General features: G+C 37.9%; 49 protein-coding genes and 1 riboswitch. Of the genes, 9 read left to right on the plus strand and 40 right to left on the minus strand.

From position 1 onward, the window contains the following. The 5 genes from RRY75_RS06845 to RRY75_RS06865 all read right to left on the minus strand — a co-directional run. Window positions 1–1,425: M28 family peptidase (locus RRY75_RS06845; protein WP_332716086.1), on the minus strand; the 1,425-nt coding region annotated here is incomplete at its 3' end. 195 nt (window positions 1,426–1,620) lie between these two features. Then, window positions 1,621–2,448 (minus strand): alpha/beta hydrolase, encoded by an 828-nt coding sequence (locus RRY75_RS06850; RefSeq protein WP_332494269.1) that lies wholly within the window; start codon window positions 2,446–2,448, stop codon window positions 1,621–1,623. A gap of 139 nt (window positions 2,449–2,587) precedes the next feature. Continuing rightward, a complete protein-coding gene (locus RRY75_RS06855) occupies window positions 2,588–3,184 on the minus strand; it encodes a zinc dependent phospholipase C family protein (protein ID WP_332494267.1) in 597 nt (198 codons plus the stop codon). A gap of 28 nt (window positions 3,185–3,212) precedes the next feature. After that, window positions 3,213–4,013 (minus strand): MBL fold metallo-hydrolase, encoded by an 801-nt coding sequence (locus RRY75_RS06860; RefSeq protein WP_332494266.1) that lies wholly within the window; start codon window positions 4,011–4,013, stop codon window positions 3,213–3,215. 167 nt (window positions 4,014–4,180) lie between these two features. Continuing rightward, window positions 4,181–5,536, minus strand: coding sequence for an MATE family efflux transporter (locus RRY75_RS06865; RefSeq protein WP_332494265.1), 1,356 nt, complete (start codon window positions 5,534–5,536; stop codon window positions 4,181–4,183). Window positions 5,537–5,679: 143 nt separating this feature from the next. Between RRY75_RS06865 and RRY75_RS06870 the strand changes: the two genes are divergently transcribed. Continuing rightward, window positions 5,680–6,840 (plus strand): alanyl-tRNA editing protein, encoded by a 1,161-nt coding sequence (locus RRY75_RS06870; RefSeq protein ID WP_332494263.1) that lies wholly within the window; start codon window positions 5,680–5,682, stop codon window positions 6,838–6,840. Between the two features lie 169 nt (window positions 6,841–7,009). On the opposite strand, the gene RRY75_RS06875 is transcribed toward RRY75_RS06870, so the two are convergent. Continuing rightward, window positions 7,010–7,267, minus strand: a complete 258-nt coding sequence (locus RRY75_RS06875; protein WP_332527332.1) for a nucleotidyltransferase domain-containing protein — start codon at window positions 7,265–7,267, stop codon at window positions 7,010–7,012. A 22-nt stretch (window positions 7,268–7,289) separates the two neighbouring features. On the opposite strand from RRY75_RS06875, the gene RRY75_RS06880 reads away from it, so the two are divergent. Then, window positions 7,290–7,949: a DUF4932 domain-containing protein gene (locus tag RRY75_RS06880; protein WP_332527331.1), complete on the plus strand. Its 660-nt coding sequence runs from the start codon at window positions 7,290–7,292 to the stop codon at window positions 7,947–7,949. A gap of 214 nt (window positions 7,950–8,163) precedes the next feature. On the opposite strand, the gene RRY75_RS06885 is transcribed toward RRY75_RS06880, so the two are convergent. Beyond that, a complete protein-coding gene (locus tag RRY75_RS06885) occupies window positions 8,164–9,159 on the minus strand; it encodes a hypothetical protein (protein ID WP_332527330.1) in 996 nt (331 codons plus the stop codon). Between the two features lie 76 nt (window positions 9,160–9,235). Further along, complete coding sequence (locus RRY75_RS06890) at window positions 9,236–9,397, minus strand: hypothetical protein (protein WP_332494260.1); 162 nt, start codon at window positions 9,395–9,397, stop codon at window positions 9,236–9,238. Between the two features lie 381 nt (window positions 9,398–9,778). Here RRY75_RS06890 and RRY75_RS06895 point away from each other — a divergent pair, with 381 nt between their 5' ends. Further along, window positions 9,779–10,489 (plus strand): TraX family protein, encoded by a 711-nt coding sequence (locus tag RRY75_RS06895; RefSeq protein ID WP_332527329.1) that lies wholly within the window; start codon window positions 9,779–9,781, stop codon window positions 10,487–10,489. A gap of 739 nt (window positions 10,490–11,228) precedes the next feature. Here the strand turns inward: RRY75_RS06895 and RRY75_RS06900 are convergent. From RRY75_RS06900 to RRY75_RS06910, 3 genes are read right to left on the minus strand one after another with little or no spacing between them, the layout of a single operon-like run. Beyond that, window positions 11,229–12,509: a SpoVR family protein gene (locus tag RRY75_RS06900; RefSeq protein ID WP_332494067.1), complete on the minus strand. Its 1,281-nt coding sequence runs from the start codon at window positions 12,507–12,509 to the stop codon at window positions 11,229–11,231. Beyond that, entirely contained in the window at window positions 12,506–13,681 is a 1,176-nt protein-coding gene (yhbH, locus tag RRY75_RS06905; protein WP_332494068.1) for a sporulation protein YhbH, read from the minus strand. The genes RRY75_RS06900 and yhbH overlap by 4 nt, the downstream gene beginning before the upstream one ends. Before the next feature lie 9 nt (window positions 13,682–13,690). Then, the gene (locus RRY75_RS06910; protein ID WP_332494069.1) at window positions 13,691–15,613 is read right to left on the minus strand and encodes a PrkA family serine protein kinase; all 1,923 of its coding nucleotides are present in this window, start codon (window positions 15,611–15,613) and stop codon (window positions 13,691–13,693) included. 195 nt (window positions 15,614–15,808) lie between these two features. Between RRY75_RS06910 and RRY75_RS06915 the strand changes: the two genes are divergently transcribed. Next, window positions 15,809–17,353, plus strand: coding sequence for a YceG family protein (locus RRY75_RS06915; RefSeq protein ID WP_332494070.1), 1,545 nt, complete (start codon window positions 15,809–15,811; stop codon window positions 17,351–17,353). A gap of 24 nt (window positions 17,354–17,377) precedes the next feature. After that, complete coding sequence (locus RRY75_RS06920) at window positions 17,378–18,568, plus strand: toxic anion resistance protein (RefSeq protein WP_332494071.1); 1,191 nt, start codon at window positions 17,378–17,380, stop codon at window positions 18,566–18,568. 18 nt (window positions 18,569–18,586) lie between these two features. Here the strand turns inward: RRY75_RS06920 and RRY75_RS06925 are convergent, their stop codons facing one another. Both RRY75_RS06925 and RRY75_RS06930 read right to left on the minus strand, forming a co-directional pair. Next, window positions 18,587–19,807, minus strand: coding sequence for a glycosyl hydrolase (locus RRY75_RS06925; RefSeq protein ID WP_332527327.1), 1,221 nt, complete (start codon window positions 19,805–19,807; stop codon window positions 18,587–18,589). Window positions 19,808–19,848: 41 nt separating this feature from the next. Beyond that, entirely contained in the window at window positions 19,849–20,385 is a 537-nt protein-coding gene (locus RRY75_RS06930; protein WP_332494073.1) for a Holliday junction resolvase RecU, read from the minus strand. Window positions 20,386–20,455: 70 nt separating this feature from the next. Here RRY75_RS06930 and RRY75_RS06935 point away from each other — a divergent pair, with 70 nt between their 5' ends. Next, window positions 20,456–21,304 carry a hypothetical protein gene (locus RRY75_RS06935; RefSeq protein WP_332527326.1) on the plus strand — a complete coding sequence of 283 codons (849 nt, stop codon included), beginning with the start codon at window positions 20,456–20,458 and terminating at the stop codon, window positions 21,302–21,304. Window positions 21,305–21,316: 12 nt separating this feature from the next. On the opposite strand, the gene RRY75_RS06940 is transcribed toward RRY75_RS06935, so the two are convergent. From RRY75_RS06940 to RRY75_RS06975, 8 genes are all read right to left on the minus strand, one after another. Beyond that, complete coding sequence (locus RRY75_RS06940; RefSeq protein WP_332491850.1) at window positions 21,317–22,291, minus strand: RluA family pseudouridine synthase; 975 nt, start codon at window positions 22,289–22,291, stop codon at window positions 21,317–21,319. A 13-nt stretch (window positions 22,292–22,304) separates the two neighbouring features. Then, a complete protein-coding gene (locus RRY75_RS06945) occupies window positions 22,305–22,865 on the minus strand; it encodes a hypothetical protein (RefSeq protein ID WP_332491851.1) in 561 nt (186 codons plus the stop codon). Between the two features lie 10 nt (window positions 22,866–22,875). Then, window positions 22,876–23,640: an SDR family oxidoreductase gene (locus RRY75_RS06950; RefSeq protein ID WP_332491853.1), complete on the minus strand. Its 765-nt coding sequence runs from the start codon at window positions 23,638–23,640 to the stop codon at window positions 22,876–22,878. 130 nt (window positions 23,641–23,770) lie between these two features. Further along, window positions 23,771–26,674, minus strand: coding sequence for an insulinase family protein (locus tag RRY75_RS06955; protein ID WP_332527325.1), 2,904 nt, complete (start codon window positions 26,672–26,674; stop codon window positions 23,771–23,773). 50 nt (window positions 26,675–26,724) lie between these two features. Further along, window positions 26,725–27,528: a divergent polysaccharide deacetylase family protein gene (locus RRY75_RS06960; RefSeq protein WP_332491856.1), complete on the minus strand. Its 804-nt coding sequence runs from the start codon at window positions 27,526–27,528 to the stop codon at window positions 26,725–26,727. Window positions 27,529–27,614: 86 nt separating this feature from the next. After that, window positions 27,615–27,953, minus strand: a complete 339-nt coding sequence (locus tag RRY75_RS06965; RefSeq protein WP_332491858.1) for a YHS domain-containing protein — start codon at window positions 27,951–27,953, stop codon at window positions 27,615–27,617. Window positions 27,954–28,009: 56 nt separating this feature from the next. Continuing rightward, window positions 28,010–29,290, minus strand: coding sequence for an O-acetylhomoserine aminocarboxypropyltransferase/cysteine synthase family protein (locus RRY75_RS06970; RefSeq protein ID WP_332491860.1), 1,281 nt, complete (start codon window positions 29,288–29,290; stop codon window positions 28,010–28,012). Between the two features lie 70 nt (window positions 29,291–29,360). Beyond that, window positions 29,361–30,113, minus strand: coding sequence for a YesL family protein (locus tag RRY75_RS06975; RefSeq protein WP_332491862.1), 753 nt, complete (start codon window positions 30,111–30,113; stop codon window positions 29,361–29,363). A gap of 248 nt (window positions 30,114–30,361) precedes the next feature. On the opposite strand from RRY75_RS06975, the gene RRY75_RS06980 reads away from it, so the two are divergent. Next, entirely contained in the window at window positions 30,362–31,576 is a 1,215-nt protein-coding gene (locus RRY75_RS06980) for an argininosuccinate synthase (protein ID WP_334309707.1), read from the plus strand. Between the two features lie 41 nt (window positions 31,577–31,617). Further along, the gene (gene argH, locus RRY75_RS06985) at window positions 31,618–32,991 is read left to right on the plus strand and encodes an argininosuccinate lyase (protein WP_332491863.1); all 1,374 of its coding nucleotides are present in this window, start codon (window positions 31,618–31,620) and stop codon (window positions 32,989–32,991) included. Between the two features lie 133 nt (window positions 32,992–33,124). Here the strand turns inward: argH and RRY75_RS06990 are convergent, their stop codons facing one another. Together RRY75_RS06990 and glgB are read right to left on the minus strand one after the other, a co-directional pair. Continuing rightward, window positions 33,125–33,673, minus strand: coding sequence for a hypothetical protein (locus tag RRY75_RS06990; RefSeq protein ID WP_332491865.1), 549 nt, complete (start codon window positions 33,671–33,673; stop codon window positions 33,125–33,127). A 73-nt stretch (window positions 33,674–33,746) separates the two neighbouring features. Then, complete coding sequence (gene glgB, locus RRY75_RS06995) at window positions 33,747–35,957, minus strand: 1,4-alpha-glucan branching protein GlgB (protein WP_332491867.1); 2,211 nt, start codon at window positions 35,955–35,957, stop codon at window positions 33,747–33,749. Between the two features lie 152 nt (window positions 35,958–36,109). Here glgB and RRY75_RS07000 point away from each other — a divergent pair, with 152 nt between their 5' ends. Further along, entirely contained in the window at window positions 36,110–37,630 is a 1,521-nt protein-coding gene (locus RRY75_RS07000) for a hypothetical protein (RefSeq protein WP_332527321.1), read from the plus strand. Window positions 37,631–37,841: 211 nt separating this feature from the next. Here RRY75_RS07000 and RRY75_RS07005 read toward each other — a convergent pair whose 3' ends face one another. The 17 genes from RRY75_RS07005 to RRY75_RS07085 form a co-directional block, all read right to left on the minus strand. Continuing rightward, window positions 37,842–38,549, minus strand: coding sequence for a hypothetical protein (locus RRY75_RS07005; RefSeq protein WP_332491871.1), 708 nt, complete (start codon window positions 38,547–38,549; stop codon window positions 37,842–37,844). Between the two features lie 152 nt (window positions 38,550–38,701). After that, window positions 38,702–39,274 carry a xanthine phosphoribosyltransferase gene (locus RRY75_RS07010; RefSeq protein ID WP_332527320.1) on the minus strand — a complete coding sequence of 191 codons (573 nt, stop codon included), beginning with the start codon at window positions 39,272–39,274 and terminating at the stop codon, window positions 38,702–38,704. Between the two features lie 3 nt (window positions 39,275–39,277). After that, window positions 39,278–40,006, minus strand: coding sequence for a nucleotidyltransferase family protein (locus RRY75_RS07015; RefSeq protein WP_332491875.1), 729 nt, complete (start codon window positions 40,004–40,006; stop codon window positions 39,278–39,280). Then, window positions 39,996–42,311: a xanthine dehydrogenase family protein molybdopterin-binding subunit gene (locus RRY75_RS07020; RefSeq protein ID WP_332527319.1), complete on the minus strand. Its 2,316-nt coding sequence runs from the start codon at window positions 42,309–42,311 to the stop codon at window positions 39,996–39,998. The genes RRY75_RS07015 and RRY75_RS07020 overlap by 11 nt, the downstream gene beginning before the upstream one ends. 2 nt (window positions 42,312–42,313) lie before the next feature. Beyond that, window positions 42,314–42,772, minus strand: coding sequence for a (2Fe-2S)-binding protein (locus tag RRY75_RS07025; RefSeq protein ID WP_332491878.1), 459 nt, complete (start codon window positions 42,770–42,772; stop codon window positions 42,314–42,316). Between the two features lie 12 nt (window positions 42,773–42,784). After that, the gene (locus RRY75_RS07030; protein ID WP_332716108.1) at window positions 42,785–43,600 is read right to left on the minus strand and encodes an FAD binding domain-containing protein; all 816 of its coding nucleotides are present in this window, start codon (window positions 43,598–43,600) and stop codon (window positions 42,785–42,787) included. Between the two features lie 16 nt (window positions 43,601–43,616). Next, window positions 43,617–44,639 carry a FecCD family ABC transporter permease gene (locus RRY75_RS07035; RefSeq protein ID WP_332716111.1) on the minus strand — a complete coding sequence of 341 codons (1,023 nt, stop codon included), beginning with the start codon at window positions 44,637–44,639 and terminating at the stop codon, window positions 43,617–43,619. Next, window positions 44,636–45,697 carry an ABC transporter substrate-binding protein gene (locus RRY75_RS07040; RefSeq protein WP_332491884.1) on the minus strand — a complete coding sequence of 354 codons (1,062 nt, stop codon included), beginning with the start codon at window positions 45,695–45,697 and terminating at the stop codon, window positions 44,636–44,638. The genes RRY75_RS07035 and RRY75_RS07040 overlap by 4 nt, the downstream gene beginning before the upstream one ends. Before the next feature lie 21 nt (window positions 45,698–45,718). Next, window positions 45,719–46,249, minus strand: coding sequence for a nucleoside-triphosphatase (locus RRY75_RS07045; protein ID WP_332491886.1), 531 nt, complete (start codon window positions 46,247–46,249; stop codon window positions 45,719–45,721). A 71-nt stretch (window positions 46,250–46,320) separates the two neighbouring features. After that, a riboswitch (purine riboswitch) is annotated at window positions 46,321–46,422 on the minus strand. Window positions 46,423–46,483: 61 nt separating this feature from the next. After that, complete coding sequence (locus RRY75_RS07050) at window positions 46,484–47,371, minus strand: YitT family protein (protein ID WP_332491888.1); 888 nt, start codon at window positions 47,369–47,371, stop codon at window positions 46,484–46,486. A gap of 134 nt (window positions 47,372–47,505) precedes the next feature. Further along, a complete protein-coding gene (locus RRY75_RS07055; RefSeq protein ID WP_332491890.1) occupies window positions 47,506–47,775 on the minus strand; it encodes a hypothetical protein in 270 nt (89 codons plus the stop codon). Window position 47,776: 1 nt separating this feature from the next. Beyond that, entirely contained in the window at window positions 47,777–48,754 is a 978-nt protein-coding gene (locus RRY75_RS07060) for an ABC transporter ATP-binding protein (RefSeq protein ID WP_332491892.1), read from the minus strand. After that, window positions 48,755–49,912, minus strand: coding sequence for an ABC transporter ATP-binding protein (locus RRY75_RS07065; protein ID WP_334309708.1), 1,158 nt, complete (start codon window positions 49,910–49,912; stop codon window positions 48,755–48,757). 17 nt (window positions 49,913–49,929) lie between these two features. Continuing rightward, on the minus strand, window positions 49,930–50,925 hold the full coding sequence (locus tag RRY75_RS07070; protein WP_332491896.1) for an ABC transporter permease: 996 nt from the start codon (window positions 50,923–50,925) through the stop codon (window positions 49,930–49,932). A 12-nt stretch (window positions 50,926–50,937) separates the two neighbouring features. Next, window positions 50,938–51,906 carry an ABC transporter permease gene (locus RRY75_RS07075; RefSeq protein ID WP_332491898.1) on the minus strand — a complete coding sequence of 323 codons (969 nt, stop codon included), beginning with the start codon at window positions 51,904–51,906 and terminating at the stop codon, window positions 50,938–50,940. 162 nt (window positions 51,907–52,068) lie between these two features. After that, complete coding sequence (locus tag RRY75_RS07080) at window positions 52,069–53,829, minus strand: ABC transporter substrate-binding protein (protein WP_332491899.1); 1,761 nt, start codon at window positions 53,827–53,829, stop codon at window positions 52,069–52,071. A 351-nt stretch (window positions 53,830–54,180) separates the two neighbouring features. Beyond that, entirely contained in the window at window positions 54,181–54,615 is a 435-nt protein-coding gene (locus RRY75_RS07085) for a hypothetical protein (protein WP_332491901.1), read from the minus strand. Between the last annotated feature and the right edge of the window lie 138 nt (window positions 54,616–54,753).

Genomic DNA, 54,753 nt, shown 5'->3' on the forward strand with positions numbered 1-54,753 from the left:
GTCTAATCTAAGAAGCATTTTTGCTTGAAGGATAACATTATCTGTAAACAAGTCAAAATCCGCATGGGCTTCATTGTCTAATGCAGTATGGTATACTTCATCTGCCTTTACTTCATTTCTTGTACGTGTAGTTGGTATCCCAAAATAGGAGAATGACCACTCATCTGAAGAGGTGGTAATAAAGTTATCTACCCCTAAGTAATCCTTAGGTACCCCTACTGGTTGATAGCCATCAATAACACTCATTGCAAAAGGATACATAATGTCTGGTGCTCTAAATCCTAGTTCCTCGGCACCTTTCATCCCTATCATCTCAAGTATATGTGCATTGACAATTTTCCCATTCCACTCTTGGATTTTATCATTAATCATACGCCATGACCCCATCATCCAGTCATAGAAGGTATCAATATCTCCTGTTTCTTCTGCATCTGTTGTCACAAATAGCAGGCTACGTTCAGGTTGATAACCTACTTCATCCATAGCTTTTGCAAGGGTCATCATCATGCCTACTGGTAAGGAGTCATCTTGCATAGAAGTGTAGAAGGCATCATGATGGGCCACTACTACCACATATTCATCAGGGAATTTACTCCCTTCAATCTTTGTTACCACATTTCGCCCTGTACCGTCTTCATTCATTGTTACGTTTGAACTTAGTGTGGCTGTAATCGTCTTTTCCTCTGCAAGTTTAGCAAGTTGCTTACCATACTTTTGCGGAATAGAAAGGACCGGAATATCAATTCTTCTTCCTGACCAATCCCCTACAAAGCCTGCTTCGCCACTCTCATCTGTACCATAGTAGGTTGTATAATATAAAATAACAGCTTCCGCCCCATGTAATCTGGCTTGAAGGGCTGCATTGTTGTGCCATAACATTTGGTCTACATCCATATCAAGTAAGGCAATCTTTCCTGTAAGGTCCACACCTTCTAACTCTGCTTTTGTCCCATGCCCTATGTACACCACTTCAGCTTCTAGCCCACCTTCTGGTGTTGCTGGGGTATTGACAAAAGGTACAACTGGCAAACTTAGTGCCTCATGTCCTTCAACTTCTAAGGATGCACCATAATAGTTCCATTCCACTACTGGAAACTCATAGTATTCTGGGTCATATCCAAAAGATTCAAACGTGTTATAAATATAGGCTGCTGCATCTTTGGAGGCTTGTGTCCCTGCCATTCTAAAGCCTTCTTCTGCTGTTCCAAACTTTCCAAGCTCTAGGGCAAAATCCCATCCAAATTGCATATCTAATGCATCAATAACCGCCTGCTCTTTTTTTACCTCCTGGTTATAGGTCTGTACAGCTTGTGCTACTCTCTTGTCTTGTTGTAACTCTACTTCTGTAGCGTCCACCTGTGTATAAAAGCTTCCCATCGCCAATATACTTGCTGTTGCAAATGCTAGTAACCTTTTGTTGTTCAATTATCGTTCCTCCATATTGTCATTTTCAGTTTTTTAGATTAGTATTACTAATCTTTTATATCAGTATTAGTAATCTAACACGGATTACATTACCATATTTTAACTTCGAGTTCAATATTGGAACAAATATTTTATGTAAATTAAATCAATTTATTGCTATATAATTATCATTTTTTATGCAATTATACCCTTTTCTTAACGCATCCACTCTGTTACAAGCTTAACCCAAGTTGCTGCCTGAGGATTAATGAGCCCTGGATGCTCTGGTCCAGCTGTTGTTTCGTCACATAAGCTTAATCCGTGACCACCTTTAGTATAAATATGTAATTCAAACGGTATCTCATAAGCTTTTAGGGCCTCTGCAAAGATAAGACTATTGTTAACAGGCACAGCAGTATCTTCAAACGTATGCCAAATGAAAGTAGGAGGCGTTGATGGGCTTACAAGCTTTTCTAAAGATAATTGGTCACGTGCCTCCTGGGAAGCCTCCTGCCCTAGTAAATTATCAAAAGATCCTCTGTGTGCAAACTCTCCTCCTGTTATGACTGGATAACCTAAAATTACACGGTCTGGTCTGTTTTCTCCTGCATTTATCCCTAGTGTTTGTGCAATGAAAGGTTCTTGCCAAAGTACACCTAAACTCCCTGCTAAATGTCCACCTGCTGAGAATCCACATACCGCTATCTTTTCCTCATCTACATGGAATGCTTCTGCATTGCGTCTTACATAAGCTACTGTTGCTGAGAGTTCCAAAAGTTGTTGTGGATATCTATGTGGTGCTACACTGTAGCGTAAAACGAAGGCATTATAGCCTTTTGCAACAAATCGGAGTGCAACAGGCTCTGCTTCTCGGTCTGAAGCAAATGAATAGGCGCCTCCAGGACAAATAATAATCGTAGGTCTTCTTCTTCCAATTTCAATTTCAGAACTGTTATCCGGAATGTACGTTTGTAGTAGCGCGCCTTGACCTTTTTCTTTTAAGCCATTAAAAATTTCATCGAGCTTTATAATAGTATGTAGCATATTTATGCCTCCCATTTAAATAGTAATACTTTATATTAAATAATATTTTCTAATTTTTTTCAACAAAAAACTCATAAGTTTTTCAATAACTTACGAGTTTTTTGTTATTTCCATTCATTTTTCTATAGAACTTTTACATTTACGCCTGTGGCATCCTAATACCTTTCATATGACTTGGATAAGAGGCATCTACAATTTCTAGCATCCAAACTGCAGTATGTGCAATGGCTTCATAGAGATCTAAGAGCACCCGGTCTTGCCTATTCCTGCATCTTGCTGCTTCTTTTTTATAAAGAGTGTTCTCCATCTCAAAGTATTTTTCTACTCCATATTCTCGGAGTATTTGCCACTTCTTCAAAATCTTTTGAATCTCTAATTCATTACTTAACCTTTTAGCTTGCTTGTTCATGTACACTTCATAAGTTCTGTGTTCTCTTAAAGAAAGGTCTTTGAAATTGTGGGCATAGCAAAAAGTGTCACTAATATAGTGGCTCATCATACCCGCCGCATACGAAATCATAAACTTTGTGCCTTGTTTTCGCTGCACAAAGTCTGTAAACGCTTTCCATTCTTTAGCTGTGATTTTTATATTATGCCCTTTAAACCTTCTGTGAGGTGCTAAGTCTGGCATACTTGCGCCAATCTTTAAGGCACGTTCATCAAAGGCCACTGGTAAATACTGCTTAATCAATTCATAAGCTTCTAAAGCAATCACATAATGGGTTTTAATCTTCAACGTTTTACCCTCTTTCTTTAAAGTTTTCTTATACTCTATGAATAGGTGTCATATCATGCCTTTTGGCTACGGTTACCTGAATGTCCTTGCCAATTTCAATATTTTTCTCTGCTAAAGCATTTTTAGCACATAAATAAGCTAAGTCAGGTACATTGTTTTCATTGCTTAAATGCCCAAGGATGGCCCATTGTAAGTTAGGGTGATAAATATGTGCCAACACTTTTGCTGCAAGTTCATTGCATAAGTGTCCATGGTCGCCTAATATACGTCTTTTGAGATGGAAAGGATAAGCCCCTACTTCTACCATATTAATATCATGGTTAAACTCAAGTAAGATGCCATCTGCATTGCAAAAGTGTTCTACAATATGACGGTCTACCTTACCCATATCCGTAGCCAATACAATTTTCTTACCCTTATAAGTAAACATATAGCCTACTGGGTCCACTGCATCGTGATAAATACTATACGGTGTTGCCACTAAGTCTCCAAAAATCAAAGGTTGGTCTTTCTCCATAATGATTTGATTATGCTCTGCCACTTTGCCTAGCATATTCTCACCCATCATGCGCTCCCAAGTAGGCGCCGTTGCATAAATCGGCAAGTCATACTTACGACTAATAATCCCTACCCCCTTTATATGGTCACTATGTTCATGAGTAATAAGAATTCCCTTAATCGTTGTTGGGTTGACATCTATCACTTCTAACCCTTGAGTTACCTTTTTTCCACTAATGCCTATATCTATCAAAAGCCTCTCATCATCGGCTTGTAAGTATGTACAGTTTCCACTGCTCCCACTTGCTATGGGACATAAATAAAAATCCATGTTAGTCCTCCACTCATGTCATCTTAATTTTCATATCATTAGTTTATCATATCTGCCTCTATTCGTATACATGACACCTCTGCTTCACCTGATAAAAACACTTATCCTATGTATGACATTTTTTCTATTATGTGCTCTAAGCCTACTTTTTATCCTAATAGGTAGATTTATCCCATCAAAGTGACATCTTTAATCCATTTACCACTTCGGATGCGCCACAAACTAGCAAATACCTTAAGCATCTCATCACTTCTTAAGATGAAGAAAACGACAATAATAGGTAGCTTCCATACAAAGGCTGCCAAGAACCCAAAAGGAATGGCAATAAGCCACATAAAGATTAAATCGTTAATAAACACGAAAGTAGCATCTCCACCTCCTCTTAAAATCCCCACCATTGTATTCATAGCTAAGGATTTGAAAAAGACTGTAACGGCTGTCACAATGACAATATCCATGGCAATGGCTTTGGTTGCTTCTGTGACGTTGTACATTCCAATAATGAAAGGACTGATAAAATAGGTAATAACGCCTGCACCTATTCCGAGTACAATACTAAAGGCAATAATGGTATGAGCATACTCTTTGACCTTTTGCCTATCTCCTTGCCCTACTGTATTGCCAATAATCGCGGCACCTGCATTACTTACTCCTTGGATAAAAACAATCACCAGTTGATTAATAATATTGGTGATACTATTAGCCGCCACTACATTAGTACCAAGTCTGCCTACAACAACCCCACTCATACTTACACCTATTGACCATAAAAGTTCGTTAAAGACAACAGGCATACAATTTTTCAAGTAATGTCCAACTAAGCTACGATCTACTTTTCTTAGATCTTTCCACCTGACTTGGAGCTTCTTCTCGAAGTACAACATGAAAATAACAATGACAGTGAACTCTGTAATTCTGGCAATGACTGTTCCGAGTGCTGCACCTGAAACACCTAGTGCTGGTGCCCCAAACTTTCCAAAAATAAATACCCAGTTAAAGAAGGTATTGACCACCAATGAAATCACATATACCACCATGGCAATCTTAACTGTCTGCACGGAACGCAAAATCATAATCGTACAGTTGGTAACGGCATAGAAGCCATAGCCTATGGCTACAATACGTAAATAGTTTGCACCACCTTCAATAACAGCTGCATCTGTTGTAAAGATACCCATCACTTGTCTTGGGAATACGACTGAAATGAAGATAAAAATAAAGGTGAAAACCAGACAAGTACGATACATAATCGCCAAAATCTTGTGAATGGACTCTACATCCTTTTTGCCCCAATATTGAGCAATCATCACATTCGAGCCACCAGCTAGACCAAACATGAGCAACGTAAATACAAAGAATACATTGTTGGCAAGTGCTGCTGCAGAGAGTGCCACTTCACCCAAAGCCCCAAGCATCAATGTATCCATCATACTAATTCCAAAGATAATCAAGTTTTGCACCCCTATTGGAAGTGCGGTCATTAATAAAAGTTTATAAAATTGCTTTTCTCTTGTAATCTGCATACTTTTTCCTCAACTCATTTACACTTAAATTTTACAGGGTAAGTTTACCATATTTAAAGCTATTCGTACACCTTAGATTAGGTCGTTTACAACACGTCACCTTTCTGCTAAGCTTAAGCTAATCAACTAAAGGAGCATACACTATGTCTAAACTATATGATGCCAATCCGTATCAAAAGAATTTTATAGCCGAAGTCGTGGACGTGGTGGAAAAAGACAGCACCTATCATATTGTCCTAGACCAAACTGCCTTTTATCCAGAATCTGGTGGACAGCCTGCAGATACAGGCTTTATTGAAGATTGTGAAATTACTTATGTGTACGAGGAAAATGACCGTATTTATCATGTATCTCACAAAAAACCTATCAAAATTCATAAAGCTAAATGCCACATCAATTGGCACCGCCGCTTTGACCATATGCAACACCACATGGCACAGCACCTCTTATCTGCTTGCCTCTTCGAGGACTATCAAGCTAAAACTTTAAGTTTCCACCTAGGCCAAGAAACCTGCACCCTAGATATTGACTTAGTTTTATTACGTGGCCAACTCACTCAAGCTGAGGCGCGTGTCAATGCCCTCATCCAAGACAACCTAGAAATCACTATCTTATATCCAACGAAGCAAGAGTTGAAGAAGCTTCCACTTAAAAGTCCACTCCCTAAAGTAAACGGGCCATTAAGACTGGTGCAAGTAGAAGACATAGATCTTAGCGCTTGTTGTGGCACTCATCCCCGTTCAACTTTAGAGGTAGGCCTTATTAAAATCTTAAAGTTTGAAAAACATAAAGGAGGCCTTCGTCTCACCTTTGTAGCCGGTAGCCGTGCTATCCGTACTTTACAAGCAAACGATGCCACCTATGTGGAGCAAATTGATTTACTTCGCAAAGAATGTAGCCGCCTCCAAAATGAAAGCAGACAACTTAAAGATATAGTGCTTGACTATGAGGTTCAAGACATGATTGCTGCTGCACCACAGATGCACGACATCCACATTGTTCAAAAAATCTATGAAGATGTAGATCCTAAAGTGCTTCAAGCTACAGGCAGCAAGCTAGTGAAAACACCTAATGTCATTGCCCTTTTAGGCCTTAAATGTGACAAGACGTCTCACCTTTGTTTCATGTGTTCTTCTAATGTGAAGCAAGTTAGCATGAACACCCTCCTTAAGGACAGCATCACCCTCCTAGACGGTCGTGGTGGTGGTACAGACTCCTCTGCTCAAGGCGGTGGGAAATCTGCTAGTAACCTAGAGTCTGCACTAGAGTATACCCTTATGAAGGTAAAGGCTGCACTGTCCTAGTCCCAATACTTTCTACTTCATTAGTATGGATTAGCCCCTATTAATAAAAGTCCTACATATCTAGAGATTTTACTCTAGTTATGTAGGACTTTCTCATTTAAAAGGATTTACTTATTCTTATTTAATTTTTATCATATATTTCGCAATTTCCATTTCAAATATAGATTGTTTACTGGATGCATAGAAATCTTCTACATAATACATCTTTAAATCTATATCCAAATATTTTAGACAATCCCGTCTGGTGGGTTAATATGAGTAAATCTATGTCGCTATCTACTCGCACCTTACCTTTTGCATAACTTCCAAATAAAAATACTTCTAGTTCATTATTTTTGTCAAAATCATTTATTATATCTAAAATGCTTTTAACAACTGATTTAGATTTATCACTTAAATCTTCAAAGGAATTTAATGTATTTAACATATTACCTCCCTAGTCTATATAGATGAGTTATTCTTTTACACAACTTGAGAACTACTATGGGATGCATAATACAAGTTACAACATTATATTAGCACCACTACATAGAGGTGGAGGCTTTGGCCCAAGGTTAACAAATAAAGACGAAAGTCATGTCTACAGTATTTTAGGTCCTATTGGTGTAGTTGACCAACTTCCTGTATTTGGCGACAAACGAAATTTTGAATATCTTGTGTGGCATGAGTTTAGCCACTCCTTTATCAATCCTCTTACTACACACTATCAAAAAGAAGTTCTCCAGTCCCAAGAACTGTTTGCACCTATTGCCAAGCAAATGGAAATTCTAGCCTATAGTAACTGGGAAACTTCCCTCAATGAACATCTTATCCGTACAATTACAGCAAGACGTAACTTAAGCGAAGACACCATGCCTTTCTACGAAGAGACTCTTAAAGCTGAGAAAAGACAAGGTTTCTTTTATATTGACATGCTCTCTGACAAAATAGCAAGCTATGAAGCAAATAGAGAAAAATACCAAGTTCAATTGCCGTTTACAGTTGCAACAAATAAAATTGTAAGTGACCACGTTTATGAGGGCACTCACTTACGCCTTATCACTGCCTTGCCTCATCCTAGCAATACGACCCAAAGGCCTTCTTATTTATACCGCTCAACAATCCGCTGATTTGGTGAATATCAATTCTGTTAATCACGGTATGACCGACTATGTCATAGCTCATGGAGAGACCATTCTAGGCCAAGGCCATTATCTAAAAGATGAAACTGGCTGGCAGTATCCTTCAACTCCAAGTACAACAAACAAATAGAAAACAAACCACTTTGCTTATACAAAAAGAGTTATAAAAGGCATCTCCCTTTTATAACTCTTTTTCCTGTCTCTATTCTTTGAATAAAGGCATAATAGTTGTACCACCGCTACTTCTACTGCTACTCCTCTTGCTCTGACTAAATGATGCAACAGGGTTATCTCTTGTTACATATTGCATGCCATCCTTTGTTGTAAGTGTAAAATAGATTTTATAGAGGATACCATCTTCTCTTTTGGCATACTCTGAAAAATCCCCACTATAGCATATTTCACTTCGCCCCTCTTGAGACATTTTCATGGCTGGAACACTTTCTCCTTGTGGCTCACCTTCAAAATAAACTTCTTTCACTTCTTCGGAAATAGCATGCTCTGCTCTTTCAACCTCTGTATATCTTTGCCCCTGTGCTGAATTTCCATCTTCCACAATTCCACTATTTACAATGATAAATTCAGCCTTCTCTACGTCTTCTGTAGGAAAAGGAAGTGTACTTGCATCTTCTTCAGTCCATAGGTTGAGCACCATGGATATCCCTGAGCCACTGTCTCTATCTTCCCATTCACTTCCCATATTCACATCAAAAATACCACCTGTATAGCATTCTTCTAACGTTTCTTGCCTTACACCTTCTTCTGATTGAATGATAAACATAGGCTGTATCGTCTCAACCATACCTATAAGCATGACTGCCTCATTGTTAGAAGCTACTTCTTGCTCATAAACTTTCTCACCTGCTGTAATCCTTGCAATAAGGGTTTCAGTGTTTGCCATTTTTTTTGGAATAGCTCTCATTGTCACAACGATTTTGTTGCCTTGTCCCTTAAGGTCAATGGAGGTCTCTGAGAAGATACTTTGCTCTTTTGTGAGTAATGTTTCTACTTTGCCATATTCCTCATGTAATTTATTACTCACATTGTCCATACCTCTTTGTAAACTGTTGTTTAGATTTTGGCACTCACTTCTTAAGTATTCTAATTCTCTTTGCATCCTATATGTATTCAAGCAATTTACTGTAATCATAAGAAATGCCAAAACAACGGCTGCTTTTTTAAGGTTATTTTTATTCATTATTCCCCACCCCTTAATCGATGCTTCCCCACACATCTATTCTTTAATTAAACTATAACTTATTGCATTAAAATATTCAATTCTGAATCAATGGCTCAATATGTTTTCTAATCAATTCAATTGCATCTTTCGCCCGTGGTTTAAACCCAGAAGCAATGGCAACTACCATTTGCTTTTTGGGTGCCACATAAATTACATTTCCCCCATCGCCTAAAGCTGCATAGCAATCCTGATTCACTCCAGGAATAATCCACCACAGGTAGCCATAGGGTAGCTCTCCCCAGCGGCTGTGTTCTCTAGTACTCTCCTCAATCCATTTGGAAGATAAAATTTGCTTGTCGTTCCACCAGCCTTTATTTAAATACTTCCTGAATAAAACTTAATTCATTTTCAATAAATTTGTAAGGTTTATATTCCCTACACCTCCTTACAAAATTTTCTTCCGTATATATGTTGCCCCTATCAAATTCTTCTCTAAGTAATTTACAAATCTCACTATCAGCCTTCTTATATAAATATTTATGTTTCTCAACTTCTTAATAAATTTTAATCATTATAAATATTAATCTTAACAAAAATATTATATCATAGTTATATTATTTACCTCAAAGGAGCTCTTATGGAAACAACTATTTCTAAAGAAACACCCAAAATTCAAGGGAATTTGGATAGCAATTTTTTGAAACTTATAGCTATTTTGGCTATGACCCTAGATCATGTAGGCAAATCCCTTTTTCCTGAAATGATTATTTTACAAATAATAGGCAGACTTGCTTTTCCTATCTTTGCTTACTGTATTGTAGTGGGATGCTTATACACTCATGATTTTAAGAAGTATATCTTGCGACTAGGTCTTTTTGCAATTATTTCACAGCCTATTTATGCTTTAAGAGTTTCTATGACTTTTCAAGAATACTTACAAAATCTAGGACTATGGAATATCTTCTTTACACTTATTTTAGGTGCATTAGCCGTAAAAACTTTAGAACAAAAAAAGTGGATGATGTTTGTAGGTGTACTTGCCATTGTAAGTATTTTTAATTTTGATTATGGTATTAGTGGTGTATTACTCATGGTTTTCTTTTATCTATTTAGGCAAAAACCATTACTCTCAATCCTTGTTACTGGATGTATGCTCGCAACACCTTTTCTATCTGGTGGGGAGTTTTCTTTGTTTGGGTGGATGATAGATATCCAAGGATTTGCTACATTGGCACTCATCCCTATTTTTTGTCAAACACACTTTAATGTTAAAGTAAGCAAGTACTTTTTCTATGTTTATTATCCTGCACACTTATTAGCTATTTATTTAATCGGCTTATTTCTGTAACTATACATATAGCTTTATGCAAAATTATAGGTTGGTCCGTCAACTTAAGTGAAATGACATGAATATGAAATATATATAACATTATTCTATAAAATGAATATTTCATTTTAAAAACCATTATATATGTTAGGAGGGGTTATCTTAGTTCTTGTTGTAGTAAGACAAAAAGTGTTTAAAATGACAGAGGAAGATTGGAATACTTACTTTAATACTCTCGAAAAAGGGAAGCTCTTACTTAGTGGGTTCATTTTGTATATAATTTCTTTGATGATTGTTTCTTGGATGGGCTATTATATTTTTAAAGCTTTTGCTTTTGAAAATATACTTTTTCTATCAATTATTACCTTCATTTTGGGAATGGCAAAAATACTATTCGAATACAAGAAAAGGGGACCTGAATTACTAAACAAACTAAAGCACTTAGGCACAAAGTGATATTCTTAAATAAATAGAAAGGTGTTAAGCATTATACCGCCCTCAAAGGCTTAACATTCAAGACAACAATGAATCAGCGTGTATATGATCTCACTGCAATAAACCATGATGTTGCTCAGATTGGTACTGTTCGCTTATTAGGAGAAAAAGATATGCCTCATCATGCGTTGCACAAATAAGTCAAATAGCATTAAATAACTACAAAAATCTCCTAACTCACTTTTTAGACTCCGTAAAATTAGATTGAGGGTGGGAGATTTATAAGGGACTGCCCACACTGTGGACAGTCCCTTATCTTGTACCCTTATGCATTTTCAATAAGTACTTTCTTCTCTTCATTACAAATAATCTTGCGTTCACTTCCTGTTAAATAAGTTTTGAGCACCACACGCCCACCCCATAAGGTTTGGATGTATTTGAGTGTCTCTGTGGCATATGAGAGTTGAAGTTCTCTACCATCGTAAATATGCCTTAAGACCAAGGTGTGGTCTTTACGCTGAACTTCTTCCACTTCAATATTCGGAATACCACCCATCCCAACGCTGTTGGCCAAGCTGTTACGTACGTTACGCCAGCCGTCTTCATTAGATACTTCAGATACCACGTAGTACCTTTCTTCTTCATCAAAGACGCATAAGTTACACGCATTGGCAATATCATAAGTCAAATAGTTACGGATGAAAGAGGCGTCCCGCTCTACTTCCCTCACTCTTGCTAGCTCTTTAAAATCATAGTCAAAGCGTTTATACAAATCTTCCCATATTCTAAACCCAATAAAGTATGGATTTAATTGCCCTGGTACGGTACAAATAACATTGTTGTGATGTTTTAAGAACTCTAATTGCATCCCTGGGGAAAGGCCTAACTTATTGACAATGTTGTAATGCCAGAAGCTAGCCCATCCCTCATTCATAATCTTAGTCTCAATTTGAGGCATAAAGTAACGACTTTCCTCCATCACAATCAGGATAATATCCTTTTGCCACTCCTCTAAGTCTCCTTCTCGCCATAAAAAGTCTAGGAGATTGTCATAAGGCAATTCTATCTTTTCCTCATACTGGGTTCCATTTTTGGTGAAACTCCCACAGTGATGCTTAATGGCATGGGCAGCATCGAGTATTTCTTCTACTTCCTTGTAACCAATGCTAGGGTCTTGAATGTATTCACGAATGCGTCCTGCATGGTTTTTAAACATATCCACCGTCAAATCTGCCTTAGTATAAGATTTGAACAGTCGATTGTTCTTAAAAAAGTCATTGTGCCCATATACGTGTGCCATGGTTAAAATCTGAAGGACAAGACTATTGTCCTTCATCAAATAGGCCATACACGGGTCAGAGTTGATGACCATCTCATACGGTAAGCCCGTTAAGTTGTAATTATATAAGGTCTTAATGCGTTCATAGTTTTTCCCAAAGCTCCAGTGAGGATAATGGGAAGGCATACCCACATAGGCCTCATAGCAAATCATATCTTCAAAACTAATGATTTCAAACTCTTGATCATAGTAATCTAGGCCAATGGATTTGGCAATTCCCTCTATTTGACCATCGTATTCGGTGAGTTCTTGAAAGGAATAATTCATGAAGCATCCCCTCCTTCATTTGCTTTTTGCTCAATCTTTAGCATATCTACAAAGGCTTTCCATACATCTTCCTTCTTAAAGATTTTAACAGCTGAGAAGTTGGGATGCTTCACTTCTTCCACATATTTATTCATAATGGTACTGGTATACGTACTGATTTTAATTTCTCCGTATCCAAACAAGTTGCATGTGTCACATAATTTGTTGGCAAGCTCTACAGCCCTTTCGTTGTCTTCTCCCCAGTTGTCACCATCGCTACAGTGGAAAGCATATACATTCCATAGGTCAGGAGGATAGCGATCTTGTATGACCTCTAATGCCTTTTCATACCCACTACTAATATACGTTCCACCACTTTCACCTCGGTGGAAGAAGTCATCTTCTGTCACCTCTTTGGCAACGGTGGTGTGGGCAATGAACACAATCTCTACATTGATATATTTTACCCTTAGAAATTGGTACAACAAGAAGTAAAAGCTCCTTGCCAAATACTTTTTGGTATGCCCCATAGAGCCTGAGGTGTCCATGATACAAACCACCACCGCATTGGAGTCTCGCTGCATCTTGACTTTTCTTTTAAAATACTTCAGGTCGTCCTCATGGAAAGGTACTCTTGTATCCTCTAAGTCCAAATTCAGCTCATCTGCTGCTCGCTTAAGGCACTTCTCCCTTTTAATCTTAGCCATCATCGTATGCTTTTTAGAAAGACGAGGTGGAATACCCTTTTGTTGAATCCCCCACTTTTTCTGACTATCTTCTGACTCTACCTCCTTAAATTTCTTTTGCTCTAAGTAAGGCAGGTCTAAGTCTTCAAATAAATAATGAATGGCCTCATCTACTGTAATCTCTGTTTCGTAAATGTCTTCGCCTTCTGCATTACCTGCATCTGGATTGCCCTCTTCATCCCCTTTAGGAATACGCTTACCCTTTTGTTCATTACCTGTTCCAGAGCCTACACCTTGTTGGTTCTTACCATATCGGAAGTAATATTCTTTCAAACCTTTAATCGGGATTTTAATCTTCTTATTCTTGGTCTGCCCCACTATACTTTCTTCTGCAATAATGCTGCCAATATTTTCTTTAATACTCTTTTCCACTAACTCTTTATGCCTGCGACGGTCTTCTACACTACGATCTCTGCTATTGGCTTGGAACTCTTTAAAAATAGCCATAGACCTCACCTAGTCTTTCCACAAGTTATTGGCCGCATACTTCAAAATAACGTTACAACAGTGGTCGCAGTAACCGTTTTGCTTCATTTCTTCTACCATCGCATCATATTTTTCATTCTGGTCTTTGTCTCGTACTTTGCTCTTTGTAATAATACGAGAAAGCTCACGTACAGAAGAAGTCAACTTCTTCTCAATCGCTTCTTTAAGTGGTTCATAAGAAGTATAATCTACACTTGTACCGTTACGAATGACAGAGAACATATATGCCGTAACATCTTGTCTAAAGCCTTTTGCCCCACTTTGTGTGACCCCAATTTGCTCTTCAATTGAGCGCATAAAGACTTCATCTGGAGCAAGTTCTTCCCCTGTACTATCATCTTTAAGCTTAGTTCTATTCACACAAGCTTCGGCATGATCAAGATAGTTGTTGAACAAATCTTGTGCTTGGTCTTTGTAGCCATGGATGAAGGCCTTTGTCACTTCTTTTTCCAAAATCTTATGATATTCTTTCTTAATGGTATCTTGTAAGAAGCCTAAATAACGTTTTTTGGATTCGTCTGAAATAGACATTTCCTTAATCTCACGCAGTAAGACTTCCATTAAACTAATAGGATTGATACAGTCATATTCAGACTCGGAGAGCGCTACGTCCAATGCTTTTGAGATAAAACGTGTAGAAATACCGGTCATGCCCTCCCTATCTGCTTCTTCTTTCAGTTCAATAATGTCAATACGTTTAGTCGTACCCTTTTCAATGATTTCTTCCCCATTGTAAATCTTCAGTTTAGTCATAGGATCCACCTTATTAGAAGGGGTTAGCCTGGTTAAAATGGCAAACATAGAAGCAATTTCTAAAGTATGAGGTGCAATATGGGCTTCAAAATAAGAACTCTTTAACATCTTTTGATAAATTTTAATTTCTTCACTCAGCTCTAGGCAATAAGGCACTTCAACTTTAACAATACGATCTAAGATTGCTTCATTTGTGTGGTCAGACCTAAACTTATTCCATTCTGCTTCATTAGAGTGGGCCAAAATCACACCATCAAAATAAATCATAGAACCTTTCCCAGGGGATGGAATATTCTTCTCCTGAGTCGCTGTAATCATAGTGTGTAAATACTCTACATCATTTTTAAAAACTTCAATAAATTCTACAATGCCTCGATTACCTACGTTAAAAGCACCATTTAGAGACAGCACACGTGGGTCATCTTCTGGATAAAGGTCCATTTTAGAAATATCCACCGAGCCTACGAGTACGGACGTATCTTGATTATTAGGATCTACAGGTGGTACTACCCCGATTCCCTTTCTTGAACGAATGGAAAAATCCGTTTTTTCAATGGGGAAGTCTTCATATTTTCCTTTAAACTCATGAATCAAACGGTATCGACATACTGGGCAAAGGTCTCCTTCAATTTTAACACCTAACGCTTCTTCAAAAGCAGCACGACTATGTTTAGGAATTAAATGAAGTGGTTCTTCATGCATAGGGCATCCCTGTAATCCGTATATAGGTTCACTTGTTTCCAGTAAATGTTTAATTGAATCAATTAATGAAGATTTTCCCGCCCCAACAGGTCCTACTAGGTAAAGCACTTGTTTGGCTTCTTCACCTTGCATGGCTGCTGAATGTAAGTATCTTACAATTTTCATTAATGTCTTATCGATACCAAAGAATTTTTCTTTAAAAAAGTGGTATTCCTTAAGGGTATCCTTACCATAGATACGTCTAAGTCTTGGATTTTCTTCGGTGTGTACTGATGTCATCCCTTGCTTAACAATAAGATCATAAATCCTTTTATGAGCAAGTTTATAAACTTCAGGGTGCTCTTGCAAAATATGTAAGTACTCAAGAAAAGTCCCCTCAAATTTATCTTCTTTTCTTGTGCTCCTATCAGTTTTAATCATTTTAGAAAAATCTACCATAATCTTTATCACTCCTTTAAGAGTATGTTCTTGCTTATTATCAAATATATGGTGAAAAGTATGTTTACATGATTAAAACTTGTGTAATTTTTTCACACTTCGTTACTAGCATGAAATAGACAGAAATTATATTCAATTACCTTGCAAAAAATGCTATAATAGTACTCATCATCTACAAAAAGGAGGGCCTATTTTGTGATTATAGCGTCTCAATCTTTACTTTCAGATTTCTTACTTCCAAGAGCCGAACGTCCTGGCAACTATTTTGGACACCTTATGGGGATGGGACATACCCAAGAATATAAAGATCTTTTAGCGCGTCTTGTGCAACTAGCAAATGCTCCACTTCATCAAACTTTAATTTTTAAAGCTGGACTCCCTACGTTTAATGCTCCAGAGTCACTCGCACATTTTCAAGTTCAAGCACCTCACCTAGACTTTGGTAACTTAACCCGTTCTCCTTTAGAACTTTCACGTTTTGACCCATTGAATTTAAATATTGCAAGGGCACTAGACATGATTGTGCCCCATGCTCTAGCTACTGAACATTTTGTAAGTGAAGACCAGCAAAACCTCTTTATTGCTAAGCTACTCTTACTTATTGACACGTATGTCGCCAATGTAGACTTCTCTAAGCCAGAAGTGCCTAAAGCCATTTTCTATGGACCTATTAAGCGTCAAGAATGCTACTTTATTCTCCTTCTTGCGGCCATTGGCTTTGATACTTTCTACCTCAATCCTACTCATGATGTAACCTTTGGGATGATTGATACACTAGGTATGAGTCAGACCCTAGTCTTAGGAGATCCCGCATCTTTTGAAGACTTTGATGACCTTGCAGCCTCTGGTGTAGTGATTGACCATATTACTACTGCTGCACGCCACGCCGCAGATGAATTAGATGCTTTTATGTATACCGACAGTGGACTTTTCCGTCCATGGCAATTCACAAAAGGAACAACACATCCCCTTCTTTTGAATGCCATCTGGGAAGATATAAAAACTTACTGGGACGAACCTGCAAGACTTCGTCCTGGCTTTAAAACAAGTGGGCAAGTTGTCTATCCACCTGTATTCTTCACCAAGATTTCAGGCGTTCATATGAACCTTAACGAATATTTTGAAGGCGTCCATCGACTCTGCAGGGCTAAGCGTCATTGCTTTTATACGCAACCTAACTTTGCCAACACCTTCAAACTTTCCTCTAGAGATATTTATAGCTTAACTTATTGTCTCAATCCAGATAAGACCATCAACCGCGAAGCTGTAAAGGCACATCCCCTTTATAAAAGCATGCTCACCTTCCGACCAGAAGTCCAAGACTTCACTCTGGATAAACTAGATGAATTGCTTTCAAAAGATGCCAGTCAGCTCTTTAACTTCAAAGTCACTGACCAAGAACGCACGCAATTGATGGCACTTACTTTTACACTAGAAAACACGCTTTTAAATTTAATTGATAGCTATGACTTCCCCTTTGATATTCCAAAGCTTATCTTATACATCAACAACCGTGCCACTTTTACTATACAATCTAGTATGCTCCTTGCACTGTTCCATACGATGGGGTTTGATATTCTACTCTTATGTCCAAATGGTGCCAATAACATTGAAATGATGCTCTCTAGTCAATATATCAAGACTTTACGTCTCCCTGAACTCGCTTACGACTTAGAACTTAAAAATCCAGAAACCGAAAAACCCAAGTCCAAATCATTTTTCAATAAATTTTTTAAATAAATTTAAATAAAGGAGTAATCAATTATGGCGATTCAGTTTAATCCAAGTAATACCATCCCTACCTCTACCCCTATACCTGTAGACTTAGAGGCTTCTGTCCTTGGAGGTATCACCTTAGAACCTCAAACTACATCTCACTTACAACCTGTTAAACAAGAAGAAGTGGTCACCTTTACCCAAACTTATAAGGAAAAACTACGTAGCCTGCCTGAAGTCGAAGCCTTAACAGGAGAAATTCGTGTAGATGACCCCAGTAGCGTCCTTCTCTTTGGTCAAAATGCTACTGTTGGCATCTCAAAGGTATCCGATAGTTTGCTCTCTACCATGAAAGCAGTCAAAGCCGAAGAAGCTGGAGAGATGATTACCCAACTGACCAAAATTATGGACCGATTTGACATTCAGGAGCTAGCAGAGGTGAAAGAACCCACTTTCTTGGGTAAACTCTTCAGTAGAGCCAAAAACTCCGTCGAAGCTCTCTTTGAAAAATATGAGTCTATGGGTTCTGAAGTAGATCAAGTCTACATGGTTTTAAAAAAATACGAGTTCGATATTGAAAAGTCCAACGTCACCTTAAAAACCATGTATGATGTAAATATTCAATACTACCAAGACTTAGAAAAATATATTGTAGCTGGTGAGCTGGGTATTGAGGAAATTACTACAGGTCTCATTCCTCAGTTTGAGCAAAAAGCTATAGAAAGCGGTAGTCAACTAGATCTTGCCAATGTAGAAAGTTTAAGACGTATTGGCGAAATGCTTGAACAACGTGTCTACGACCTACGTGTAGCTGAAAGCATTGCCCTTCAGACCATTCCTATGATTCAAGGCATACAGTACAGCAACTTCAACTTAACACGTAAGATTAATTCTGCTTTTATCATTACCCTTCCTATCTTCAAACAATGCTTAACCCAGGCAGTCATGCTTAGACGACAAGACTTGCAAGCTAAAAGTTTAAAAGCTCTAGACGATAAGACCAATGAGCTCCTTATCCGCAACGCACAAAATATGGCCAATCAGTCTACAAGTATTGCCAAAATGGCTACAGGGAGTTCTGTACATATCGAAACCCTGCAAAAGACTTGGGAAACCATTATGAATGGCATTGAACAAACCCGTGCCATCGAAGAGGAAAATCGTCTAACACGCCAATCCAATACCAAGACCTTAGAATCTCTTAAATATGAAATGGCGAAAAAACTTAATATAAAGTAAGACAAAAGCACCTAAACCCTATTCATGCATAGGGCCTAGGTGCTTTGTGTTGTACGCTTCTACTAAGCTTTCTACTTGATAGTAGCGGTTACCATCTGTGTAGTCTAAATACTGTATTTTACGAAGATCTAGCGTATTGAACAAGGCATAAGCATAGTCTCTGGAAATGTAGTAGTCACCTTCCACATCCAGTACAGGTACTGTATATTTCATAGGTAGGCTCAACTGTCCGCTTGTATACGCCTCTACTTCACTTAAGAAATCTCCCTCACTGACAAGTTGATGATAAGTAGTTACTAAGTCCTTTTGACTTGAGAGAGTATAGTCTTCTTTTCCATTCTTACTGACTTCTGCCATATCTACATCGATATAAAGGATACCACGTACCCGTGGATAAGCCTTTGGCACCGTCTCATAGAAGTAGTTGAGTAAGCTACTCGCCTCGCTAATCTGATACGTATGGTCTACACGAGAAAAGTGTGAAACAGCTACGCCTGACAGCATAAGAGGCTTCTCTGCTTGGAAAGTCTTGTACCACAAATCAATCCCTGTCCTAAAATCGGTGTCATAGGCCACACCTGATACATACTGAGGCACATAGACATTGAGCCCTACCCAATCTACCATATTGCCACCTGGATAGTAACTCACATATTGCTCCACTTGCTCGACATCTATACTCCACACCACTACAGCTTGATCTAAATGCTTCTTAATCAATTCATAGCTCGTCTTATAGTAAGCCTTATAAGCCTCTGGATCACCTACTTCTCCATCTACAGGATACAGTTCTATAAAGATAGGCATCTTATACTTAGTCTTCAAATCGCTCACTAAGTGGTAAATAGGTGTGGTGTCATAATCACTGTTCATCATCACCTTGATGTAGGGCGTTTGGCCATTAGCAAGACACTCTAGCAACTGTCTACTTGTAACATCCGCTGAGCCTTGATATTGCATAACTCGAAAAGCTTGCTTCACCCCAACTAAATCTTCAAACTTCTTCATATCATGATCTAGTGCTAAGTTGTTCTCCACATAAGCACCTGTATAAATGCCCTGATTAGGCTCTAAAAGTCCCCGCTCTACATGGGCTGGAATATATAAATCAACGAGTTTCTCCTCACAATTAGAAGTGAGGATCGTATCTTGATTTAATACAGGTTCACTTACAATATCTTGATTGCAGCCTACAAGTAAGACTGTACATAATAAAAACCCTATGAGTATTTTCTTCATTCTTCTCACCTCATAGGGATTATAGACATTTTTTTAATTTTCTATACTTTTTTACTATCAATAAACTTAGCAAGTGGCTTTAAATAGTTCAAATACATGCCACCTTCTATAAAAATTTCATATTCTGGGTCAAATGCTGAATAGGAAATCGACTTACGTCCCCCACCAGCTGAAATTTGATAATGGTGTTTTAACACCCCTAAGGTCAGTAGAAAATAGCGATCATACTTCTTAAAGTATACAATCAAGAAAGATTCCCCTCCTTGACGCTCAAAGTCCTCCATAAACTCAATCTGATGGAGATGTACATTGGCAAGAGGAAGGGCCTCTTTAGTCGTTTCTTTGGCATCAAAGCAAATAGATGTGCCTTGAGCTACGCCTATGTAGTCTACTGTACTCTTTTGGTCAAAATAGGCAAGGGTAATAACCCCTTTGGCCTTATCTATAGTAATAGGCTTAATGGGTGTAGGTATTTTTTGAATCATTGCTAAATGAAGTTCACGATACTTTTCATTAGTAACATTAATCGTCTCTTCTAAAACGCTTCCCCTTAAACCTCTTGTATTCCAATATCCCATTTTTTTCCTCTTTTCTTGATTTTCTGTAATTTTTTGGTAAAATAGAAGTAGAGCATGAAAGGGGGATTTTATGCATCTTATCCTATTTTTGTTAAAGTGTTGTTTGACAAAGTTTCGCTTCTTACATTTGACACCTATGGAACAAGCTATAGAACTTAAACGCAACCACCTTTACTACTTAGCAGGCAGACTCTATACTAGACAAAAAGCTTATAATAAAGCCATCTATTGTTTCAAGAAATGTCACGCTTATCGTTCCCTCATCTATTGCTACGAAAAACTAGGAGACACCTCTGTTGCACTTGAAATTGCGGACAAGCACCATTATTACAAAGAAGGTGCCGCCATATGTTTGTCCCATCATAATGATAAAAAAGCAGCTTATTTCTATCGCTATTTCAATCCGTATTTGGCAACCAAACTCTATAGAAAATGTGACTGCTACTATGAAGCTGGTATCTGTATGCTGGAAAACCATCAGTATATCAATGCTCTTGAAACTTTCTACAAGTGCCAAGACCCACTAGATAAGCTGTCTGGCCTACGCCAAGTAGAAGAAGTGGCCATTGTCCTTTATCTTAAGCGTGCCTACCATGATAGCCTTCGCCTCTTTACGGCCCTTGGAGACTATTACTCCGCTTTAGAATGTGCCAAACGACTTCATGACGAGATTTTGATAGCTCAAACGTGCAAACTCATTGCAGACTTTGAGGCTTATGACAACAACTACATAGAGGCGGCTCTCTATATTGCAGCTTGCGATAACGACCGGGCTACACTCTATCGTTATCTTGCCTCTACCGACAACGATGCGTTGAAGCTCTCACTCTTTAAAGGGGCCTATTTCAATGCCCTTAAAATCTGCTTCCACACCAATGATTTATTCCTAGCAAAACAAGTGGCGAAACTCTATGCTTAGAGCTTCGCCACTTTAACTTCCTATGAGGCCTTCGCCTACACAAATCTCACTATATATTTTTGGTGCTGCTACAGTGAAAACGCGATTTTCCATATAGTCAAATACACTTTCACAAAGCTCAAATTTAATTTTGTATGCACATAAAACTTGATATGCTAATCCGTAACTATTTCTGAAGTACTCATTTTCAGAAGCATCTCCATATTTAGGATCTCCAATAATAGGATGCCCTATTTGACTTAAATGGGCACGGATTTGATGGGTTTTCCCTGTTACAAGCTGTACTTCTATCAAGGTATAACGCCCATTGCTTTGAAGTGGTAAAATACGTGTTTCTACAGGCTTAGCCCCTTCTACATATTCTTCTACAATTTTCACTTCGTTTTTATTGTTTTCCTTAATATGGTATCCCTTTAGAACCATAGGCTCTGTAATGCGCCCAAGTACAATACTCATGTAATACTTAGAGATTTGCTTAGTCTTAAGCATTTGACTAATTTGTTGTGTTGCCTTTAAGTGCTTCCCAACAAGAACTATCCCTGCTGTGTTACGGTCAAGACGGTTACATGGTGCTGGAATAAAGCCATTTGCATGCACAGGGTTATAAGACCCATTTGACGTCAAGTAATATTGTACTTCTTCTGCTAAACTATGTCCATCTGCCTTATCTTTTTGGGTAAGTAGGCCTAAAGGTTTGTCCACAATTAAAATATGTTCATCTTCATAAACCGTTTTAAAATGAATTGGACTTTTCCCTATTGCTTTCATTTCTTGCATCTCCTCTATTTGCTCATCGTGCAAAAAGATTTTGATGAGATCACCTTCAGCAAGAAGTTCACTTCCTTTTGGCTTTTTTCCATTATATTTAATTTTATTTGTTCGCATCCATTTATAGAGAAGACCTTTTGGACATTTATTCATATATTTTAATAAGAACTTGTCTAATCTTTGTCCGGCCTCATATGGATTAATTGCCACTTCTTTCATGGTATACTCCTATTTACATTAACATGCCATCAATAATTTTCGTATTTTGCTCTAGTGCTTCACTTGTAAAACATGCATCACGTTCTATACGAACAGTTGCATTTTTAATAGCTTTTCCATTTTCAGCATAAATATAATGTAGTTTTGCCTCTTCCATACCTTTATTGCGCATTCTTAAATTCAAAACAGGCTTTGCCTGTGCTAACATCTCTTGGCTTTTACCTATAAAGTAGATGTTTCTTGATGTCACTACAATGTGCTCTATATATAAAGTTAGAGTAGAATCAGGAATGATTGCACCATGGTAGACATCAAAACTGCCTTTCATCTGGTCAAGCATCTGAGAATGTTTGTGTTGAGGGTCTTGATACTTACCATAGGCAAAATATCTGGTCAAATGCAACGCTACAGGTAGCGAAAGGACTGCTGCTGCAACAGTAAAGTAACTTGCACTAGTCTTATTATAAAAATAGCCGATTGTTACAATGGCGATAATCACAAGTGCCCATACGATAGCTTTTATGAAATGTTGTTTCTTTTTTTCTTTAATATAGTCTTTAGATTGTTTGATCATGGGTATCCCCCTACTCTTCATAGATCATTTTAACGGTCATGCCACCATCTATTACAAAATTTGCCCCTGTTATAAACCCTGCTGCTTCGTTTGTTAGATAAAGGATAGCCTGTGCTACATCTTCTGGCACCCCTACTCGGCCTGTTAAATGCTGCACATGGTCTTTTTCTCTAAGTGCTACAAACTTTCTATCTTTCTTTTTCTTCCAGCCATTGGTTTCAATCCATCCAGGACTTATAGCATTCACACGTATTTTAGGTCCTAGACTTGCTGCTAGTGAATGGGTGAGTGCCAACAGTGCCCCTTTTGAAGCTGAATAAGGTTCTGTATTCGGCTCACTCATCATTGCACGTGTGGAGGCTATGTTTACAATGCTTGCACCTTCACTCATCATATAGGGTACACAGTACTTGGTACACATATAGGCGCCTGTTACATTGACACGCAGTACCTTTTCAAAGTCCTCTATCGTGGTTGTAAACAAATTTCCTGAGGTCTGAATGGCTGCGTTATTCACTAAGATATCTATCTTCCCATAGCGTTCAGCGACTTTAAAAGCCATTTCTTTAACGGACTGTTCCTCACTTACATCTGTCTTAATAAACAGTGCATCTAAACCTTGTTCCTGGATAAGTGCTTCAACTTCATGTCCAGCTTCTTCATCTTGTTCTACGATAATGACATTTGCCTTTCGTTTTGCAAACTCAACTGCTGTGCAGGCACCTATTCCCTGACCAGCCCCTGTAATGACCACGACTTTATTTGAAAAATCCATATCCTACACCTCCTTGAACGATTTAGTGCTTTAGTTCCTATTCTACCAAAAAACCTTTGCTATGAAAAGAAGCTGTTGTTAAAAAAACACATAAGTTTTATCAAACTTATGTGTTTTTCAACCATTTTCTCTAAAGACTGACAGTAGTATCGAACAAACTATCGTTATTTGCGATACTTGTGGCATTTCCAAAGACACAATATTCATTTTCTTCCAGAACTTTACGAATTGCTTTTGCAAAACTTCTGAGTGTTTCATTATTTGTTGTAAAGATTTCATCACGGATTTGTTGAATATCTTCTTCTGTAGTACCTACAAGAGCATACACTTGCCCTGTATAGCCTTCTGTAGAAGCCGTATAGGGGAAGTCCATTCCACTAATAGTTCCAATTAAATATTGAACTAATTCTCTTTCACTCAACTTTAAGTTCTCTACATAGTTTGGTAAGTTTCTATAGATTTCTAAAGTTTTAGCCACATTAGGGTCACGGTAAGAAACAAAGAACATGTTTCCACTCTTTCTAAAATCAGCAAAGCAGCCATACGCACCATTTTTAACACGTACTTCGTTCCAGAGGTAATCCATAGAAAGAATCGTTTTGAGCATCATATAACCACCATGGTAATTAAATCCTAATTTTCTAAAGTTATAGCCCATCGCCACGTAGTTGACATTCCCTGGATAGATAAGGCCTTCTCTTACAACACGAGGATTAAAGGTCAGTTCTACCTTTTCAATAGGTGTAGCTTCTAACTGACTTAAGCCTTTTTCTACAGCAGCTTTACATGCTTCTACTAACCCTTCATCCACTGTCAAACCAATGGTGTAGCGGCTATGGTTCATAAAGTAACTATAAGCTTGTTTTAAGCTGGCGATGACTTGGTCTTGATTGATTTCCCATTCTTCATCAATCTTGCAGACTTGCTTATAGAAGATCAGACCTTTTGTCAGCTCATCAAAGTATTCTGCTTCACTAAAGCTTCCAAGAAGTACGCCATAGGCAATTTTATGACCTTCACTGCTTAAGGACATTTCCATCATAGACTTCATCTCTTTGATGATTTCTCGGATACGGCGTTTGTCCTCAAAGCTTGTTTCATTCATAATTGTATGAACAAGTTTCACTTGGTCTTCTAATTGGTCAAAGAGAGCCTTTGTTTTTACTACGAAGAGCTTTCTATAGTCGCCTCGTGTTTGTACTTGGTGTAATGCTTGTATGTGGAACTGAATGCCACCTAGGTGCTCATCAATAGCCATAGATAAGTCTTCATAAGCATAGGACTTGGTATCTAGCTTACTGAGCATCCCTACAAGCATTCCTAAATAAGGCAAGCTTTCTTCTGGTACGCCTTCTAAGTCAATAAAGTGGTTAAGGTAGACCACTTGGTTGGTAAAGAGTGGGCTTACAATATATTCTGTATTGTTTTTAATTGTTTTTTCAAAGCGTGGGAACATAGCTTTTTGATCTAGTTCTTCTCTTTTTAAAAGTGGAATAGTATGAAGGGCTTCTTCACTATCTGGTGTTTGCTGTGCCTCGTTAAAAGCTAAAGTTTTATCAATACAAGCTTGAAGCATTTCCGGACTCCAAGAGTCTTTAATTTTAGCGAGTTTTGTTTTAACTTTTTCTTCAATAACGGCATCTAATCCCACTTTAGGTTCAATGGTCATTTTCACACTATGCGTATTGTTTAATAAATAAGTCTCAATAAGCGCTTCAAAATACCCAGTGTCTTTTTTAGCTTTTAGGCCCTCAAGTAAAGTTTCGTATTTAAGATAGATCGTAGGGTCCTCATCATAGATCCAACTTTTCATCGTTCCAATGTACCAAAGGAGACCTTTGGAGTAACCTTTGAAGTCACCTTCTCTAAGCTCAAATTCTTTGATTTGAAGGGCACCATTTAAAAGAGATTTTGAAATACCTTTTTCTACTACGCTACGTAACGTTTCTTCTATGACTTCATAGAAACGTGCCTTTTTGTCCTCGCCTACGTTCTTCGCCATAATGCTAAAAATAGGTTGTTTTAAATGGGTTTGGAAAGCACCAAATACATCTTCTCCAATGCCTTCACTTAAAAGGGCTTTTTTAAGAGGGGAAGCTGGTGTCTCAAGCAGTACATATTCTAAAATTGCAAGACCTACCATAAGCTCTCGGTCTACAGTCTTACCAGTTACACAGTTGTAAGATACATAAAGTTGATTTGGTTTTTCTTCTGTGACAGAGTAGTAAGTTGTCACTTCTTTCACTTTTTCAAATGGTGCTTGGTCTTCTATACTAGACTCTACTGGTTGATAGTCAAAGTGTGCTAAGTAATCACGTTCCATAAAGGTGAGCACTTCTTCGATATCTAAGTTACCATATAGTCCAATATAGCTGTTAGATGGATGGTAATACTTTTTGTGGAAAGCCAAGAAGTCTTCATAGCTTAAATCTACAATAGCTTCTGGTGCGCCACCTGACTCGTTGTGGTAGGTGTTATCTGGGAAAAGAGCTTCTTTAATCTTTCTAAAGCCCACTTCTTCTGGTGAAGAGAATGCCCCTTTCATTTCATTGTAAACAACACCTTTATACTCTAGTGGTGCATCTACTTCTTCAATATGATAGCGCCAACCTTCTTGCATCAAGATGTTATCACTTTTATAAATATTAGGGAAGAATACAGCATCTAAATAAACATCCATTAAGTTGTAGAAGTCGGCATCGTTTTGGCTTGAAATAGGATAAATGGTCTTATCTGGATAAGTCATTGCGTTAAGATAGGTGTTAAGTGACCCTTTTGAAAGTTCAATGAATGGGTCTTTTAAAGGAAACTTACGTGACCCGCAAAGTACAGAGTGTTCAATAATATGAGGTACACCTGTGCTATCATGAGGTGGGGTACGGAAAGCAATCCCAAAGGTTTTATGAGGATCATCATTTTCTAAATACAAAATTTGTGCTTGAGTACGATCGTGTTTATAGATATTTACAGTACAATCTATTTCTTTAATATACTCAGATTGAGTAAGGGTATATCCTTTTACATTCTGGGCCATAGCATTCTCCTTATTCTTGTTTTATTTATAGACACAAGTGTATCATTTTTCTATTGTGCACGCAAGTTATCAATTAATGTACTAACCGTTACAAATTCTACATTTTCTGCTTGTAACTTAGGAATCATTGTTTTTAAAGCCGCTGAAGTATGAGGTCCCTTTTGAGGGCCTACATGACCTATCACAATCGCATATCCTTTTTCCTTTGCCACTTTTAAGGCAGCTTGTAATTGCCCTATAGCATGTTCCGTAGTTGGTGTATTATCTAAAAAGATATCTCTCATCATATAGGTCGTATGTTTTTCTTCGGCAATAGCTGCTGCGATTTTGTTATCATAAGTCTTGCTATCTACAAAGTAAAAGCCCTTTTCATTGGCAAAGTCCATCATGGTGCTTACAATCATCTTACTTTGCATTGCACGAGATCCCATATGGTTGTTCATCCCTACAGCATAAGGTATTTCTTCTAGAGCATCTTCTAAATTGGCTTTAACCTTTTCTTCGCCCATACCTGTTGTAATTCCTTTAGGGCCTAACCAATTAGGTTTCCCATTAATAGGTTCTAGTGGAACATGTATAATCACTTCTTTGCCAGCTGCGTGGAGGGTATTAGCATCTTCTTTAGCAAAGGGCATGCCAGGAATGACAGCACCTGTTAGTGGAATAGGCAAGTTTGCAATAGCATCTGTCCCTGCCATTTGATTACCAAAATCATCAATAATCACTGCCATATACACCTTCTTAGGTACGCCTTCCTCCTTGGTACTTTCTAAGCTTTCAGCTTGCAAAGTTAGTCCCATTACTACAGTTAATGCGCCAAACATCATCAATATACCTTTAATTATTTTTTTCATTTTCATCGCCTCTTTTTTAGTCCATTATGCTTTAGTATGTGTTTTTAAGCCAAAAAAAACACTTGTTTTTCAACAAGTGTTTTTTCTTAATGTGCTAAAAATTTCTCTCTACATTCCCAACTACAGAAGAAATATTCTTTCCCATCTTTTAAGATACGATAGGCATCTTCTTTTAAAAGTTCTGTTCCACAAATAGGGTCCGTTACTAAATCTTTTGATTTTTCTTCTGCAATTTGTTCAGTATTTGGCATATTTTCTATTACTTTAATCTCACCATTGACAATGGAAATGCCTCGAATGTTAGGATTATCTTTATGCATTTTCATGACTTTTCTTATTTTGATAGTATAGCGTATTAAGTTAAATAAGCTAAGGAGCATCATCACAAGCATCAAATCAAATATTACTTCAACAATAACTTCCATTTCATAGGATCCTTTCTCTATTAGAAATAATGCCATTCTACCTCAATCATATGAATTTATTTTGAATATGAGAACGCTCTTTCTAAGTCTTCAATGATATCTTCTACATTTTCAATGCCTACACTTAAACGAATAAGGGTTGGACTAATGCCACATGCTTTAAGGTCTTCATCATTCATTTGTCTATGTGTTGAACTTGCAGGATGAAGCACTGCCGTTCTGGCATCTGCAACATGTACTACAATAGCTGCAAGTTCTAAACGATCCATAAATTTCACGCAATCTTCTTTTGTCCCTTTAATATTAAAGGAAATGACACCGCTTGCACCTTTTGGTAAGTACTTTTGCGCTTTGTCATATTGACTATCGCCTTCAAGCGTTGGATAGCTTACAGCTTCTACTTGTGGATGTGCTTTTAAAAACTGTGCTACTTTTAATGCATTTTCGCTATGTCTTTCCATACGTAAATGAAGGGTTTCAATACCTAAGTGGGTTAAGAAGGCATTTTGTGGACTCATACAGTTTCCCATGTCTCTTATAAATTGTACCCTAGCTTTAGTAATATATGCAGCCTTACCAAAAGCTTTTGTATAAACTAAGCCATGATAGGACTCATCTTTTGTTGTAAAACCTGGGAATTTTCCATTGGTATAGTCAAATTTCCCACTATCTACAATGACACCGCCTACACTGGTTGCATGTCCATCCATATATTTGGTTGTAGAGTGGATGACAATATCCGCACCATGTTCAATCGGTCTACACAGGTATGGTGTCGCAAAAGTATTGTCTACAATGAGTGGAAGACCGTGGCTATGTGCAATATTTGCCCAATATGTAATATCTAATACATTTAAAGCTGGATTGGCAATAGTTTCTCCAAAAATAGCTTTTGTATTAGGTTTTACAAGTGCCGCCACATCTTCTTGGGTTGCATCAGGTGAAACAAAACTTACTTCTACCCCTAACTTTTTAAACGTGATCGCAAATAAGTTGTATGTTCCGCCATAAATTGTGCTTAGTGAAATTAAGTGGTCTCCTGCCTCACATAGGTTAAGGACTGCTACCATACTTGCTGCTTGTCCTGAAGATGTACAAAGTGCCCCAACACCACCTTCAAGTGCATTAATCTTACTTTCTAATGCTTCTACTGTAGGATTACTAATACGTGTGTACATATGACCTGGTGCCTCAAGGTCAAATAGTTTTGCTACATGTTCTGTAGATTCATATTTATAAGTTGTACTTTGGCAAATAGGGAGCACACGAGGTTCTCCATTTCCAGGCTCATAGCCTGCTTGAATCATTTTGGTTTCAATTCTCCAATTATTATTCATATGATATCCCCTTTTCTTCTGTAAAAATCTCTATTTTCTCTCTTTATACTTCCTTAATTTATACTCTTATCTATATATACTTTAAGAAAGATTTATCTTCTCCATCTTCCAAAGCCTCACCCTCTGCTTCTTCATCTTCTTCATACTCATCTTCGTACGCATCTTCATCATCTTCTTCTGACTCTTGATTTTCAGACTCTTCGCTACGTTTAGCTACTTCTTCAGCTGCTTTAATATGAAGTGTGAAGTTCTTTTGAATAAAGAAAGAACAAAGTGCAATCGTAAGCACTGGTCCTGCAAATAACATCAATGGGAAGATAAGTGTTGCATATTGTACTAAAATTGCAAGCCCTACCATAATAACGCTTGTTGCTAAATGTTTATGTGAAAGTATAAAAGCTGTTACAAAAACGCTAAAGCCTTTCATATGGAAACGAGATAAAATAGCAAAAACATAAATGGTCATAATACAAGTCTCAAGAATTAAAAAGAGTGCAAAACCTGTTAATAAAAATGAAGGTGTTTTGCCCATGCTCATTAAAAGCATACGGTAAAGGAAGCATGAAAGCCAAAGACATCCGATTCCAAGTGTAATTGGAATAGATATAAGTAAGTTTTCTTTAAAGCTTTTAAAGAAGTCTTTGGTCACATAAGCATCCTCACCTCTTATTTTTTTTCCATACACATAGAAAACGGCTGTTGTAGAAGCACCTATTGTCACAACGGGTAAACTACAAATAACCCAATAAAAAGTTAGGATGAGTAAATCTGCAACTTCAGTCCCTGCGCGGTACACTGGACCATCTAAATCAAATATTTTCACTGTTAAAACCTCCTAGTCATACTGTTGTGTAAAGTGATGTGTGTATTATACTACATTTTCACTTATCTTTCTATCACGTTTTACAACTCTACCTTAGTATTTTAAGGCATTTATGTGTAGAAATTATAATAAGTATAGTATTTTAAACTTTAGTTTAAATAATACTTGAAATTTAATTTTATCTATGTATAATTATACATAGATAATTATATATATTACAAATATTTGAATGATGGAGGAGATTGATTATGAAAGAAAAAGTTGTTTTGGCTTACTCTGGTGGTTTAGATACATCTGTACTCATTCCTTGGCTTAAAGAAAATTATGACTACGATGTCATTGCTGTTTGTATCAATGTAGGGCAAGATGCAGAGCTTGTAGGACTTGAAGAACGTGCCTTAAGCATGGGTGTTAGCAAGGTTTATGTGGAAAATGTAAAAGATGAGTTTATGAAAGACTATGTCTTTCCTATGATTCAATCAGGAGCAATCTATGAGTCTAAATATTATTTAGGGACTTCTATTGCACGTGCTGTCATCGCCAAAACCCTTGTTAAAATTGCTTTACAAGAAGATGCCGTAGCTATTTGTCATGGATGTACCGGTAAGGGAAATGACCAAATTCGTTTTGAACTTGGCATTGCTGCTCTTGCGCCACACCTTAAAGTCATTGCACCTTGGAGAATTTGGGACATTTCTTCACGCGAGGAAGAAATTGCTTACCTTGAAGAACGTGGCTTAGAAGTGCCTGTGAAAAAGGATGACAGTTACAGCCGTGACCGCAACATGTGGCACATCTCTCATGAAGGGATTGACCTTGAAGACCCTTGGAATGCACCACTCTATGACAAAATCCTCAAACTGGGTGTCTCTCCAGAACAAGCACCCAACACGCCAACTTGTATCACTTTAACTTTCAAAGAAGGCGTCCCTACTCATTTAGATGGTGTCGCCATGGATCCTTCTGCACTTCTTGAAAAACTTAATGCAATCGGTGGTGCTAACGGTATTGGTATTGAAGACATTGTAGAAAACCGCGTAGTTGGGATGAAGTCTCGCGGTGTTTATGAGACACCAGGTGGTACCATTCTTTACAAAGCCCACGAAGAACTTGAGCACCTTACACTTGACCGTGAAACTTACCGTTTCAAACAAAATGTAGCCCTTGAATACGCAGACCTTATCTACAACGGAAAATGGTTCACACCACTCCGCGAAGCACTTGGCGCCTTTGTAACAAGTACACAAAAAGTGGTGACTGGCGAAGTTAAACTTAAGCTTTACAAAGGAAATGTCATTTCACAAGGTAGCCAATCTCCATACTCACTTTACAGTGAAAACCTTGCAAGCTTTACAACTGGTGATTTGTATGACCACAATGATGCAACAGGATTTATTAACCTTTATGGCCTTCCACTTAAAGTGCGTGCACTCATGAAAGCTCGTCATAAAGAAAACAAATAATCAATATACAGCATAATGATACATTAGAAGGAGGCCTGACTATGAAACTTTGGGGCGGACGCTTTGCAAAAGAAACCGATGCTTTAACAGACCATTTTAATTCATCTATCTCTTTTGACTCAAGACTTTACAAACAAGATATTATAGGTAGCATCGCACATGTGATGATGCTTGGCAAACGATCTATTATCAAAGAGGAGGAAGCCTTACAAATTAAAGAAGGGCTCCTCTCTCTTCTAGAAGCTATTGAACAAGGAAATGTAACCTTCAACGAAAAAGCTGAAGATATTCATATGAATATTGAAACGCTCCTCATTTCACGTATTGGTGAAGTGGCCAAAAAAATGCATACCGGTCGTAGTCGTAACGACCAAGTGGCACTAGATATGCGTCTTTACGTTATGGAAGAGATTCTCTCTATTCGTGACTTACTTCATAATCTTATGGGTGTCCTTATCAAAGTGGCAAAAGACCATACAGAAACCATCATGCCAGGCTATACACATCTTCAGCGTGCACAGCCTATCACGTTTAGCCATCACTTAATGGCTTACTTTGAAATGTTTAAAAGAGATTACAAAAAGCTTAGTTTCACTCTTGATATGACAAGTAGCTTACCACTAGGTAGTGGTGCCCTTGCTACAACAACTTATCCTCTTGACCGTGAGGAGGTAGCCAACACGCTTGGCTTTTTAGAAGTATGTGCTAACAGTATTGACGGGGTATCTGACCGTGACTTCTGCTTAGACCTCCTCTACAACTTAAGTGTGATGATGATGCACTTAAGCCGCTTTAGCGAGGAAATCATCCTTTGGAGTAGCCATGAATTCCACTTCATTGAACTTGATGATGCCTACAGTACAGGTAGCTCCATCATGCCACAAAAGAAAAATCCTGATATTGCTGAGCTGGTACGTGGCAAATGTGGTCGTGTCTATGGCGACTTAATGGGACTACTTGCTACAATGAAGTCCCTTCCTCTAGCCTATAATAAGGATATGCAAGAAGACAAAGAACGTACTTTTGATGCGATTGATACCATCAAAATGTGCTTGCCTATTTTCACAGCCATGCTAGATACTATGACTATACGTAAAGATGCCATGTACAAAGCAGCCTCTGGTGGGTTTACTAATGCCACCGATGCTGCTGACTACCTTGTCAAAAAAGGGATGGCATTCCGTGACGCCCATGAAGTGATTGGTAAACTTGTACTCTACTGTGTAACTCATGGCAAAGACTTAGAAAGCCTAAGCCTTGAAGAGTATACAGCGATCCACCCAATCTTTGAAACAGATATTTATGAAGCAATCTCTCTCGCGACTTGTGTCAACGAACGTAAAGTTAAAGGTGGTCCAAGTAAAGAAGCTGTTATGGCACACTTAGAATCTGCCGAAGCCTTTTTAGGCGTATAAGCACTTATTATTTCTATGACACCAAAAGGCTATTATACAATTGAGTTCTAAAAAAGGTCTAAAACTAGTTTCTAGTTTTAGACCTTTTTTGCTTATAGGAACAACTTATACTTTATGAGGCTTCATCTATTACTTAGGAGAAAATTTCTGCAACTTCTTCCTTATGGGTTGCCTCCATAAGACTAAAATAGTTAAGGATTTCATCTAAGTGTTGTTCAAATACTTCTAGCACTTGGCAAAAACTACTATTGTTTAGTGGAATCACCTCTTGCCAATGGTTATAAATAGTCAGTGCTTCTTTCCTAGAGTTGGCACTATAGAAAAGCTTAAAAAAGCTTGGCATATCCCAACTCATGTCGTTCTTATTAGCCGTAAAAAAAGTGGCTGCAGTCTCTTCCATATAAGCATAGGCATCTGTACCAAACATAAGCTTAAAGGCTTCATAGACTGTATCCGGCTCTAATACAATCAATGTCTGAGGCCTTAAAATGTAAATCATCTCTGCATAGCACTCCCTCATAGGTATGCTTATATAATTAAGTCCAGTTTCATAGTTTTTAAGCCATTTAAAAAATACGCTTAAGTCAGTTATAGGAAACTCGGCAAGTTCATCTTGGGTCTCTAGCTGTATGACACTTAAGGTGCCACAAGTTACATTTTCTTTAATTTTTAATCCTCTCATCTATTCACATCCTTTAGTAAAAGTATTACCTAATTGGTATCTTTTAAACAGAATGATATAAAATATTATATAATTATTTGTCCAATTTAAATACACTCATACCGAGAGGTGGAATATTCACACTAATATACTGGTCTTTTTCATGACAACGACCTTCTTGTGTCTTCAAACACCCATTGACCCTACCACTTCCACCATACTTCACATCATCACTAGATAAGATTTCTTCATAAGTCCCTGGATGATTGACCCCAATATGGTATCCATCGTAGACCGCTGGTGTAAAGTTAATAACGGCAACAAGTTCATCCCCCTTTTTCTTACCTTTACGAATAAAGGCAACTAGGCTTAAGTCTTTGTTGTCACAATCAATCCATTCAAACCCATCATAAGTATCATCTAGTTGCCAAAGGCACTTCTCATCTTGATAAAGATGATTTAAATCTTTGACATACTGCTGAATTTGTCTGTGTGGTTCATACTGCAACAAGCTCCAGTTCAACTCTTTGTCTTCACTCCACTCATTAGTCTGTGCAAATTCATTCCCCATAAAGAGGAGCTTTTTCCCTGGATGCATAAACATATAGCCATAGCACGCACGTAAGTTAGCAAACTGACGCCACTCGTCCCCCTTCATCTTATAAATCATAGGACTTTTTCCATGTACAACTTCGTCATGAGAGAAAGGCAAGATAAAGTTTTCGTTAAAAGCATACATCAAACTAAAGGTTATTTTATTATGCTCATATTTTCTAAAAAGTGGGTCTGTCTCTATGTATTTAAGGTAGTCATTCATCCACCCCATGTTCCACTTAAAGCCAAATCCTAGCCCGCCTTGGTCGACAGGCTGGGTCACACCTACCCAATCTGTTGATTCTTCAGCAATCATCACAATTCCTGGATGCTTCTCATAGACCACAGTATTAAGCTTTTTCAAAAAGTCTACTGCTTCTAAGTTTTCACGACCACCATATTGATTTGGGATGTACTGACCTGGTTCTCGTCCAAAGTCTAAGTACAGCATAGAAGCTACTGCATCCACTCTTAGCCCATCAATATGATAGCGGTCAAACCAAGACAAGGCACTATTGATAAGGAATAAACACACTTCTTTTCGCCCATAATTAAAAATGAGCGTACCCCATTGAGGATGGTTAGCTTGTATGGGTGAATAATGCTCGTACAAGGCACTTCCATCAAACTTTTCAAGGCCAAAAGCATCTTTAGGGAAATGGGCAGGTACCCAGTCTAGCAATACCCCTACTTGATTGCGATGCATCACATCTACAAAGTATTTAAAGTCCTCCGGTGTTCCAAATCTGCTTGTAGGTGCAAAGTATCCTGTAACTTGATAACCCCAAGATCCATCAAAGGGATGTTCCATTACGCCCATAAGCTCAACATGGGTGTAGCCCATATCTTTTACATATTCCACCAAGTCATCTGCAAGTTCTCGGTATGTATAGAACCTACCATCTTCTATATGACGCTTCCAAGAACCCATATGTATTTCATAAATAGACATAGCCTCTTTGTGCCAAGCCTTCTTCTTACGTCGGTCTACCCATCTCTTATCATGCCATTTATACCCTTCTTCTTGACAAACGCAAGATGCTGTATTAGGTCTTAGCTCACTCATGGTCGCATAAGGGTCTGCTTTATAAATGACAGTGTCATAGGCTGTTTTAATTTCATATTTATAACAATCTAGTGACTTTAAGCCAGGAATAAAAATTTCCCATACCCCTACTTCTGGGATAAAACGCATAGTATGTCTTCTACCATCCCATAAATTAAAGTCCCCCACTACGCTGATACGTTTGGCTTCTGGTGCCCATACTGCAAAAAGTACACCTTCTATCCCCTCCAAAGTAGTAAAATGTGCCCCGAATTTCTTATATAACTCATAATGCGTACCTTCTTGTAACAATTGTATATCTTTTGCTGTAAGCAAATCCCCAAAATAATAAGCATCCACATACTCCCATCGGTTCCCACTTGCATCTTCACAAAATACCCAGTATTTAAAATGATTCTTTCTACGGGGAATCATACCAAAAAACAATCCTTCTTCGTTGACTTGCTCAAGCTTGTACCTCTTTTGTTTGTCTTCAAGTGGTGCAATAGCAACATCTACTGCGCCTGGCATATGAATACATGCTGTAAGTTGTTCTTTCCCTTTTATAGTGTATGTATGTAGTCCAAGTAAGGAATGGGGTGCTCTGCATTCACCTTTCATCAGGCTGCTCACTAAATCTTGATTTAAAAAATTAAATTTTTCCATTTTTATCACTCCTTAACACTATTCTAACTACTTTTGCGAAAAATTACAATAATTTTATCCATATTTTTACATTGTTACTAGAATTGGACTTGCAACTTCGGCCTAAATTGTATATTCTTAATAGAGCATAAACCTTGAAAGGAACATAACCCATGGATAAAAATCAAAAATCAATTTTTGCTGCCATTTCCTATTCCTATATCTTTATGATTGAGGATTATTTAAATGTTTTAAAAAACCCTTGTACTTCTACTTTTGAGTACTTTGACAAAGATGTAGCAGGCATTTTAAAAGAGATGAAAACCCTCTTTGTCACACTTCCAAGCCTTCTAGGTGGTGAAGATGAGTACAAAGAAACTTATGCAAGAAACCTTGTAAGCTACCGTGCAACTTTAGAAGAAAAATACCGTAGCTTAAATGCCTATAAAAGAGAGCTCATGCAGCTTACTTCCTTATATAACTTAAAAAGTTCTATGCATGAAAGCACTTATGAGGACTACCACCTTACAGAAGAAGATGCCAAAACTATGGATTTCTCACTTCTTGCTAAAGATTGTAGCACTTTTGTATTTGCAGAAAAAACAACGCTTAATCGTCAAAAACGTGCCGCTCACTTATTGCCATACATCCCTATGCGTATGACCAAAGAAAGTTTTGTAGCTTACGTTGAAAAGAGTCTTGCTAAAGTCAATATTGACGACACACCTGAAAGTGCAGCTTTCCTTTCAAATATCTTACTTCAACTCTTTGATGGGCGTCTTTATGAAAACTATGGTGAAAGCTTCAACGACATTCGCCACAGTCTAGATGACTTAGCTGAACTTGAAGACGCTGAAGAGTTCTTCGAAGAAGCTGACCTTACAAATGAAACCATCGACTTTGCTATAGACCTCATTCAAAACCTTTACCATATGATTTGTACATTTGGTAACCTTTTAATCTTTGATGCATTGACTTTCGAATCTTTAACAGACTTACACGTAAGTTTCTATGACTTATTCTGTACCATCCAAAACATCTTAAATGATAGTGAAGATAAAGAAATTTTCCTTGAGTCTCTCCCTGAACGTGTAAACACTTTAAAAGAAGAAATTTACCCAATTTACAAGAAAGCTTGTGAATCACGTACAAGAGACCACATCTTCACACTTATGCAAACTTACATCAGTATGTCTGTAAGTCATGTCTTCGGCTTTGATGCAAGTAAGCACAAACCTTATTCTGAAGAAGTAATGCACATTCTTCAAAACTTTATCAGTGACTTACGCAATCGTCTTGGTACCATGGACCCTGTAGCACGCAAGCTTCGTATGCAATATTTCATGTCTGTTGTTCCATTCATTATGAATGAAGAAACTTTCTACAAATACATTATGCAAGGCTTCCAAAACGTAGCTGATCCTAAGCGTAACCTCTTTACCATGATGTACTTAAGTAACATCCTTGAAGAAAATGGCTACTTTGAGACACTTGCAGGTGGCCCACAAGAAGGCTATGTACCTTACGATGCAGAATACGACTACTATGATGATAGCCCACTATATGACACAGAAGAACAGGGTGATGACTGTGGCTGTGGCCATGAGCACCATGACGATGACCACGAGTGTTGTGGTGGACACGGACATCATGACGATAGTCACGACTGCTCTTGTGGACATGACCATCACTAAACAAATAGAAAAGACGTATCTTAGAGCATTCTTACTCCAAGATACGTCTTTTTCTATTTGTTTTCTATCAACCTAAAGTGATCTACAGTGATTTACTTTTCCATGGGCGTATCTTCCCCATCCATCCCATGTCCTCCCAACCAAAATGGTCTAATAAGGTCTTCACCTGTCCTGGTGCATGATAGACTATCGACCCCTACACCTATTCCCCTTAAGGTGCAAGTTCAATGTCTGAGGTAAAGTAATTGATATTGGATGCTTCATAAACTAATTTCCCTACAAATGCTTTTTCTTTTGTATCAAAGCTGTACTCTGTGATCGCCATCCCAGCACCTTGTATATCGTACACGACAATATGTAAGCCATTTTCTTCATCTAGATAAGTCGTATATTCTATCTGCCCTAATTGATTATACTTAGGCCCATATACTGGGTAGACTTTTTCGCCTTCTCTTATGATGATTGCCCATCTTTGTCCATCATCTAACATAAACTTTCCCTGCTCATCCATCTGGGCTTCACTATAACCTTCAATACTATAGGTCTTCTCCCCTATAACACAAGTTTGTTGCCTAAATACATGCATCGTATCAAGGAAGCTTATATCTTCCGCCGCTTTGATTATTTCTTGCTGAATGTCATATTCCCCACTTACTTCAGGTTGATGCTCCTGTACAATTTCCTCCCTAACTTGTGGTGGCACTATCCCCTGAACTTTATCAAACACTTGCTCTGCCACTTGGTTAGAAAATGTCTCCATTTGCGCCTCACTTAGTTCCACAGTTGTTTCTTGTACCAGAACAGGTGGTGTCACCTCCATTCCTGCTGCCTTGCTATAAGTCGCTTGACACCCACTAAAGACTAGAACAACTACCAAAACACTGCCTATACCCATCTGTAACTTGCCCACTTTTTTCATAACGTCCCTCCTATACCCTTATCATTGGTTCGCTACGAACAGTATACCATATTTTTCCATCTCTTTTCTATTTATTTCATTTAAAAAGTGGTATTCCTAAAACTTAAAGAATACCACTTTTTGAACATACTACACTTGGGCCGTGCTTCTTACTAGTCTCTAAATCTGATAAATCCTTCACCCATTTCTTCTACAATGGCTAACGATTCAATTCTTACTCCTTGTTCTCTTAGTGCATCGCCACCACCTTGGAACCCTTTTTCAATGGCAATACCAGCGCCTACTACTGTCGCACCTGATTGACCTAAAATATCCAAAAGTCCAATAAGTGCTTTTCCATTTGCAAGGAAATCATCAATGACAAGTACTCGGTCATCTGCTGTAATAAACTTTTTACTTACACGAATCATATATTCTTTTTTATGAGTAAATGAGTATACAGGACTTGTGTATAGATCTCCGTCTAAGTTTTTAGACTCTGACTTTTTGGCAAATACAACAGGTGCACCAAAGTGTCTTGCTACGATACAGGCAATACCAATACCTGATGCCTCAATCGTTAAGATTTTTGTTATCTTATCATCTTTGTATCTTCTTTTAAGCTCTTCCCCCATTGCATCAAAAAGCTCAATGTCCATTTGATGATTTAAGAAACTATCTACTTTTAAAACGTTCCCACTTTTTACTACACCTTCTGATATAATTCTATCTTTTAAAACTTGCATGATTCATTTCTCCTTTTTAAAATAAGTCCAGTCTTTCTTACTATCTAAATCTTGCAGCTCTAAGGCTTCTTTAATTTCAAAGTAGGCTACGTCGTCTAGATGTTGTTTCAAAACTACCTTGCCACCTTTATCACCTTGCAATTGTTTCAATGCTTCTTTATAGTCTCTATGAAAGAATACAGGATTGCCAAGAGTCTCTCCATGTCTTGCGCACAAAATACCTTTCTTGCACTTGGGATAAGTAAGGAGCATCTCCTGTATTGTTTTGGAACTTAACGCCAATTGATCTGCAACTAGAAATCCATATACATCTGCCTCTCCTGCTGCTTCAAGCCCTAGAAAGATAGAATGGCTGATGCCCTCTTCTGGCATGGGATTAAGCACAACTTGTAACGGTAACTTTCCTATCCGTATTCTACAAGTGTCAAGTAAAATTCCACTCAAAGTTTCCTGTGTTGTCACAAGCACCACTTCACCTAGGTCCATCTTGCAACCTTGTGCAGTTGCTCCCTGTAAACACCCTTCCGCTTGATACAGCTGTGAATTTTTCAAATCTCCTGCATCTTGGCACATCAAGGAATCTTGGAAAATTGTTTGTACAACCTTTTCAAGTAAGCTTTCGAGTACAGTTGAAGTACCATAAGGTTCAAGGAGCTTGTTTCCCTCAAACCTGGTACTTCTTCCAGCCGCTAGAATGATCAATTTACATACAAGGGCGTTTTTATTTGTCATCTTTTTCTCCAAATAAGATTTTTTCTGGTGTGATAGGGAGTGTTCTCACCCATACACCTGTTGCGTTATGCACCGCATGAGCAATGGCTGGAGATGGTGTATTGATAACAACTTCTCCTATAGATTTAGCGCCAAATGGTCCTGTTGGTTCATAGCTACTTTCAAAGGCAACACGAATATTGCCTACGTCTAAACGTGTTGGAATCTTGTATTGCATAAATGTGTTGTTGCGCATTTTACCTGTTTCAGTGTAAGTAATATCCTCGTAGAGGGCCATACCTATTCCCTGGGCAATACCACCTTCTGCCTGGATACGTGCAAGACTTGTGTTAATAACTGTTCCACAATCCACTACACCTACATAGTCTACCACTTCAATATGTCCTGTCTCTTGATCCACCTCTACTTCAGCAAATCCTGCCATAAATGGTGGTGGTGAAACTTGACTTGAGTGAGAAGCATGGGCTTTAAGGCATTCATGAGACCCCACTACTGCTTTTTGTGCTAAGGTGTCAATGCTTATAACTGCCTTACTATCTGCTGTTGTAATCTGATGTCCTTCAAAAATTAAGTCTTCTACAGGTACCTCTAAAATTTTGCTAGCTTCTTCTAGCATCTTCTCTTTTAAGTTTTCACAAGCTTTGATGACACTCATCCCTGTTACATAAGTTGTACTTGATGCATAAGACCCTGTATCATATGGAGATTGGTCTGTATCTACGCCGTTTACTACAATACGGTCAAGGTTGCACTCTAAGCATTCTGCTGCCATCTGTCCAAGGATTGTGTCACACCCTGTTCCCATATCTGTTGCGCCAATAAGTAGTGTGTAGTAGCCATCATCATTAAGACGAATTTGTGCTTCTGCAACGTCAATGCTAGAAATTCCTGAACCTTGCATAGTCATTGCCATCCCTACACCACGTACTTTGTTTGGTGCCACTTGGTAAGATGGATACTTCTTATCCCATCCTATCATTTTCTTACCCGTTTCAATACACTCTGGTAAGCCACAGCTTTTTAGCACTTCACCGTAATAGCCATGAAGGGTTTCCCCCACTTCTAGCATATTTAGCTTGCGAAGGGCAATAGGGTCCATCTTCAACTTATCTGCCAGCTCATTGATTGCTGACTCTACAGCAAAAGTTCCTTGTGTTGCACCGTATCCACGGAAAGCCCCAGCTGACATGGTGTTGCTATAGACTACGTGACAACTAAACTTAATCGCCTCTGCTTTGTTATAAAGTGATAAGGTCTTATGTCCAGATAACCCTACTGTTGTAGGACCATGCTCGCCATAGGCTCCTGTGTTAGAAAGGGTATATACCTCAATCCCTTTAATGTGTCCATCCTTATCGGCACCTACTTTGACTGTAACTTTCATCTCATGGCGACTTGTAGAAGCCATAAATGCTTCTGTACGTGTAAAGAACATACGTGCTGGACGTCCTGTTTTGAGTGTTACAAGTGCTGGGTAAGGCTCACTCACTACCGTTTGCTTCGCCCCAAAACCTCCACCAATACGTGGTTTTAAAATACGAATTTTACTCTTTGGTATGTCTAGTGCATGGGCTAAAATACGTCTGACGTGGAAAGGAATTTGTGTCGCCGTCACCACATTTAAACGTCCATTGTAGTCAAGATAACTGTAAGTTTTGAAAGTCTCCATCATAGCTTGGTTATTAGCCTTTGTATGATAAGTATGCTCAACCATTACATCTGATGCCTCAAATGCTGCATTTACATCCCCATGGGCAAAGCTCTCACTTGAACAAAGATTGTGTGCTACATCATTTCCAATGTCAAAGTTGACATGATAATTATCTTCTGGATGAATACAACTTGGATGCTCCATAGCTTTTTCAAACTCGAGGACTGGCTCTAACACTTCATATTGTACTTTAATAAGTTTGATGGCACGTTCTACTGCCTTTTCTGTTTCTCCTGCCACGATAGCTACTGGGTCTCCCACATAGCGTACATATTGGTCTAAGATCAATCTATCATATGGACTTGGCTCAGGATAAGATTGACCTGCCATTGTAAAACGTTTTTGTGGCACATCTTCGTAAGTTAAAATACAAGCAATGCCTGGTACCTTCATAGCAATCTCTTTATTAATAGAAGTAATTTTTGCAAAAGCATGAGGACTACGAAGTACTTTTACCACTAAACAATCTGCTGGTGCTAAATCTTCTGTATAGACAGGCTGACCTGTAACAAGTGCCTTTGCATCTAGTTTCACAACCGCTTGATTGACTTGTTTAGTCTCATGATTCCTTACTTGTTCAATATGTTTTTCCATGCCTATGCCTCCTCTTTGATGTCTAAATATTTTTTGATGGCACGAAGTTGACCCATATACCCTGTACATCTACATAGGTTTCCTGCTAAGTAGTGACGCATCATCTCTTCTGTAGGACTTTCAAGCTCACGTTTCATACGAAGGACATTCATAATAAGTCCTGGACTACAGAACCCACATTGTTCTGCACCTTCTTCTGCAAGAAACATTCCAAAGGCTTCCGCTTCTTCTTGCATACCTTCAAGGGTTACAACCTTTTTGCCATCCATGCGTACAGTTAATGTACTACAAGATAAAACAGCTTTGTCCTCTACCCATACGGTACAAAGACCGCAGTTACTTGTATCACATCCACATTTGACACTTTTATATCCTTTACTTCTTAAATAGTTGTATAGGTTCATATCTGGTGCCACATCTTCTTGCACCATCTTACCATTAATCCATAATTTAATATTCATGTTCGCCACCTCTTATCCCCTAAGTTGTCTAAGTCCACGTTTTACAAGTACCTTTGCCAAATGCTCACGGTAGTGCTGACTACCTCTCATGTTAGTTGCAAAGTTTAACTCTTCTACAACTTTTTCACCACATACTTCGAGCTGCTCATTGGATAAAGGTGACCTTTCATGTCCTGAAGTGATTGTATTTAAATAGTCCATTGTCTCATGTGCAAGTGCTGCCTTACTAGGTCTTGCCCCTATTGCTACTTTGTATCCCGCCAAGCTTTGTGTCATTGCCACTGCAAGAACTGGAAAATCTGTATGGCTTAAACGTTCTGTTAAGTACACACCTGTAAGAGACATTTCTTTTTTTATAATAATCTTAATTAAAATATCTTTTTCGTAAGGTCCCTCTATAAATGCTTCTAAAGAAATGGTGCCACCTTTATAAAGTTCTACATAAGTATCTAAAGCTAAAAGTGCTGTCAATGGGTCAGAGAAACCAAAACGGCTAAATAAGCTTCCTCCAATAGTTGCACCATTCCTAAATTGCACACCTACAATATCTTTGACACAGTTTGAAACCATGCCATTCCCGTAAGCTTGAAGCCCCGGATGTAACTCAAGCATTCTTAAGGTGCACATAGCCCCAATTTCAAATGCCTCTTTGGTCTCTACAATGGTATCTAAACCTAACTTGCTAAGGTCTATCGCCGTATGTATGTTCTGACTTCCCATACGCATCCAAAGTGTTCCACCAAGAATTTTGTTAGACTTATTTTTTGTAAGCACGGTATACGCTTCTTCTAAAGATGTCGCCACAACGTAGTTATTGATTGTAAACATATAGTCCTCCCTCTAGTCACTGTTTTCTAGATTGTATTAAGATGATTGCTAACATAATTGCCCCCATAAAGGAGGTTAAAATACTAATCGGTAATTCTGCTGGAAAAAGTGTTCTTGCGCAAGTATCTGCACCGAGTAAAAGTAATCCACCAAAACACATAGACACTGAAGCGCAACTTAAGTCTTCTCGCTTCATATAAAGTTTAGCAAGATGGGGGGCAATCAACCCAATCCAACTTACAAGCCCCACTACTGAAATAATCACGGCCACCATCAAAGTAGACATGGTGAGTGCCAATAGACGAACCTTCTTAACAGATACACCTAGTGCCCTTGCCTGTGCATCTCCTAGCATCATGACTTTTAGTTTCCATCTTAAACGGTACAAGATCAATATACTTATTAAAACACATCCTCCAACAAGCCAGGCAGATTGATAATTTGCCTGATAAAACCCTCCCATTAACCAAAACTCTATACTTGGTAAGTGCTTCGTGGGATCCGCACTATATTTCATTAACATGAGCCCCGAAGAGGCTATAGAACTCATTACAATTCCCCAGAGCACGAGGCTCAGGGTCTTGTGGGTGGCTTTCCTTGCAAATAAAATGGTCAAACTCACCACTAAGACACCACATACAAAAGCACTTCCTCCTACTATATAAAGTCCTCCGCCTAGAAATACCATTCCAAAAGCTGCACCAAAAGAACACCCAGCGCCTACACCTAGTATATCTGGAGACACCAATGGATTTCTAAAGACTACTTGATAGACATGTCCAGCTAACGCTAGTCCACACCCTGAAAAGAGCACCAACAGTATACGGGGAATACGCATCCCAAATACCACTGTTCGTGCCATTTTCTCGGCAGGCAACCCCATCAAAATTCGTGCCACCTCTAAAGGCGAAAGTTGATATCTTCCAAGCCCTAAGCATAGGATACTTAAGGCTATAAGAAGCGTTAAAAGAAGCATTGTCTTCATTCGTCGGGATTTCATAGGAAAACTTACTTGCTTGTGGGTGTCTTCCCGGTTCATAGGCCTAAAGCTTCTTTAGAAACTTCGATGCCATAGAATGTTTGATAGAAATCTTTCGCATCTTCTACATAAGCTTCTTTGCTATAAAGGTCTGGATGAAGGTCATTTAAAAGCCAAAGTACACCAAGTGCTGCTGAAGGTGTTGGATAATCCCATGGTTCAAGAGAAGATGGGAAATACTTCACACGTCCTTCTTTTACTGCTTGAATTTCTTGATAATTAGATTCTTCACTAATAGCTGCTAAGTCATAATCTGCATAACTTACTGCATACATATACTCTGGATTCCATCCTAGTAATTCTTCATTAGATATCGTTTGCCAGTAGGGATCTGTTAAGTCTTTTGTTACATTCTCTCCACCTGCAAGCTCAATCAAATCATTTTGATACATAAGGCCTGTACAAGTTACAAGTGGATTGCTGCTTCCAGCAAGGTATACTGAGGGACGTACCTCTAAGTCTTTAGTTAAGCCGCTTACTTTTTCTGTCACTCCGTTAAAGTAATTTAAAAGCTTGTCAGCTTCTGCCTCATGTCCAATAGCTGACCCTACAAGTTCAATACACTCTAAAAAGTTTTCCATACTTTCTGGTTCCACTGCAATAACAGGTATATCTAAAGCTTCAATTTGTGGAATAAAAGATTCTAAACGATAAGGTAAAATAATAAGATCTGGCTTAAGTGCTAGGGCTTCTTCCACGTTGAAAGTTTTTCCAGACCCCACTGCTGGGAGCTCTAAAAATTCTGGTGCAGCTTGCTTATAGATTTCTCTTGTATCTGCTTTCATTTCAAGACCTACTACCTTATCTTTTGCATCTAGAGCAATAAGCATAGATGAAGCTATGTAATAAGAAGAAACTATACGTTCTACATCCCCTTCAATAGTCACTTCTCTTCCAAGTTGGTCTACAACGGTCACACTACCTTCTTCGGCTGCATCCTCTAGTTTAGTTGTTTCTACAGGTGGTTGCTCCGTTACAGCTTGTCCTGTATTTGGTGTCTGGCTACTACATCCTACTAATAAACTCATTCCCAATACTAAGCACATAAACCTTTTCATACGATCACCTCATTTATTATTTTAAACCTCAACTTTACTCAAGTCTTCTTGAATGGACTTGAAAATCTGATTAAAATTACTTCCCTCTAAAGTGTACACCTTTGTATCACTACGCCCTTTAATATGTTGCAAAAAAGAGTGCGGCTTATCCTTTAGCACACCTATTACTATCTTATGACTCGCTAAAACTTTTATAACTGTGTTTTGAAAAACATAGGCCTCTCGTTCCAAGACACCTACCTCATCCATCAAAACATAGGGTTTATCTGAGCGTAAGCAAGTTTCTAATAGCTCCACACCTAATGATTCAAATGTGCACGCAATAGGTTCACAACTTACATCATCCTTTTGCCAAGAAATAGGCTGGTCATTTCCAGCAACTTCTAACAGGCTATGTAGATAAAATCCTTTTCTAACGAGTACATCATAATAAGGTAGTGTTTTAAATCCCCCTATTTGTTTCTCTAGATCATTCTCTACAATGAGCTTTTCTATCAATGTAGATTTTCCTACGCCTTTATCCCCTGTTATAAAAATATTTTTGATATGCATAGCTCCCCTCCTACAAAAATATACAAAAAAAGACTCCTCAAAAAAAGAGGAGTCTCGTGTTTTACTAAAAAGCAAAACACAATACACCTCGTAGTCCACTCATTTACGGTTAGTGGGTAGAAACTTTCGGACCTTATTACCGACAATATACGATTTCAATTGTTTTAACTGCTTTCAAACTATTCGCTTTCATTATAGCTTAATGTACCTGATTTTGACAAGCTATACGATTACTTAATTTGTTAATGCAGTTGGATCTTTGATAAAGCCTTCTCCTAGTACTTCTTTTACATCAGTAATGGTTATAAAGGCTTTAGGGTCAATTCCTTGAACAAGCTCACGTAATCTCGTAATTTCATTTTGTGAAACAACTACATAAAGGACCTCTTTATCCGATTTTGAATACATTCCCGTAGCTTTTAGTCCTGTTACTCCACGTGGGATTTTTTGCATGATTTCCGCGGAAATAAGTTGGCTCTTGTCGGAAATAATAAAAGCTGCTTTTGCATAGTCTACACCTTCAATAATACTTGCAATGACTTTACTCGTTACAAATACAGAAATAATGGCATACATCGCTTTTTCTTGACCAAAAATAAAGAACCCACATAAAATGATGACCCCATCTATCATAAGCATCAGTTTAGTAATGGGGAAGTTATTATGCTTAAATTTAATAATAGATGCTAACATATCTGTCCCACCTGTTGTAGCACCTGCACGAATCACTAAACCTATACTACATCCAAGTAGTGCACCTCCAAAAAGCGCTGGCAATAAGAAGTCTCCACTTGCAGCAAATGGATTCGGCAAAAATCCTGTAAACCATAATGCAAAGGATAACCAAAGCACACTGTACAAGGATTTTTGTGCAAACTTAAAGCCTCTTTGTCTAATACTTATTAAAAACAAAGGGATATTTAGTCCTAAGTTAGTTACCCAAAGAGGTACACCTACGCCAAATAGATTTCTTGTGACTTCTTCAACAACGATAGACGTTCCTGAAATGCCCCCCGTTACAAGCCCACTTGGTGACAAGAACCAATTAATGGCAAGTGCAAGTAATGTAGATCCTACTAAAATTAAAAACAATTCTCTTTTGGTAATACCTAATACTTTCATACATACTCCTTTTTTCACTTTACAGTAATAAAATTTTTTCGTGTAAAAAGAAAGAGCTGTTACCGAATTGCAGTAACAGACTCTTTTTGTCAATCTTTTGTATTATAAACGATAAATCATCTTTTGAATAGTCTTTAACTTAACCAAACTAAATCAAGAAAAAGAAAGATTAAGAAGTAGCCAGTAGCAAAAGCAAGTACCAGCGGCAATATTGCTGCCATAACCCCTTTATAGATGGCCTTCTTTTCTCCTTTTGAAAGTACGAATACGTCATCTTCCAAAGGATTTTTCTTATCTTCTTGCACCATCTTTTTAGATCGATGGGTTTGGCCCGCATACCAAGGCATGCCTGGTACATTCATATCTGCTATTGTTCTTCCATCATCTTTTATTTCATGTTTCATCTTATTTTGCCTGTTCTAAAAGATGACATGCTACAAAGTGGTCATTGCCATAGTCTTTGTACTCTGGAACTTGTGTCTTACAAATTTCCATACATTCTCTACATCTTGTATGGAACTTACAACCTGATGGAGGATTTGCTGGAGATGGAATATCTCCTTCTAGAACAATACGATTCATTTTTACAGTTGGATCAGGTACTGGGATTGCACTAAAAAGTGCTTTTGTATAAGGATGCATTGGATTGGCAAAGAGTTCTTCTTTTGGTGCTTTTTCTACTAAGCTTCCAAGATACATAACCCCAACTTCATCAGAAATATGCTCTACAACACTTAAGTCATGAGAAATGAATAAGTAGCTGTAACCAAATTCATCTTGAAGATCTTTAAGTAAGTTGATGATTTGCGCTTGAATCGATACGTCAAGTGCTGATACTGGCTCATCACATACAATCATTTTGGGTTTAAGTGCAATAGCACGTGCAATACAAATACGTTGTCTTTGTCCACCTGAGAACTCGTGTGGGTAACGGTCAATATGGTGAGGTTGAAGTCCACATTTTTCCATAACATTCATAATATATGCTCTGTATTCTTCTTTGGGTACAATGTTATGTTCACGTACACCTTCTCCAATGATTTCACCTACAGGCATTCTTGGACTTAATGAACTGTAGGGGTCTTGGAAAATAAGTTGCATTTCAGGGCGTATTTTGCGAAGTTGTTTATGGGAAAGACCAAATACATCTTTGCCGTCAAACACAACACTTCCACCTGAGTTTTCTTGAAGACGAAGGAGTGTACGCCCTACTGTTGTCTTACCACATCCTGATTCTCCTACAAGCCCAAAAGTAGAACCTTTTTTGATATTAAAGCTAATACCGTCCACTGCTTTAACGTGTCCTACAACATGTTGGATAACCCCACCTTTAATAGGGAAATATTTTTTTAACGCTTTAACTTCTAAAATATTTTCTGACATCTATTTCCCCTCCTTTGCTTCATAAAGATGACAAGCTACCTTATGGTTGTCATCAATCAACTTAAGTATTGGGATATCACCTGCACAAGCTTTAATACATTTGTCACAACGGTCTTTGAAGAAACAATGTGTAGGCATATGTACAGGGTTCGGAACAGCACCAGGGATAGAGTACAGACGTTCTACCACTTTCCCTACTGCTGGTTTACTCTTAATAAGTCCCATTGTATAAGGATGTTGTGGATTTAAGAAGACTTCATGTGCTGTCCCTTGTTCTACAATTTTACCTGCATACATAACGACAACATAGTCAGCCATCTCTGCCACCACACCAAGGTCATGGGTAATCAATAAAATACTTGCATCGATTTTATCTTTAATATCGCGAAGTAGGTCTAAGATTTGTGCTTGAATAGTCACGTCAAGTGCTGTTGTAGGCTCATCGGCAATGATAAACTGTGGGTCACATGAAAGTGACATAGCAATCATAACACGTTGGCGCATACCACCTGAAAGTTCATGCGGGTAGCAATCATAGATACCTTCTGCACGGGCAATCCCTACTAATTTAAGCATTTCAATGGTTTGCTTTTTAATATCTTCTTTGCTCATGTCAGGTCTATGAAGTGCAATGGTTTCATCAATTTGATAACCAATCTTAAAGATTGGGTTTAAGCTCGTCATGGGTTCTTGGAAAATCATTGCGATTTCATTACCACGAATATGTTGCATTTCACTAATAGGTGTTTTAACAATATCAACAGCGCCATCTTTACGATTGTAGCGAATTTCACCATCTACAATTTGACCAGTAGGGCCTTGCACAAGTTTCATCATAGAAAGACTTGTTACAGATTTACCACAACCAGACTCTCCTACTAATGCTACTGTCTTACCTTTTGGAATCTCAATAGAAACACCATTTACAGATCTTACAGTTCCCATATCTGTATAGAAATAGGTATGTAAATTATCAATCTCAATGATATTTTCTGGATTTTTCATAGTTGTTTGATACTCAGAAGGATTCACGTTTTTACGTTTCTTTTCTTTTTCAAACTTTTTAATGACCTTGCTATTTTCTTTAGCAATTTGTTTCATACGAAGTTTTGCTTCTTTTTGCTCTAATTTCTTTTGTTTTTTCATTTCTGCTGTCATACCAGTCATGTTATCACCTACCTTTTCATTTTAGGGTCAAAGGCATCACGCAGGCCATCCCCTACGAAGTTGAAGCCTAAAACTGTTAATAAGATACAGAATCCAGGTGGGAACCAAATATTCATATATTCTCTCATAATAACAGGGTCATTAACAGTATTAACCATATTACCCCATGAAGCAAGTGGGAATGGTACCCCTATACCTAAATAACTATAAGCTGCTTCTGCCAAAATAATACTACCCATACCCATTGTTGCAATAACAATAAGTTGTGGCATTACGTTTGGAATTAAGTGTTTAATAATACGCTTAGCTGGATGAAGTCCAATGGCTTCTGTGGCAACCATAAACTCTTGCTCACGCAAGCTTAAGATTTGACCACGTACAATACGTGCTACACCCGTCCATCCCAAGAATCCCATTGCAAGCATAAGGATATAAATTTTATACTCTTGTGGCACTGCATATGCAATCATAATAGAACTAATAATGAGCATGATTGGTAATGTTGGGATACAATAGAAGACATCGACTATACGCATAATCAAGTTATCAATTTTACCCCCGTAGTATCCTGCGATACCACCTAGTAATATACCAAAGAATATTTGTATACCTACTACTACGAACCCTATTAAAAGAGATACACGTCCGCCGTACATAAGACGTACAAGTACGTCACGACCATCTTTATCTGTTCCAAGCCAGTGCGTTTTTGAAGGTTTTGCTTTGTTATAAACCTTTACCCCTTCTGCTGTTGGATCCATACCTTTATGGTCATCTGAACTAAATTCTACCCCATCTTTGATAAAGAAAATAGTATACTCACCATAGCTTGTAAAAAGAGGTCCTAAAAAGGAAGCTAAAAACATAGCTACAAGAATAATAACCCCACCTATAGCAAGTTTGTTACGTAAGAAACGTTTCATAACAAGTTGACCAGGAGTAACGATTTTCTCAAGGTTTACAACTTCTTTTTTGTTGGTTTCTAAATTTGTAGTTTCTGCCATTTTCATCACTCCTTATTTAAGTCTTACGCGTGGGTCAACCACTGCATAGAGAATATCTGATAATAATGTTCCAAATAAAGTAAGTACTGCTAAAAACATAGTGAACGCCATCATGAATGGAATATCCCCTGCACGAAGTGCTTTAAGTCCAACATATCCAAGCCCCTCTATAGAGAAGATTCCTTCTGTAATCATAGCCCCTGAGAAAAGTCCAGGAATCATCCCACCAACCATTGTTACAATTGGAATAAGTGTATTACGGAATGCATGTTTGTAAATAACTTTGTGTTCGCTAAGTCCTTTAGCTCTTGCTGTACGTATGTAGTCTGCATTTAATACTTCTAACATATTGGTACGGCTATAACGCATCAGTCCACCAATACTCAGTACGGTTAATACTGTAATAGGAAGAACAAAGTGCCATGCCATATCCATAATAAGGGCAAATCCTTCATAGTCGGCACGTGCATTGACCATCCCTTGAAGTGGGAACCATTTCAGCTCCATAGCAAAGATTCTTTGAAGTATGGCTGCAAAGAAGAAGCTAGGAAGTGAAATCCCTAATAATGCAATGGTTGTAACGGAATAATCTGTTGCTGTATATTGTTTTGTTGCCGAAATAATACCTAGTGGAATGGCTATAAGAAGTTGTAAAATAAATGAGGGGAGTGCCATCCAGAAAGAAATCCACATTTTATCTTTAATAACGTCTTGAGCTGGTTTGCTGTATACAAATGAATTTCCAAAGTCCCCTTTTACTGCTGACTTAGCCCAATCTATATATCCTTCTACGATCCCTTTATTTAAGCCGTAAAGTTCTGCTAACTGATCTTTCATTTCTTGTGTAACATCTGGTCTACCTTGTGTCATAGTACTTACATAGTCTGTAGGCGCCATACGTAGTAAACCATAGATGATCATAGATACACCTAATAATATGAAGATTGAGATAAACAATCTTCGAACAATAAATTGTCTCATCTACTTCACTCCTTTTCTAGAATACTTAAGTCTTAGTTATTTGTGATTAATATCAACTTACAATAAATAGATTTTTTGCATCTATTTTACATAACTCCTATTATAGGCTGATATTAATCACCAACCCCTAGGGAGTTGGTGATTAGTTTCATGCCTTATTAATTATTTAAGTCTAAACGTTTCAACTTCAGCAAAGTATGTGTAGTAAGGTGTCATATCTTTTGGAAGTGATTCCATATCTACAACTTCTTGGTTGAATACGAACATATTTTTTCTTTGATAAACTGGCATTTCAACTGCTTCATCCATGATGATGTCAAGTGCTTGGCTGTAGCACTCTTTTCTTGCTTCAATATCATTGGTTGCACGTGCATCCATGATAAATTTATCTAAATCAGCATTTTTAATCTCATAATGATTTGATGGTCCTTCTGAGTGGTAAACTTGGTACATATCTGGATCTGCTGTTGCACCCCATGCTGCTACCCACATATCCCAGTCATGTTGGTTCAATCTATCGAAGAATACCGTTCCGTCTGTATCAGCGATTTCAAGTACAGCACCGATTTTTTCCATTTCTGTTTTCATTTGTGTAAGTACTGGAGCTGTTGGATGGTCCATCGTACCGCCACCTGGAATACCTACTTCGATACGAAGTTGTTTACCGTCTTTTTCAAGACTTGGTTTTCCGTTTTTATCTACTTGTGTGTAGCCAGCAGCTGTGAAGTATTCCATCGCTTTAGCTGGGTCAAATCCGTAGTATTCTGTACAGTCTTGAGGATAAGCCCAAGATACTTTTGACATTGGTCTTTCAATAACATCTGCAAGCTCACCGTAGTATGAATCAACTGCAGGACGACGGTTCATAAGATGCATTAAGCCTTTACGTACATTGACATCTGGAATACGCTCAGCATTTAACCCAATGTATCCGTATCCTAAGTTTTCTACTAATTTGTATTCAAGACCAGCATCTTCTACATTTGCTACCATTTCTTTTGAAGCTGATGGGTCAGAAATATCAAATTCCCCAAGTTTTAAACCTTCAAGTTTGTTAGCTTCTGCTGTAACTTGGAACTTGATTGTTGGTGTAGCCGGTGCACCTTTGAAGTAATTTTCATTGGCATTAAGTGTTACTACGTTGTTTTCAAAGCTTCCAAATTTGTAAGCACCTGCACCCATTGGAGTAGCATTTCTTGATTTAACTACACTTACATCACCTTTAACGTATTCTTTACCTGCATCATCTACACCGTAGTAGTGTTTAGGTGCTACATCAATGCCACCTAATTTCCAAATAGCAGCTGGATCAATACCTTTAAGTGTAACTTTTACAGTTCTTTCATCTACTTTTTCAATACCACTGATTTCTGTTGCATCACCTTTTACGTATTCTTCAAGACCTACAACTGGTAATGTTACAAATGTAGATGGACCATCATATGTAGGGTCAGCTAATACTTTGTATGAGAAGATGATATCATCTGCTGTTACAGGTTGACCATCGCTGAACACCGCACCTTCTTTAATTGTGAAAGTGTAAATGGTTTCTGTAATTGTGCCGTCATCGCCTTTTACTTCTTCAATAGCGTACTCTGCTAAGTTAGCTTCTGGTTGTGCATTACGGTCTGATTTAATAAGTGCTGCATGCACCATGTTTGAAATATCCAGATCGTATCCTGTAGTTGCAAAGAATGGGCTAAATACGCCATTCATTTCAAGTGATGCAACAACAGCTGTTGTATATTTTGATTTTGATGTTTCTTCTTTTTTTGTATCTTCAGCTTCACCTGTAGTATCCCCTGAAGTTTGAGCTTGATCTTCTGTAGCTGGTTTTTGTTCTTGACTACAACCTACAAGGTTAGTTGCTACAAGACCCGTTGCTACAGATAAAAGTAAGAACTTTCTAGCAAATTTTTTCATTTTAATCCCTCCATTTTGTAATAATTATTCAATAAACTCGGACAGTTTTTGCAACTTACAAGTTGTATACAATCATTATCCAAGACTTTATTTACAATTCCTCCTTCATCTTATCATATTTTTGCAGGTTATTCAATGCAATTCTTTAACTTTATGTTCATTTTTATGTATATTTATAAAGATGCACATAACTGAATGATTCCTGTTCCAAAAAATCTATCATATTTTTGAATTTATCCTTTCTATTGATTTTCTTATATGTACATTTGTATGTTTAAAATCTCTTTTCTATTCATTTATTTCCGCCTTTATGACAACAAAAACGAGTAAAAGGAGTGATACACCCTCCTTTTACTCGTTTCCTTCTGTTGCATAACCATCTATGTTTTGACACTCATAAGGCTTATCTAAAAGTTGGCTTGCCGTCATAGGTGGCATCTCAGCTAGAACATCACTTAAATAGCCTGGACAATTTTGTTCATCATTTAATTCTCTGCTATTAAAAAGTTCTCGTACCTCTTCTATTATAGAAGTATCTACTGCATTTTCTTTCATATATTTAATGACTTGATCCGTTTGATAGATGTGACAAGTACCATTTTCAGCCCCTATTAGTGTATAAAGATGACCGACATCTACAGGTGTTAGGGTATCATAATTGTAATCTTGGTCTTTGCAATATGCATCTAAGTCTTTTGCTTCTTGTTCATCACAATACTCTAATACTTGCCCATGATGGTCAAAGCAAATGATTTGATGATTAGGTGCCGATACAACATATTTCATGTACTCACTTCTTTCATTTTATAGTGTCCTCTATAGTATCTCATTTAAAGGTATCTTTTATATATTTTCACTTTTATTCATCTATTATTCATCAAACATTTATATTTTAGCAGTATATCTGTTAAATAGACCCAACTA

Source organism: Niameybacter sp. (assembly GCF_036655075.1).
Classification (GTDB): Bacteria; Bacillota; Clostridia; order Lachnospirales; family Cellulosilyticaceae; genus Holtiella.

Coding starts and splice junctions, on each gene's coding strand:
- RRY75_RS06850 (WP_332494269.1), bottom strand. CDS start 2,448: ATGCTACATACTATTATAAAGCTCGATGAAATTTTTAATGGCTTAAAA.
- RRY75_RS06860 (WP_332494266.1), bottom strand. CDS start 4,013: ATGGATTTTTATTTATGTCCCATAGCAAGTGGGAGCAGTGGAAACTGT.
- RRY75_RS06865 (WP_332494265.1), bottom strand. CDS start 5,536: ATGCAGATTACAAGAGAAAAGCAATTTTATAAACTTTTATTAATGACC.
- RRY75_RS06870 (WP_332494263.1), top strand. CDS start 5,680: ATGTCTAAACTATATGATGCCAATCCGTATCAAAAGAATTTTATAGCC.
- RRY75_RS06875 (WP_332527332.1), bottom strand. CDS start 7,267: ATGTTAAATACATTAAATTCCTTTGAAGATTTAAGTGATAAATCTAAA.
- RRY75_RS06880 (WP_332527331.1), top strand. CDS start 7,290: ATGAGTTATTCTTTTACACAACTTGAGAACTACTATGGGATGCATAAT.
- RRY75_RS06885 (WP_332527330.1), bottom strand. CDS start 9,159: ATGAATAAAAATAACCTTAAAAAAGCAGCCGTTGTTTTGGCATTTCTT.
- RRY75_RS06895 (WP_332527329.1), top strand. CDS start 9,779: ATGGAAACAACTATTTCTAAAGAAACACCCAAAATTCAAGGGAATTTG.
- RRY75_RS06900 (WP_332494067.1), bottom strand. CDS start 12,509: ATGAATTATTCCTTTCAAGAACTCACCGAATACGATGGTCAAATAGAG.
- yhbH (WP_332494068.1), bottom strand. CDS start 13,681: ATGGCTATTTTTAAAGAGTTCCAAGCCAATAGCAGAGATCGTAGTGTA.
- RRY75_RS06910 (WP_332494069.1), bottom strand. CDS start 15,613: ATGGTAGATTTTTCTAAAATGATTAAAACTGATAGGAGCACAAGAAAA.
- RRY75_RS06920 (WP_332494071.1), top strand. CDS start 17,378: ATGGCGATTCAGTTTAATCCAAGTAATACCATCCCTACCTCTACCCCT.
- RRY75_RS06925 (WP_332527327.1), bottom strand. CDS start 19,807: ATGAAGAAAATACTCATAGGGTTTTTATTATGTACAGTCTTACTTGTA.
- RRY75_RS06930 (WP_332494073.1), bottom strand. CDS start 20,385: ATGGGATATTGGAATACAAGAGGTTTAAGGGGAAGCGTTTTAGAAGAG.
- RRY75_RS06935 (WP_332527326.1), top strand. CDS start 20,456: ATGCATCTTATCCTATTTTTGTTAAAGTGTTGTTTGACAAAGTTTCGC.
- RRY75_RS06940 (WP_332491850.1), bottom strand. CDS start 22,291: ATGAAAGAAGTGGCAATTAATCCATATGAGGCCGGACAAAGATTAGAC.
- RRY75_RS06945 (WP_332491851.1), bottom strand. CDS start 22,865: ATGATCAAACAATCTAAAGACTATATTAAAGAAAAAAAGAAACAACAT.
- RRY75_RS06950 (WP_332491853.1), bottom strand. CDS start 23,640: ATGGATTTTTCAAATAAAGTCGTGGTCATTACAGGGGCTGGTCAGGGA.
- RRY75_RS06955 (WP_332527325.1), bottom strand. CDS start 26,674: ATGGCCCAGAATGTAAAAGGATATACCCTTACTCAATCTGAGTATATT.
- RRY75_RS06960 (WP_332491856.1), bottom strand. CDS start 27,528: ATGAAAAAAATAATTAAAGGTATATTGATGATGTTTGGCGCATTAACT.
- RRY75_RS06965 (WP_332491858.1), bottom strand. CDS start 27,953: ATGGAAGTTATTGTTGAAGTAATATTTGATTTGATGCTTGTGATGATG.
- RRY75_RS06970 (WP_332491860.1), bottom strand. CDS start 29,290: ATGAATAATAATTGGAGAATTGAAACCAAAATGATTCAAGCAGGCTAT.
- RRY75_RS06980 (WP_334309707.1), top strand. CDS start 30,362: ATGAAAGAAAAAGTTGTTTTGGCTTACTCTGGTGGTTTAGATACATCT.
- argH (WP_332491863.1), top strand. CDS start 31,618: ATGAAACTTTGGGGCGGACGCTTTGCAAAAGAAACCGATGCTTTAACA.
- RRY75_RS06990 (WP_332491865.1), bottom strand. CDS start 33,673: ATGAGAGGATTAAAAATTAAAGAAAATGTAACTTGTGGCACCTTAAGT.
- glgB (WP_332491867.1), bottom strand. CDS start 35,957: ATGGAAAAATTTAATTTTTTAAATCAAGATTTAGTGAGCAGCCTGATG.
- RRY75_RS07000 (WP_332527321.1), top strand. CDS start 36,110: ATGGATAAAAATCAAAAATCAATTTTTGCTGCCATTTCCTATTCCTAT.
- RRY75_RS07005 (WP_332491871.1), bottom strand. CDS start 38,549: ATGAAAAAAGTGGGCAAGTTACAGATGGGTATAGGCAGTGTTTTGGTA.
- RRY75_RS07010 (WP_332527320.1), bottom strand. CDS start 39,274: ATGCAAGTTTTAAAAGATAGAATTATATCAGAAGGTGTAGTAAAAAGT.
- RRY75_RS07015 (WP_332491875.1), bottom strand. CDS start 40,006: ATGACAAATAAAAACGCCCTTGTATGTAAATTGATCATTCTAGCGGCT.
- RRY75_RS07020 (WP_332527319.1), bottom strand. CDS start 42,311: ATGGAAAAACATATTGAACAAGTAAGGAATCATGAGACTAAACAAGTC.
- RRY75_RS07025 (WP_332491878.1), bottom strand. CDS start 42,772: ATGAATATTAAATTATGGATTAATGGTAAGATGGTGCAAGAAGATGTG.
- RRY75_RS07030 (WP_332716108.1), bottom strand. CDS start 43,600: ATGTTTACAATCAATAACTACGTTGTGGCGACATCTTTAGAAGAAGCG.
- RRY75_RS07035 (WP_332716111.1), bottom strand. CDS start 44,639: ATGAACCGGGAAGACACCCACAAGCAAGTAAGTTTTCCTATGAAATCC.
- RRY75_RS07040 (WP_332491884.1), bottom strand. CDS start 45,697: ATGAAAAGGTTTATGTGCTTAGTATTGGGAATGAGTTTATTAGTAGGA.
- RRY75_RS07045 (WP_332491886.1), bottom strand. CDS start 46,249: ATGCATATCAAAAATATTTTTATAACAGGGGATAAAGGCGTAGGAAAA.
- RRY75_RS07050 (WP_332491888.1), bottom strand. CDS start 47,371: ATGAAAGTATTAGGTATTACCAAAAGAGAATTGTTTTTAATTTTAGTA.
- RRY75_RS07055 (WP_332491890.1), bottom strand. CDS start 47,775: ATGAAACATGAAATAAAAGATGATGGAAGAACAATAGCAGATATGAAT.
- RRY75_RS07060 (WP_332491892.1), bottom strand. CDS start 48,754: ATGTCAGAAAATATTTTAGAAGTTAAAGCGTTAAAAAAATATTTCCCT.
- RRY75_RS07065 (WP_334309708.1), bottom strand. CDS start 49,912: ATGACAGCAGAAATGAAAAAACAAAAGAAATTAGAGCAAAAAGAAGCA.
- RRY75_RS07070 (WP_332491896.1), bottom strand. CDS start 50,925: ATGGCAGAAACTACAAATTTAGAAACCAACAAAAAAGAAGTTGTAAAC.
- RRY75_RS07075 (WP_332491898.1), bottom strand. CDS start 51,906: ATGAGACAATTTATTGTTCGAAGATTGTTTATCTCAATCTTCATATTA.
- RRY75_RS07080 (WP_332491899.1), bottom strand. CDS start 53,829: ATGAAAAAATTTGCTAGAAAGTTCTTACTTTTATCTGTAGCAACGGGT.
- RRY75_RS07085 (WP_332491901.1), bottom strand. CDS start 54,615: ATGAAATATGTTGTATCGGCACCTAATCATCAAATCATTTGCTTTGAC.